This is a genomic window from Crossiella sp. CA198 (assembly GCF_052078295.1).
GTDB lineage: Bacteria > Actinomycetota > Actinomycetes > Mycobacteriales > Pseudonocardiaceae > Crossiella.
Map to the genome: position 1 here is coordinate 1 of NZ_JBQJIM010000044.1, position 57,671 is coordinate 57,671.

Here is a 57,671-nt window from a genome sequence, read left to right on the forward strand (position 1 = left end):
CCTCCGCCAGACCCACGCCTACTTCCGCAGCCGAACCACCGAGCAGCACCTCACCACTGCCGCCCCTTGGACCAGCCCCTGGCTACCCGAAGGTTTCGGACAAGACTTCTGGCCAGGTGCTTAGGGCAGCCTGTCGGCCGGCGGCGGCGCGTCTGCGCCACTGTGGACGGGATAAAGGCAGGTGGGGCACTGGTTCGTTCTCCTTGTGCGACAACGGAACTGGACCGTTCCTGCCCGCTGTGTACGGCCTGGCGTTGTTCAGCGTCGGGCGTTGCCCGCTGAACAGCGCGCTGTGAACAATGAGCCGCGCCTGGAGGGGGAGGGCTCATGCCGAGGAAAGAACGACCACTGAGTGGGCCGGACAGCGCGCTGCTGCGGCTGGCCGAGGACCTGCGCGGGCTGCGCGCCCGCGCGGGCAACCCGACCTACCGGGAGCTGAGCAGACGCGCGCACTACTCCCCGGCCGCGCTGTCGGCCGCGGTCGGCGGGCACCGGCTGCCCAGCCTGGCGGTGACCCTGGCCTACGTCCGGGCCTGCGGCGCGGACGAGCCGCCGTGGCGGGAGCGCTGGCACACGGTGGCGACCGAGGTGGCCGCGGCCACCGCCCCCACCGAAACACCGGAGCGGGCGCCCTACCTCGGCGCGGCGGCGTTCCAGGCCGGGGACGCGGCCGGGTTCTTCGGCCGGGACACCGTGCTCGCCGAACTCCGCGCCCGGCTGGCAGGCCATCGCCTGGTCGCCGTGCTCGGGGCCACCGGCGCGGGCAAGTCCTCGCTGCTCCACGCCGGACTGTCCGCCACCGGCGCGCCCGCCGTCGTCTTCGCGCCCGGCCGGTACCCGCTGACCGCCTGCGCGAACCGGCTGGCCGAGCTGACCGGGGACACCGCGGCCACCGTGCGGGCGCGGCTGACCCGGCGACCCTCGGCCCTGCACGACCTGGCGGGCGAGCTGCTGGCGCGCACCGGCGCCGAGCAGGACCTGCTCTTCGTCATCGACCGGTTCGAGGACCTGGTGACCCGCTGCCAGGACCCGGGCGAACGCGCGGTGCTGATTGCCGCGCTGGCCTTCGCCGCGACCACCGCGGGCAGCCGGGTGCGGGTGCTGCTCGCCCTCCGCGCGGACCACCTCGCCGAATGCCTGCGCCAGCCCGGCCTGAGCGCGGTGCTGGGCGGGCCCCGGATCGTGCTCGGACCGCCCAGCGCCGACGAGCTGCGGCAGATCGTGCTCGCCCCGGCGACCGCGGCCGGACTGTCCGTGGAAACCGCCCTGGTGTCCAGGGTGGTCGCCGAGGCGGTGGGCAGACCGGGCGCGCTGCCCCTGCTCTCCCAGGCCATGCTGGAGACCTGGCGGCGACGGCGTGGCAGCACGCTCACCCTGGCCGGGTACGAGCGGGCGGGCGGGATCCCGCACATGATCGCCCGCGCCGCCGAGCAGACCTACGCGGCCCTGGACGCGGCCGGGCAGGAGATCGCCCGGCAGGTCTTCCTCCGGCTGACCGCGCTCGGCGAGGAGGCCGAGGACACCCCGCGCCGCCTCGGCCGCGGTGAACTGGCGGCCACCCCGGCGGTCACCGAGGTGCTCGACCGGCTGGCCGCCGCCCGGCTGGTCACCCTCGACCAGGGCGGCGTCGAACTCGCCCACGAAGCCCCGCTGCGGCACTGGCCGCGGCTGCGGGACTGGCTCGCCAGGGACCGCGACGGGCTGCACGCGCACCGCGGTCTCACCGCGGCCACCCAGGCGTGGCAGGCACTCGACCGCGATCCGGACGCGCTCTTCCGCGGGCTGCGGCTGCGCCGGACCCTGGACTGGGCGGCCACCGACCCGGCCCTGCTCAGCGCGGGCGAACAGGACTTCCTCGCGGCCAGTGACACGGCCGAAGCCGCCACCCGCGCCACCGAGATCCGTCGGCGGCGACGCCTGCGCGGGCTGGTCACCGCGCTGTGCCTGCTGCTCACCGTCAGCACCGCCGCCGCCGTGCTGGTGGCCCGCGGCCAGGCCGAGGCCGCCGACCAGCGCGACACCGCCCTGGCCAGGAAGGTCCTCACCGAGGCCGCCGCGCTGCGGGAGACCGACCCGGCCCTGGCTGGGCAGCTCACCCTGGCCGCGCACCGCCTCGCCCCCGGTCAGGACACCAGGGACGGCCTGTTCAGCAGCGTCGTGGTGCCACCGGCCAGGCGGTTGACCGGCCACACCGAGGCGGTCCGCCGGATCGCCTACAGCCCGGACGGCCGGACGCTGGCCAGCGGCGGCTGGGACCACACCGTGCGGCTGTGGGGCAACGGCCGGGAACCGGTCGTGCTGCGCGGGCACACCGCCGCCGTCGCCGAGGTGGCCTTCAGCCCGGACGGCCGGACCCTGGCCAGCGCGGGCGGCGAGGGCGTCCTCCGGCTGTGGGACCTGACCCGGCCGGAACAGCCCGCGCGGCTGGCCGAACTGACCGGGCACCCCGGCGCGGTGCACGCCCTCGCCTTCAGCCCGGACGGCCGGGTGCTCGCCTCGGCGGGCCTGGACACCGCGGTGCGGCTGTGGGACCTGCGCGACCCCGGCCACCCGGTCCCGCTGACCACGCTCGCCGTGCCCGACCCCCTGGTGAACGCGCTCCGGTTCAGCCCCGACGGCCGCACCCTCGCCGCGGGCGGCCGCGACGGCGCCGTGCGGCTGTGGGCGATCGGCGATCCGCACCGGGCCGCCGCGCTGTCCACGACCATCGGCGCTGGCGAGATCCAGGCCATGGGTTTCAGCCCGGACGGGCGGCTGCTGGCCGTGGCCAGGACGAGCGGCGAGGTGCGGCTGTGGGCCCTCGGCGATCCCCGGCGGCCGCACGAACTGGCCACGCTGACCGGGCACACCGGCCCGGTGTGGGCGGTGGCCTTCAGCCCGGACGGCGCGCTGCTGGCCACCGGCGGCGACGATCAGACCACCCGGCTGTGGGCGGTAGCCGAGCCGGACCGGCCGCGTGCGCTGAGCGCGCTGCCCGGCCACACCAACGCCGTCCACTCGGTGGCCTTCCACCCGGATGGGACCGCGCTGGCCACCGCGGGGGACAAGACGGTGCGGGTCGAGGACCTGCGCGGACACGCACTGGCCGCCCACCCCAGCAGCGTCCGGGCCGCCGCGTTCAGCCCCGACGGCCTGCTGCTGGCCGCGGGCGACGAGGACGGCGCGGTGCACCTGTGGGACCCGGCCGGGCCGCGCCGGATCGGCACGCTCACCGCGCACACCGGCGCCATCACGGTGACCGCGTTCAGCCCGGCCGGGCACATCCTGCTGACCGCCGGCGCGGTGGCGGCCACCCGGCTGTGGGACCTCAGCGCCCCGGACCGGCCGCGGCCACTGGGCGGACTGGCCGCCGGGATCGTGCACGCGGCCAGCTTCACCCCCGACGGCCGCACCCTGGCCACCGCGGGCGCGGACAACACGATCCGGCTGTGGGACCTCGGCGATCCCGCCCACCCGGCCCCCCTGGCGAGCCTGGCCGGTCAGCGGGGCGGCATCCGGGGCCTGGCGTTCAGCCCGGACGGCGGCTGGCTGGTCAGCGTCGCGGGTGAGGGGAGTCTGCGGGTGTGGGAGATCGCCGACCGGACCCGCCCGCGGGTGCGCACCGCGCTCTCCACCGGAGCCCCTGGCCTGGCCGGGCTGGCGCTGAGTCCGGACGGGCGCGTGCTGGCCATCGCGGGCGCCGAGCACCCGGTGCGGCTGTGGGACCTGCGCGACCCCGGCCACCCCGTGCCGTTGGCCACCCTCACCGGCCACCCCGACACCGTCACCGCGGTGGTCTTCGGCCCCGACGGCCGCACCCTGGCCACCGTCGGCGCCGACGGCGGCGCGCGGCTGTGGGACCTCGCCGATCCGGCCCGCCCGGCCGAACTCGGCACGCTGCGCGGTCACCGCAAAGCCGTGTGGGCCGCGGCGTTCAGCCCCGACGGCCGCATCCTGGCCACCGCGGGCCACGACCGCGCGATCCGGCTGTGGGCGACCGACCTGGACCGCGCCGCGGACCGGATCTGCGGCTGGGACGCACCGGGAATCACCCCGGCCGACTGGGCCCGGCACCTCCCCGGCCTGCCCTACCGGCCCCCGTGCCGCTGACGGCTCCGCTGGGCAAGACGGCCGGGACGTGAGACTGTGGGGGCAGGCTCGCGAGTATCGATCGGCCCGTCACCGGAAGCCGACTCGCCAGGGCCGGATTCGTCGTCACCCGTACGGCCCAAGTCGCGTTACGCCCGTGCCGGGGCGTCGCCGTCGCCACCCCGCTACCTCATGAGGTTCCCCATCAGTCTGACCACCGTCCTGTCGCCGTCGCTCGGCGCCCCCCGTGCCCTCATCGATGTCTATGGTCCCGGCGTCGCCGTCTGCGCTCGTCCCGCGGTGGAGGCCACCGGGGCGGTCAGCGGCTCCCGGCACACCCGCGATGTGCTTTCCGCCCGGCCGATCGGCATCGCCGGGGACACCGCGGTGATCTGCAGCGCGGGTGGCACCGACCCGATACTGCTGGCGATGCTGCGCGACGGCGGTCTACCGGTCGGCGCGGACCTGCGGGCCTTCCGCGGTGAGGTGGAGTTCGCGGCCAGGGTGCGGGAGGCGGTCGGGGACGGGCTGCGGATCTCGATGGAATACCCGCAGCCGGCCGCGTTGTGCGCGGAGGAGCACTCGGTCAAGAGCGCGGCACTGGTCGGGCACCTGAACAACAAGGCGAGCATCAACACCTTCGTCGACCCGCGGTTCCGGGCCCGGCGCACCGTGGTCTCCCGCGCGGAGCTGGCCGAGGCGACCCCGGAGCAGAAGTCCTGGGTGCTCAAGGCCGCCACCGACGACGCGCACGGCGGCAGCCTGGACGTGTGCCTGCACCTGGCCGACGAGCCGGTCACGCTGCCCGCCTTCACCGACGTGCTCGGTGAGTTCGTGGTCGAGGAATACCTGGACATCCGGCGCAACTGGGGTATCCAGCTCTACGTCGCCGCCGATGCCACCGCCCGCCTGCTCGCCGTCACCGAACAGCACGTCGACGCGGCCGGGATCTACACCGGCGGCCGCTTCGGCCTGGTCACCCCGCTGCCCGCCGAGCTGCGCGCGGAATGCGTCGCGATCGCCCAGCGCGCCGCCGACGCGGGCTACCGCGGCCTGTGCAGCCTGGACTGCGCGCAGACCGCCGACGGCAGACTGATCATGCTGGACCTGAACTTCCGCATCACCAGCGGCTCGATCCCGTTGCTGGCACTGCAATCCGTCCGGCCCGACGCCCTCGATCGCCCGGCCGAGTCGGTGAAGCTGACGGTGGCCGCGCCACTGGCCGAACTGCTCACCGGATTGCGCCCGGCGCTGGCCGCCGGCGGTCTGCTGGTGCTGGCCGGACACGACACCGCGCGTACTGACAACCCGATCCGCCAGGCCACCCTGCAACTGCTCGTCTTCGGCGACGACCCGGCCGAGGTGACCGCCCGGCGCATCGCCCTGGAAGCCGCGTACTGAGTCAGGCCCGCGCCACCGGTGCCGCGTCCGCTCAGGCCACGGCACCGGTGACCGCGTCCCGGCACACCCGCACCGGATCCCACACCCCGTCGAGGCAGGCCGCCCGCGCCGCCGCAGCCGCGAACCCCGGCCCGCCCAGCACCCGGGACACCGCCGCCCGCAACGTGTCCACTCGCGGCGGCCGCACGATCACCGCACTGCCCTGCCGCGCCGCCCGGTTGGCCAGCTCCCACTGATCCCCGCCACCCGGCACCACCACCATCGGCACCCCCGCCAGCAACGCCTTCGCCAGCACCCCGTGCCCGCCGCCACCGACCAGCACCGAAGCCTGCCGCAGCAACACATCCTGCCGCCCCAGCCCCGCCCGCGCCCAGTCCGGCAACCCGGCGGGCGGCACCCCGAACGTGCACACCACCGCCCGGACCCCCATACCCCCCAACGCTTCCAGGGTCGCCTCGGCCACTCCCGCCGCCCCGGCCACCGCGGTCGAAGCCGAGATCATCACCAACGGCGCGTCCCCCGGTGGCGGTTCCAGCAAGTCCCGGGTCGGCTCCCACAGCAACGGCCCCACCACCCGCGCGTTCCCCGGCCAGTCCGGCCGCGCCACCTCCAGCGCGGGCAACGTCGCGATCAACCGCGCCGCCGGCCCAGGCTCCCGCGCCGCCAACCCGAGTCCCAGCCGAGCCCGCGCCCGCTGCCGCTCACCCAACCGGATCGACCGCCCGGTGGCCGCCCGCAACAACGAATCCCGCACCCGCCCGGCGATCCCGGTCCCCACCGCGAGCCCACTGCCCACCGGCGGCAACCCCCGCGAGGGCTCGTACAACGGATGCGGCGACAACTTCACCCACGGCACCCCCAACAGCTCCGCCGCCAACCCACCCCCCGGCGCGAGCACATCGCACACCACCAGCTCCGGCCGCACCGCCGCGATCCACGGCACCAGCGCGGTGGCCATCGCCGCCGCCCGCTCGTGCTGCCACCGCCCCAGATCCTCCCGCCCACCCGCATCGTCCAGGGGCAGCCCGGTCAGTCGCGGCACCGGAATCCCCGCCTCGATCGCGGCGTCCACCCACGGCCCCACGGTGAACAGCGTCGGCTCGTCCCCGGCCTCGATCAGCCGCAGGCACAACGCGATCGCCGGGAAAACATGCCCCGGCTCACCCCCGGACACCACCGCCACCCGCATACCGGCAGCTTAGAGGCGGATGCGCACACAGTGGCACCCCATCGCGAGATCTGACTCGACCTGTTTCCCTGTCTCCTCGATACAAAGTCATCTACTGCCTTCTTGAACATTCCTGTGAATTGGTTGATAGATTAGATCTGGCGCATTCATGGTGTTTGAATAGCTTGTCTTGTCGGCTGACTGTGGCAATGGTTTGGTGACTGTGTCGTTGCCGAGGTCGAGCTTCCGATCTGGCCGCCGAGACGCTGCTGGTCAGCGCAGATCGTCGTACATCGCTCGTGATGGCCGGTGTGTTACATCATTCAGGCCACTCGGTCTGGAGGGCTAGGCCGAAAGGGGAACGTCTCTCGGATCGGCTGTGGTGGGCCTCACTTCGCTGGATTTGATCTTGTTTCTGTGTGAGGGTGCGATTCGCATGGTTCACTGCCGCAGCAATGCGGTGTGGTGAGGGGGGAACAACTCGTGCGCTCTGTTCGCGTGCGGTCTTTTGTCGTGCCCGCAGCATTTTTGCTGTCGTTGTCGCTGGTCGCCCAGGTGGGTGGCTCCACGAGTTTTCCGGCCGCGGTCGAATCCACGCAGTGGTGGCCTGCCGGTGCCTCGACCAATGCACCACGCCAGCACCGTACGGCCGTGGATCCGGTGAATCCCGACTCGGCCGAGGCCAGCCGCACGTCGGCCAAGCTCGCCGAGAAGCCGTTCGTCCGCCCCGCCAACGCTGTCGCGGACCAGGCTGTCCGCCCGCCCGAGATCCGGCGTCCTGGCCACGTGCCGCAGCAGCTGAGTAGGCCAGCCGTGACCCAGACCGGTCCCGGGCAGCAGCCGGTGGACAAGGCCACTGAGTTGCTGGCTGACCGGACCGAGGCCACTCAGACCTTCCAGCATCCCGACGGCAGCCGGACCCTGCGGATCCACAATGGCCCCGCCCATGTGCGTCAGCCGGACGGCTCGCTCAAGCCGATCGACCTGACGCTGGTTCCGGACGGCCCGTCCCGGCTGCGTCCGGCGGTCACCCCACAGCGGACGAGCCTGGCGCTGGCTGCCACCACCGCCGACCTGGCCCGGATCGAACTGGACGCCGAGCACCGGATCTCCTTCCACCTCACCGGGGCGGCCCCGGTGGCCGGGCGGGCCGACGGCGACTCGATCACCTACCCGGCGGTGTTGCCCGAGGTCGACCTGCGCCTGTCCGCGACCGCGACCGGGGTGAAGGAAGACCTCGTGCTGCACTCGGCCGCGGCACCGGCGTCCTATGAATTCGTGTTGCGGCTCAACGGTTTGCGCCCCGAGGTCCGGGCCGACGGCGGGATCGCGCTGCTCGATGGCGCGGGGAGGTTGCGAGCGCAGATCCCGGCGGGCTTCATGGTCGACTCCCGCATCGACCCGGCTACCGGCGAGGGCGCCCGCTCGACCGGGGTGCGGTACGCGGTGCGCGAGATCGGCGCGGGTAGCTGGGGACTGACCCTGGAACTGGACCAGAACTGGTTGCGTGTCCCTGGTCGTGCCTTCCCCGTCACTGTGGACCCCACCTTCGACCGCAAGCTGGAGGTCGACGAGGACGACGGCTACGTCCAGTCCAATGGCGACCGCAGCGAAACCGCATCGCTCAAGATCGGCTCACCGGACGGCGGACGCACGATCTCCCGCTCCTACCTGCACTTCAGCAAGCTCGGTGCTCAGCTGCGCAACCACTACATCCTCGGCGCTTCGCTGGTGCTGGACAACACTTGGTCGCCGAGTTGCGCGCCGCGCCCGGTCACCCTGTTCGAGGTTGACCAGCCCTGGCGCGGCACGGATCTACGCTGGCCGGGCCCTGCTGTGGGGCGAGCACTGGCAACCCAGAGCTTCGCGCACGGCGCCACTGGATGCGGCCCGGCCCGGGTGGTCTTCCCGCTTGACGCCGACACCGTCACCGACTGGGCGCACAAACCCGACCGCTTCCACGGGTTGAGCCTGCGCGCGGCCAACGAGCGGGACAGCGCCGCGGCCAAGCGCTTCCACTCCTACAACGGCCCGGTCGCCACCAACCGGCCCTACCTCGATGTCAGCTACGCCCCACAGGGCGCCAGGTTCGAGGTCACCGACGTGACCATCCCGGACAACGCGCACGAGGGCCGATTGCGTGTCGTGGTCACCAACCGCGGTACGGACACCTGGAAGCCGAATGGCGGCTACGGGTTCCGCTTCATGATCAACAAGGGTGACGAGCGCAGGCAGACCTCCCCGATCTTCAAGCCCGCGCACGATGTCGGTCCTTCGAACACCGTCGTCTTCGACGTGCCGATCGCCCGGATCCAGCCGGATACCTACAAGGTCTTCCTCACCATGTGGGACCCGAGCGACCGCGACTTCTTCGTCGAGCACAAGGTTCCCTACGGCGCCTTCGAGCTGACGGTGCGCAACGTGCCGCCCGGCTCCAACTACCAGCAGCCGGGCACCGGCGGTGTGGTCGAGTCGCTCACCCCCACCCTGTTCGCCGAGCCGACCGACTCGGACAACTGGCCGGGCAAGGGCTTCAAGCACAAGTTCCTGTTGTGCGCCAACCCCGAACGCACCCAGGGCTGCCACGAGACCGACTGGCTGCCGCGTCCGGCCTGGGCACCGCATGCCGGTCTGCTGGAGTGGAGCAAGAGCTACTACTGGTGGGTGAAGGTCCATGACACCTGGGATCCCACTCCCGACTGGATCGGCCCGCTCGCGCTGACCACTCGTGTGCCGCAGCCGCAGATCACCTCGCACCTGGCCGGCGCCACTAACGCAGGGGAGGCGCCCGGACTGGATCCGCAGGTGGGCAACTACTCCACCGCCAGCACCGACGCCGCGGTGCCCACGGTCGGTCCGGACCTGACCATCACCCGCACCTATAACAGCCTGGATCCACGCCGGGACACCGCCTTCGGCGCGGGCTGGGCCTCGCGGCTGGACATGCGCCTGAACCAGGACGAGGGCGGGTCGGGCAACATCGTGCTGACCTACCCCAGCGGCAGACAGGTGCGTTTCGGCCGCAACCACAACGGGTCCTTCGCCCCGCCGATGGGTCAGAACGCGACGCTGGTGCACGATTCCAGCGCCGCCACCTACACTCTGCGCGACGCCTCGGCTGGCAAGTGGCTGTTCAGCGCTACCGGACGACTGACCGAGATCACCGATCCAGCGGGCCTGACCGAGCAGCTCGAGTATCAGAACGGGCAGATCTTCGCCATCCGCAACAAGGTCAGCGGCCGCACAATCCACTTCGAGTGGGAGAACCGCCACGTCATCAAGGTCAGCACTCCGCCGGGCAGACTCGGTGACCCGTCACTGGACTGGACCTACACCTACGACGGCGACCGGTTGGTCAAGGCCTGCGCCCCCGGCCAGAGCACGAAGTGCACGGTATACGGCTACGAGTCCGGGTCCCGCTACCGCAGCTCGGTGCTGGACGACCGGCCCAAGGGCTACTGGCGGATGTACGACCCGCAGAACGGAAAGCTGGCCAACGTCGCCGCACGCAAGGATGGCGCCGACGCGGCGGCCTTCCACGGACTGTCCTTCACCGCAGACGGCGCGGCCGCGGGCAGCCAGGACGGGTCAGCGACCTTCAGCGGCGACGTCAGCTACCTGACCCTGCCGGAGAAGCTGACCACCGAGACGATGTCGGCCTCGGTCGAACTGTGGTTCAAGACCACCCAGGACGGTGTCCTGGCCGGTTATGGTGACCAGCCGTTCCCCGGCGGTACGGACAAGGGCCAGTCCACGCCACTGCTCTACGTCGGCACGGACGGCCTGCTCTACGGCGGCTTCGCCATGCGCGACCTGGAGAGCGCGTGCCAGGTGATCACCAAGGACAAGGTCAACGACGGCAGGTGGCACCACGTCGTGCTCTCCGCCGCGATCGACCGGCAGAAGCTCTACCTCGACGGCGTCGACCAGGGCGAGATCAAGGGCACCGTCGACCACCGCAACCAGCGGCACCTGACCATCGGCGCCGGCCGCGGCCAGGGCTGGCCGGCCACCAACGGGGCCGACTTCCACTTCTCCGGCCAGATCGACGAGGTCGCCGTCTACACCCGCGCGCTCGGCGCCCTGGCGGCCAAGCAACACCACGCGGTCGCCCAGGAGACCTACCAGCTCACCAGCATCGAGTTGCCGGAGAACAAGCGGATCTTCGCCAAACTCACCTATGACAACACCCGGGAGCGGGTGGCCACGTTGCGGGACAACGTGGGCAGGGCCTGGCAGCTCGACCCGCCGGTGGCCGATGGCGCGACCAGGACGGTGCTGTTACGCGCCCCCGCCGGGTACGGCGACCGGGTCTTCACCTTCGACGCCGACAACGGCGGCAGGCTGGTCAAGCAGGAGCACGCCGGGCACAGCCGACGCTACGAGTACAACAAGGAGGGCTTCAGCTCGGCCGTCGTGGACGAGAACAACCTCCGCACCACCACGACCACCGACGCACGCGGCAACGTGCTCTCCCGGACGAGCTGTCGCGCGGAGAAGTCGTGCAACACCAGTTACTTCGGCTACCACCCGCCGGTGGAGAACAGCCCGCTGGACCCGCGGGCCGACAAGCCGCGCTTCACCTCTGACGCCCGGTCCGCCGATGACAAGGACACCCGGTACCGCACCACCTTCGACTACGACACCGCGGGCAGGCTGACTACGACCACCCGGCCCGCGCCGCACGGCGTCGGCGCGCCGGTGACCGAGACCCGGGCCTACTCCACCGGCGCCGAGGCCGCCACGGACACGGGCACGATCCCGGCCGGCCTGTTGCTCAAGCAGACCGGACGGCGCGCCCAGGCCACCACCTACGGCTATCGCCGCAACGGCGACCTGGCCGAGGTGGTCTCGCCCGCGCAGCTGCGCACCAGCTACGACTACGACTGGGCCGGACGCAGGACCACCGAAACCCTGGCCGGCCTGTCCAGCGGCACCTTCGGCACCACCACCTACACCTACACCCCGGCCGCGCAGCTGGAGACGATCACCGCGCCCGCGGTGGTCAACCCAGTGACCGGGAAGACCCACGCGCAGCGCACCACCCACCGCTACGACGCCGACGGCAACATCGTCGAGACCACGCTGTCCGACACCTTGCCCGCCGAGCAGGGCGGCAGCGCGGCCCGGCGCACCCAGCACACCTTCGACGAGTACAACCGGCCAAGGACCACCACCTTCGCCAACGGCGCGGTCGAGACGCGGTCCTACGCCGCCGAGGGCCTGGAGATCGCAGTCACCGATGTCCGCGGATTGACCTGGACCTCCCGGTTCGACTCGGAGGGCAGGCTCAAGATCCGCCTCGCCACGGGCAAGGGCGCCAACCCCGATGACCCGGCCGCGGACGGACTGCTGCGGCACGAGGCGAACACCTACGACCCGGCCGGTCGGCTGTTCGAGTCGGTTGACGCCATGGGCCGTCGCACCCGCAACACCTATTACGACGACGGCCTGCTCGCCTCGATCACCAGGATGCAGGCCGACGACGGCACCGGCGCCCGGCGGGACATCCCGGTCGAACAGCGCGCCTACGACCCGGCGGGCAACCTCACCGAGCAGATCACCGCGGGCGGTGTCCGGAGCACGCACACCTATGACGCCGCGGGGTATCTCACCGGCTCGACGCTGGATCCGGACAAGCTCCGCCGCGTCACCAGTCACCGCCGGGACGCCGATGGCAACATCACCAGCATCGAACGCACCGGAGCGGCCGAGCCGAACCGGGTCGAGGCGGTCTCCTTCACCTACGACCCGGCGAACCTGGTGTCGCGGGAGGATGCCGAGACCAATCCGAACGGTTCGGTGGTCTCCCGGGTCTTTCACCGGGACGAGCGCGGACTAGTGCTGCGCGAGCAGGACCGGCGATCCTGGTTCACCTATCGCGGCTACGACGCCGCTGGGCGGCTGAGCACCACCACCGAGCCGACGGTCGACGTGTGGGAGAACGGTCAGCTGCGGCGCGAAGTCGCGCCGGAGACCACCAACGGCTACAACGCCTTCGGCGAGCTGACCCAGGTCCGCGACGCCCGCGGTGGGGTGACCGCGAGCGAGTTCGACACCATGGGCAGGCGGACCGCGATCACCCAGCCGGCCTACACCCCGCCGGGTGGCACGCCGATCACCCCGACCACCCGCACCGAGTATGACAGCGCGGGCAACGCCAGGACCGTGACCGACCAGGCGGGCAAGGCGACCACGAACACCTACGACCCCTATGGCCGGGTGCTGTCCGTGACGCTGCCCGCGGTGGGCCCGATGCCCAGCACGGCGCAGACCCGCTACTACGGCAACGGTCAGCCGAGGGAGACCACGGATCCGACGGGCGCGCTCCAGCAGTTCACCTACGACGACTTCGACCGGTTGCACACCACCACCGTGGCCGAACGCCACCCTGGACCGCAGGCGTTCCTCACCACCCGCAACGCCTACGACGACGCGGGCAACCTGGTCGCGATCACCCGCCCGGAAGGACAGCGGACCAGCCTGACCTACAACGCGGCAGGCGAGATCCTCAGCCGGACCGATCCGACCAACCGGACCTGGCGGTACGGCTACGACGACGCGGGGCGGCAGCGCACCGAGACCGATCCGCAGGGGCTGACCACCCAGACCAGCTTCGACCACATCGGACGGGCCTACCGCACCGGTCACCTCGTCAGCGGCCACGAGCGCCGTGCCTGGACCACCCGGCGGGACAGTCGTGGCAACGTCACCGAGAAGATCACGCCGGAGGGGCGCCGCAGCACGTTCAGCTACGACGCGCTGGACCGGGTGCTCACCCAGACCGAACACCTGGACGAGCGCAAGACCGTGGAGACCTCCTTCGGTTACGACGCCGCGGGCAACCGCACCCGGCTGGCCGACGGCAACGGCAACGTCACCCTCTACACCTACAACTCGTGGGGCCTGGCCGAGTCGGTGATCGAACCGGCCACCGACTCCGCCAGGGAACCGGCCGACCGGACCTGGACGACCAGCTACAACGCCCTCGGCAAGGCCAGCAGGCTCACCGCACCGGGCGGCATTGTCCGGGAACGTGGTTACGACGCCCAGGGCCGGCTCACCACCGAGACCGGCTCCGGCGCCGAGGTCGCCACCACGACCCGCGAGTTCGGCCACGACCCGGCGGGCAGGCTGGTCCGGATCACCGGTGTCACCGGGGAGACGACCTACCGCTACGACGACCGCGGCAACATCCTGGAAACCCAGGGCGCGGCGGGCAACGCCACCTTCCGTTACCACGGCAACGGAACCCTGGCCGAGCGCACCGACGCCGCGGGCAAGGCGACCTTCACCCATGACGGCGCCGACCGGTTGGCCACGGTGACCGATCCGCTGACCGGGCGCACCGTCGAGTACGGCTATGACCAGTCAGGCCGCCAGGTCTACCAGGCCGACCAGCTGGTCGCGCCCAAGTTGACCCAGCGCAGGTACTACGACGAACTCGGCCGGCTGACCGCCGACAACGTCGAGAGCGTCGACGGGGTCGGCGGACCGGTGCAGGTCCGGCTGGGCGCGGAGTACACCTACGACAACGACGACCAGGTCCGGACCAAGAACACCAACCAGCGCAACGAGATCACCACCAACGCCTACACCTATGACGGCGCCGCCCGGCTGAAGTCCTGGACCACCGGCGGCACCACCACCGGCTACGAGTGGGACGGTGCGGGCAACCGGATCAAGGCGGGCGCGGACACCTTCACCTACGACCAGCGCAACCGGCTGCTTTCCGGCGCGGGCGCGACCCACACCTACACCGCCCGCGGCACCAAGGCGTCGACCACGGAGAACGGCCGGACCAAGAACTTCGGCTTTGACGCCTTCGACCGCATGGTCACCAGCGGCACGGCCAGGTACGGCTACGACAGCCTGGACCGGGTCACCGACCGCGACGGGGTGAAGTTCCAGTACCTGGGCACTACCAACGAGGCCGTCACCGACGGATCTCGCCTGATCACCAGGCTCCCGGATGGGTCGGCGTTGTCCGACCGCGGCAGCACCGCGGCGGCGAACACCGCGCGGCTGCTCTACACCGACCAGCACGGGGATGTGACCGGTCGCTACCTCAACGCGGCGATGACCGGCCACCGGACCCTGGATCCCTTCGGTAAGACTTTGAGCACCACCGGCGACGTCTCACCGCTGGGGTACCAGGGGGACTGGACGGACCGGGACTCGGGCGAGGTCAACATGACCGCCCGCTGGTACTCGCCGTCGACCGGGAACTTCCTCAGCCGGGACGACTGGACCCTGGACCCGACGCCGAGTGCCGCGGCGAACCGGTTCGCCTACGGCAACGCGAATCCGGTCGGCCACAGCGATCCCACCGGCCACATCCCCTTTGCCATCCCGTTCGTCCTCCCCAGTGTGCTTGAGGCGGCGGCGGCTTTGATCGCGGCCGCGGCCGCGTTGATTGCGGCCGCGGCCGCGGAAGCGGGCATCAGGTCGCAGACCCGGACAGCCGAAGCCACGAGGACTGGTACCGCTACTGCCACCGGTACTCGTGCGGGCGGAATGCCGCCGCCCAACAGGTGTCTGCTGGTCCCCTGCCCCGCTGATCCTCCCGGCGGCGGTGGCGGCGGCGGGGGAGGCCCCGGCGGTGGCGGCAAGGGCGGTGGTGGCGGTGGCATCAAGATTCCGCGGCCCGACCCGGACTGGTTGAAGAACAGCAAGACGGTGCTGGAGATTCTCGAAGCCGGCACCACCACCATCGACCGTCTTTCCGAGGCGTTCGACGACCTCACTCTCGCTGATCTGGCAGACCTGACGAACATCAGGATCAAGGACTCGACGGACATCACGCAGGAGGAGCCGGATGGGCAGTGGTCGAAGGAGGTCAACAAGAACGACCCCGGCTGGGACTGGGATGAGAACGACTGCCTGTCCGGCAAGATGGGGCATCGGGTGGCCTACGGGCCGATGATCAACGGTCGGGCCACCGGCGCGGTTGCCTGTGTCACGGAGACCAGGGGTGACCCACGCAAGAAGCCCTTGCGTCCGCATGGCATGGCTCCGGACAAGGTATATGTCAAGGGGCATCTGATGGCCCATATGTTCTATGGCGCGCACGACCGGCGGAACATCGTTCCGCTGCATGAGGATGTCAACGGAAAGTACATGCTGCACGGGGTCGAGATTCCGATCAGGGATCGGCTGCAGGATGGTAGGTCGAAGGCGTTCTACTACAAGGTCGTCCCTGTGTACGGTCCAGGCAATGGTGCTGCCCCGGACAGGGTGTACCTGACGGCCATCGGCGACAACGGTAGCTACCAGTGTTCTATGCTTATTTCCAACATCAAAGGCAAGGTTGGAGTGGAGAAGCAAGTTGGCTGCGGTTGATCAGTTGATGGCGGAAGTGGGCTGGGCGTACGACGTTGCTCCGGTGCACGACTGGGGGCTACTCGAACAGCGTCTGGAGGTAGTTTTTCCGGACGACTACAAGTACTTCCTTTCGAAGTTTCCGTCCGGGTTCTTTCATGAATTCCTGGTGTATCGGAACCCGATTGAAAGTGACGACACCTTCAACGCGTTCATCTGGGAGTTCAGCGATGAGGTAGACCGGCTTCGGGGTTGGCGCGATTTCGAGGCTGGCCGAGTCCCTTATCCTGTGCACCCTGATCGGGGTTCGATTCTTCCTTGGGCGGAGGGCACGGAGGGTGAGACGTTCTTCTGGGTGCCAGGAGATGCGGGTCGTCCGGGGGGGAGTGTGGTCTTTTGCAATGACGATTACGGGACTTGGGGAGAATTTTCGGGTTCGATATCCGAGTTTCTTCTGGCGTTTGCCAGGGGAGAGGTGTCGATCGACTTCATGGACTTTGAGGTGCTTCCGGTGGGCCGGTCCTTCAAACCTTCTGGTGAGCAGTTCGAGTAAGGTCATTCTAGACTCTTCGGAATAGCTTTTTATCAAGTTTGGCTGCGCTGGAAGGGAGGCTGTTCACCGTGGTGGATCCTAGTTTTACGCTCGCCGAGATGGTCGATTGGCAGGGTGCTGTCAGTGCCTTTCAGGACTGGCAAACCGTGGAGGACGCGCTCGGTGTCAGGCTTCCCGGCGACTACAAGATGTTCATGGAGCGATTTTCTTCCGGTCTCTTCCGTGGGTTGGTCGGCCTTGACAACCCCATCGAGGGTGAGTGGGCGTGGGACGGCTTTCGCTGGGATTTCTTCGACACTCTGGATAGGGCCAGAGCCTGGCGGGATCACGATCCGGAAGTCCTGCCGCATCCGATTTTTCCAGAGCCTGGCGGAGTTATCCCATGGGGTGGGACGAATGCTAACCATCGGTTCTTCTGGTTGCCCTTGTCTGACGATCCGGATGAGTGGATCGTGGTGTTCTCCACCGCGGACTTCGGTCAGTGGGGCGAATTCCCTGGGGGAATGTCAAAGTTTGTTCTTGAATTAGTTTCGGGTGATTTTCGAAGTCAGTTGATCGTGTTTTCCGGTGAATCCAGTGGCTCGCTGTACGGGCCCACCGGGGTTCAGGCTGACAGTGATGCGGCAGAGGTCGGTTCGGCCACATCTCCGGATCCGGGGTACTGGGATCGACCCTCTTCGATGCGGGAACTATCGCCAGGTGACCATGGCAGGGTTGCCGAAATCGTGTCCTTGTCGGCGGTCGATGACACTGTTCGGGAAATCGACTGGCATTACGTCGAAGATCGGCTGTCGTTGTCTCTGCCTACAGACTACAAACGACTTGTTGAATCCGTAGGGGCTGGTGATCTGTTAGGGATCAAGTTTTTCTCCCCGGCGGCAACGGATCCTGCCTTCAACCTGTATGCCAACCTGGCCCGCATCCATGATTCTGCGGATCGGGCACGTGCCGCGTCTCGCCAGTTCAGGTTTCCGGTCTTCCCGGATATCCGAGGAATGCTGGCCTGGGGTTCTTTTGTGGACGAGAGTGGCGACTGGATCTTGGCGTGGGCGCCGCTGGGCGATGACCCGGATCGATGGCCGATCGTAGCGGTTCCGTTCGAGTTTGGCTCGATGAGGATTTTTTCTCGATCTATGTCCGAGTTGCTACTCGGGTACATTCGCCGTGAATCCGGGGAAATATCCATGCTTCCAGCCTCGGCTGTGGAACTTGGTGACCGTCCGATCTTCGTTTCCGCACAGTAGGTGAGTCGCCCGGCCCTGAGTTGTCTGACAATGGTCGGGTCGGTTTGTGCTTTCGTCGTAATGCAGATGGTTGGCCGGTTGGTCATCTTCGAGTATGTGGGGGTTCAGATGAGATTGTTGCGACGTGCGGTCGTGATGGCCGTGGGGATAGCGGTGGGGGCGAGTGCCGTCGCAGTTCCGGCGACAGCGGCGCCGATGGTTCCGGGGCCCGCGCAGATCAGCTCACGGGGCGTCCATGAGGCCGTGCCCAAGACCAAGGACGGCCAGTCCCTGGTCTACGTGGACGGCGCCCAGGACCAGGCGCTGCGCGATGCCGTGGCCAAGGTCGGTGGCACTGTGACCGGTGGGGTGGCCGGTCGGGTCCGCGCCGCGGTCACCGAGGAGAAACTGCCCGCACTGGCCGCGTCGACCGGGGTTCGGCAGGTTCGCCGGCCGGACCGCGCCGTGCCGATGGCGACCATCTCCGAGGGGGTGGCCGCCGCACAGGCCAACGAGTGGGCGGCGGCGGGCAAGAAGGGCGCCGGGGTCAGGATTGGCGTCATCGACGTTGGGTTCGGCGGACTCCCGGAAGCGCAGGAGGCGGGCGAACTGCCCACCAGTCCGAAGCTGGTGGTCAACAACAGCAACTGCATCGACTCCACCCGCAGCGACGAACACGGCACCAAGGTCGCCGAGGTCGTGCACGACATGGCCCCCGAGGCGAGCCTGGTACTGGCGTGCGTGGACGACACCGTCGGGTTCGCCGCGGCGGCGGACTGGCTAAAGCAGCAGGGCGTCACCGTCATCGCGGCGGCGATCGGCTTCGGCATGGGAGGCCGGGGCGATGGCACCGACACCCGGCCGGACAGTCCCGCCGCGGTGGTCAAGCGACTCCGCGAGGCCGGCATCCTGTGGGCGGTGGCCGCGGGCAATCAGGCCCAGTTGCACTACGGCGGGCAGGCGGTGGACCGCAACAACAACGGCTGGGTCGAGTTCGGTGGCGGGCCAGCCCAGGGCAACTCGGTGAGTCTGAAGCCCGGTGAGGAGGCCACCATCTCCCTGCGCTGGGACGCCTGGCCGACCACCACCAAGGACCTCGATCTCTACGTCACCACCAGCGATCAGCCGCCGGGGGAGAACGATCCCGTCGCAGGCGCCAGCCTGACCAGGCAGCGTGACGCCGTGGGCGGCGCGGCGCCGACCGAGCAGGTCGTGCTGAAGAAGGTCTCGGTTCCGACGACCTACTGGATCTACGTGCGGAACCACAACGCCCCCGCCACCACGCCGTTCGAGGTGTCGGTGCTGGGCCCGTCGGCTGTGCAGTCCAGCTCGGGCCTGCAGTTTCCGCAGCCCGCGGGCAGCATCACCGAGCCGGCCAGTTCGCCGTACGCGCTCGCCGTCGGCGCGATCACGCCCACCGCGGAGTCGGTGGAGAACTACTCCAGCCAGGGGCCCACGGTGGACGGCAGGCTCAAGCCGGATCTGGCCGGGTACTCCCGGGTCAGCACCTTCACCGGCGGCCGGGCGGCCTTCGGCGGGACCTCCGCGGCCGCGGCGCACGTCGCGGGCGCGGCAGCGGTCCTCAAATCGGCCAACGCCCAGCTCGACGCCGCCCAGCTCGAGACCCTGCTGATCACCAGGGCGCGGGAGAACGCGGGTACCCGGCCGCCGGACAACCAGCGCGGCAACGGCAAGCTCAGCCTCGGGGATCCCCGCCGGGCACCGCTGGTGGAGGGGAACGGCTACACCCCGCTCGGGGAGCCGAAGCGGATTCTCAACCTGGACCGGCCGTTCAACCCCAAGGAGGTCATGGGGATCCCGGTGCCCGACATCCCGTTGGACACCACCGCGGTCGTGCTCAACGTGTCCGCGCGCTCGGACGCCGAGACCAGCGTCGAGGTGTTCGCGACCAACCCGGCGCAGTCGGCGAGCCGGGCCACCAACCTCAAGGTCCGTCCCGGGGTCGGGTTCACCGCGGTGTCGGTCATCGCCACCGTCACCGACCAGACGATCTGGGTACGCAACCAGACCGGCAACACCCACGTGGTGATCGACCTGGCGGGGCACTTCTCCAGCGCGGGCTCGTCGAACTACTTCGCCAAGTCCGCTCCAGAGCGGGTGCTGGACACCCGTGGCTTTGGTGGCAGCCCGCGCGGGCACCTTAACGCGGGCCAGGTGGTCGACCTGCGTGTGCGCGGGGTGCACGGCATCCCGTCCGCGGCCACTGCCGTCGCGGTCAACATCACCGCGCTGGAGGCCACCCAGGAAACCTGGCTCTCCGCCTACACGCGCACCCACGGCAACACCTCGACGCTGAACCTGCGGCGTGGTGAACGGCGCTCCAACCTCGCCGTCGTAGGCGTCGCCGACGACAACATGATCCGGCTGCGCAACGAGAAGGGCGGGGTCAACGTGATCGTTGACGTCGTCGGCTGGTTCGGGCCCGGACCGGGCGGGCGCTATGTCGCGCTGCGCGAGGCCACCAGGGTCGTGGATACCCGGACCGGCAGCGGTCTGCCCAAGGCCCCGCTCGGCCACGCCGCGACCGCCACCGTGCAGATCGGCGGCCTGGCCGGAGTCAGCGCCCAGGCGACCGCGGCGGCGCTCACCGTCACCGGCACCGAGGACTACCTCGGCACCGAACTGTCGCTGATCCCGGCCGAACTCGGCCGCAACCCGGTGACCCAGCTCGGCGTCGGCCAGGCCCAGACGATGGCCGCCGCGACGCTGACCCCGTTGGGCGCCAGCGGAAAGGTCAACCTGCGCAACGAACGCGGCCGGGCGCAGGTGTCGGTGGACGTCAATGGTTACTTCGTCGGCGGCACGCCGCTCACCCCTGGGGCGGTCTGCCCCGCGGTGACCGGGGAGAGCGGCTTCGACCCGCTCTTCGACGGCAGGGTGGAGACCGGTCTGGTCGGCTGGCAGCAGGCAGGTGCGGGTCCGGCGCGCCAGGAGGGCTGTGAACTGGTGCCGGGCACCGGCGATGGTGTCTCTTGGTATTCCACGGCCAGTTTCGGCAGTGACTACACGGTCAAGCTCGACTACCGGACCGCCGACGACAACGCCGATTCCGGTGTGTTCGTGGGCTTCCCACATCCGGTCGGCAACGTCAACATCCCGCGGGACCGCGGCGTGGAGGTCCAGATCGGTCCGCGCGACGCGCAGGCGACCCTGCGCACCGGCGGCCTGGTCGGTCTGGCCTCACCCACGGCCGTGGCCCAGAACCCGGTGGGCGAGTGGAACACCTACGAGATCACCGTGTCCGGCAACAAGATCACCGTTGTGCTCAACGGGAAGAAGGTCAACGAGCACACCATGGCTGACCGGGCGCGGCTCACCACACCGAGCTTCGTCGGGGTGCAGAACACCGCGGCGGCCGGTCAGGTGCGGTTCCGGGACGTCCGGGTACGGCGCAACGCGGTCACCGGCGTCGGTTCCTTCGCGGGGATCAACGGCAAATGCCTGGACATCACCGACGGCAACCCGGTCACCAACGGGGTCCGCATGTGGGGCTGCAACAACGAACGGGCCCAGTCCTGGACGCTGTCCGGCGACGGCACCATCCGCGGCTTCGGCCGGTGCCTTGACATCCGGGACGCCGCCACCCACCCGGGCGCGATCGTCCAGTTGTGGGAGTGCAACCAGTGGGACGCCCAGCAGTGGATCGTCCGCGCGGATAACAGCGTGGTCAACGTCCGATCCGGGCTGTGTCTGAACGCCACGGGCAGCGCGGACGGCGCTGGCATCGACCTGCAGCCGTGTTCGGGGCGGTCTGAGCAGGTGTGGCAGCCACGGCTGAAGAAGGCGATCACGGGTGCGCTGGTCGGCCTGAACAACCAGTGCGTGGACGTCGTGGGCGGTAACCCGGATGGCACCGAGGTCTGGCTGTTCCGCTGTACCGCGGACAAGCCGCAGTCCTGGAGCATGGTGGAGGACTCGACCATCCGCGCCTACGGCCGGTGCCTGGACGTGCAGGGCGGTGGCACCACGCCAGGTACCGCGGTGATGTTCTGGAACTGTTCCGGCGGCAAGCCCCAGCAGTGGGAACTGCGTCCGGACGGTGAGCTGGTCAACCCGCCCTCGGGGCTGTGCCTGACCTCGGCCTCCGGCGCGGAGCGAGCCAAGCTGACGCTGGAGAACTGCGCCGGCCTGCCGACGCAGACGTGGCGGTTCGCTGCCCAGATCCTGCGTCAGGGCACCGCGACCACCCACCCCATCGAGACCCCCGAAGGCAAGTGCCTGGATGTGAAGGGCGGCACGCCCAGCGGCAACGAGGTCTGGGTGTACTCCTGCACTGGCAACAGCGCGCAGAACTGGTCGGTCTCCCTGCACAACGACGGCACCCTGCGCGCCTACGGCCGGTGCCTGGACGTGGAGAACGGCGGCACCGCCAACGGCACCACGGTCCGGTTGTTCGACTGCAACGGCGACAACGCCCAGCAGTGGGCGATGCGTCCGGACGGCACGCTGGTGAACAACCAGTCCGACAGGTGCCTGGACGCGGGCAGGGGTGACCGGGTGTTCCTGTACGACTGCCACGCGCCGCCGCAACAGCGCTGGGGGCTCACCGCCAGGGCTGCCTGAGTCAGGGGTTCGCGGGTGGGCCGGTGTTGTCGACATCGGTCCACCCGCGGCATTCCCGGAGCGCGGCTGGGCTTGTCCGTGCGGTGCTCGGACAGCATCTCAGGCGCCAACGCGGTAGCCGTGCTGCCGGCCGACTTGCCACGCCCCCAAACCCGCGGTCCAGACCCGACCTCTACCATTCCGCTGGTGACCGCCTACGACGATCTTGACGTGTTCGAGCACCTGGACGCCGCGTCCCTGCCGCCGCGGCAGCAGCAGATCCTGGTCACGATCCGGGACTGGGTCCAGCGGCACGGCTATTCGCCGAGCACCCGGCAGATCGGCGACGCCCTCGGCCTGCGCTCTTCCTCCACGGTGTCCAAGCACCTGACGAGCCTGGAGGACAAGGGTTTCCTGCGCCGCAGCGCGTCCATGTCCCGGCCGATCGACGTCCGGCTGTTCCTGCGGGACAACGCCGCGCACAAGGCGAACGAGGACTCGGTCACCGTCCCCGTCGTCGGCGATATCGCCGCGGGCAGCCCGATCACCGCCGAAGAGCACCTGGACGACCAGCTGACTTTGCCCCGCGAACTCACCGGTCGCGGCACCGTGTTCGCGCTGCGCGTCCGCGGTGACTCCATGATCGACGCGGCTATCTGCGACGGCGACATGGTCGTGGTCCGGCAGACCACCGAGGCGCACTCCGGTCAGATCGTGGCCGCGATGATCGACGACGAGGCCACCGTCAAGGTCTACCGCCGCCGCAACGGCCACGTCTACCTGGAACCCCGCAACCCGGCCTATGAGGTCATCGACGGGGACAAGGCCGTGGTGCTGGGCACCGTGGTCTCGGTGCTGCGCAGCGTCTGACCAGCCGCTACCGGTTGAGCTGTGCGAGCAGTTCCAGGGCGATGAGCTGGCGCTGGATGTCGGAGGTGCCGGAGAACAGGGTCCCGCCGATCGCGTCGCCCAGTGCCGCCGACACCTCGTGCCCGGCCAGGTAGCCGCGCCAGCCGAACAACCGCACCGCGTCGGTCGCGGTGGCCAGCATCGCCTCCGAAGTGGCCAGTTTGGACAGTGCGGTGAACAGCGCGGACGGTCGTCCGGCGTCGATCGACCAGCAGGCCCGGTAGAGCAGCAGGCGGGCGGACTCGACCCGGAGTTTCGCCTCGGCCAGGCGGTGCGAGACGGCCTGGAAGTCGGTGAGGCGGCGGCCGAACTGGCGGCGGTCGCGGGCGTGTTCGGCGCTGCGTTCGATCAGGCGGTCCTGCACGCCCAGGAACAGGGCGAACAGGCAGGCTCGTTCCCAGGACATGGAGTGCTGGAAGATCTCGGTGCCCTGGCCAGGCGCGCCCAGCACCGTTGCCTCGTCGACGAAGCAGTCCTCGAAGCCGACGGTGCTCGCGGCGGCGCCGGTCATGCCGAGCTTGTCGAGGGGCTCGCCGACGCGCACGCCCTCGGTGCCTGCCGGGACCAGGAAGGCGGTGATGCCCCACTGGCTGGCCTGGGGGTCGGTGGTGGCGTAGACCAGGTGCAGGTCGGCGACCGGACCGTTGGTGACAAAGGCTTTCGCGCCGTTGAGCCGATAGCCGCCGGGCACCGCGGTGGCGGTGGTGCTCAGCCGGGAGATGTCGGAACCGGCGCCGTCCTCGGTCATGCAGTTGCCCGCGATCAGCTCGCCGGCGCACATCCCGGGCAGCACCCTGGCCCGCAGGTCCGCGGCGCCGAAGTGGGCGATCGGCATGGCGCAGGCGAACAGGTGCGCGCCCGCGGCGAAGAGCAGGCCGACATCGGGGCAGGCGTATCCCGCGGCCTCGAACTGGAGTGCCGTGTCCAGCGCGCCGAGTCCTTGGCCGCCTTGGTCTTGCGGCACGCAGGCGCCCAGCAGCCCGAGTGCGCCGAGCCGCTGCCAGCGCTCGCGGTCGAACCCGGCACCGGCGGGCAGTTCACGCAGCGCCGCCACGGTGCCGGCGTACCGGGCGCGCTGGGCGGGGGACTGGTCGAAGTCCATCAGGCCGCGTCGCGCAGTTCGGTGACGACCTGCCACAGCGCGGCCGGACTGCGGAAGGTCGCCGCGACCACCCGGGTATCCGGCACGGCCACGCCTGCCGCGGCGAGTTCGGCCACGATCCGCCGGATGGTCAGCGAGTCCAGCAAACCCAGGGCCAGCAACTCGGTGTCCGGGGTGACCGCCACCGGAACATCGTCCTCGGTCCAGGCCACGCAGTCCTGGATCAGCGCGCACAGCTCGTCGACGGTGGTCAGGGTCGGCACGTCAGGCACTCCGTTCGGACAGGGCGGCTCGGTCGAGCTTCCCGCGTTGGTTCACCGGTAGTCCGGCCACCGGTAGCACCCGGTCGGGCAGCATCCGGCGCGGCAGTGCGGCCGCGAGTGCGGCGGAAATCCGTTGCGGGGGCAGGGAATCCGCGCCGACAACGTACGCCCAGATCTCCCCGGCGTGTGCTGCGGCGGACTTGAGCACCACCGCGGCGGCGTCCACATCGGACACTTCCAGCAGCGTGCTCTCGATGTCTCCCAGGTCGATGCGGTGCCCGTGCCGCTTCACCTGGTGGTCCCGCCTGCCGCGCAGGTGCAGCCTGCCGTCCGCGCCGAAGTGGCCGAGGTCGCCGGTCGGGTAGGCGCGTCGGGTCACCCCGTCCCGGAACCGGATCTCGCGGGCCGGGTCACGCAGCTCGCCGTCGACCAGGTAGCCGAGGAACACGGTCCCGCCCGCCACCTGGATCTCGCCCTCGCCGTCGGCCGGAAGTCCTTGCTCGTCAAGGACTTCCACGAAGTCGCCGGGAATGGCCCGGCCGATCGACAGGCCATCCCCGGCCGACCAGGACGGCGGAACGGGTTCGTGCGTGCACACATTCGTCTCGGTCGGGCCGTAGAGGTTGTGGAACCGCGCCTGCGGGAGAGCGCGCAGGCAGCGCTCCAGGTACTGGGGCGGGAAGGGTTCCCCGGCGAACACGGCCAGCCGGAGAGCGCCCGGCGGCCGCTGCTCCAGCTCGCCGTGCAGCAGCATGCCCTGGTACAGCGAGGGAACCGCGTAAAATACCGAGATCCGCCGCTGGTCCAGCCAGTCGAGCAGTTCGCGCGGGAACAACCGCAGGTGGTCTGGCATCAGGTCGAGGCAGGCTCCGGCCAGCGCGGTGGCGAACAGGTCGAAGGTGCTGAGGTCGAAGCCCAGCGCGGACTGCGAGCCGATCCGGTCCGCCGGGCGAAGCCCCAGTTCACCGACCGCCCACCGGGCGAAGTGCAGCACGTTGCGGTGCGAGAGCAGCACGCCCTTGGGCCAGCCGGTGCTGCCCGAGGTGAACAAGATGTACCCGCCGTCCTCGGCGACCTCGGGCGCGGGTGGATCCGCCGCGGCGACCGTGACCAGGGTGCTCGTACCGCCGAGGTCGAGCGCCGGTCCCTCGCCCACCCGGGTCGCCTTGGCCAGGGTCTGCCCGCCGCACAACAGGAACCGGATGCCCGCGCCGCGCACCATCCGCGTGATCCGGGCCGAGGGGTCGGCCGGGTCCAGCGGCGCCACCACCAGGCCCAGCCGCAACCCGGCGTAGATCGCGATCACGGCGTCGATTCCCTTGGGCAGCAACACCCCGAGCCGCTCACCCGGTTTGCGGCCCGCGTCGGAGAGCCGTCCGGCCAGCTCGGTGACGGCCCGGTCCAGCTCGGCGTAGCTGAGCAGCTCGTCCCCGGCGGCGAGCGCGGGCCGGTCCGGGAACCGGGCCGCCGCGGCCGACAACGCGGCGTCCAGGCGTTGCACGGCGGGCTCCGGATCGACCGCGCCCAGGAAGTCCAGCACCGCCGCCCTGGTCTCCGCCGGATGACTGAAGTGGATCATGTGCATGCCGTCGGGCACCACAACCCTGGACACCGGCCCGGTAACCCCTGCGCACACCGCCTCACCCTGGGCCGCGGTGGCGTACTTGTCCTTCGTGCCGTCCACCACCAGCACCGGCTGCCCGATCCGGCCCAGCCGGTCAACGACACTCCAGTCGCGGAACTCCGGCGACAGCCAGGTGTCGTGCCAGCCGAGGAAAGCGCCATCCGGATCGGCGTGGATGGTCGCGACCTCGGCCCGCAGGTCGCCCTCGGTGAACTTCAGCCCGGTCGAGCGGATCCCGCGCACGGTGCGTTCCTCCACGAACACCAGTGGCGCCAGCAGTGCCAGCCCCCGCACCGGCCGCGACGGCTCGGCCGCGTACAGCACCGCGATCGCCGCCCCGTCACTGTGTCCGATGAGGATCGGGCGCTCGATGTCCAAGCGCGCCAGCACGTCCGGCAACACCACGGTCGCCTCGTGGTCGAGGTAGTCCGGCCGGCGCGGCAGTGACGCGGGCGCCGAACCGCCGTAGCCGTGCCGGGTGTAGGCCAGCACCCGCCGCCCGGTGGCGGCCGCGATCCGCGCGTGGAACCGGAACCAGCCCGCGATCGAGCCGACCCCGTGATGCAGGAACACCAACGGCGCCAGGTCCGCGCGCCCGTCGATGACCACGTACTCCAGCGGCCCGCCAGAGACATCGAGCAGCGGCATCACATCACCCCCGAGCCTGGCCGGCTCAGCCCTGACCGGGCAGCCGGACCGAAGCCACCTGCCGCCCCTGCGCGACCAGCCTGCCCTTGCTATCCCAGGCGGAGACCGACTCGTCCACATGCCCACCGCCGACCTCGCCGGCGGTCGCCCGCACCCGGATCGGTCCCGGCGCGCACAGTCCGCGGACATAGGCGCTGAACTGCACCGTCGGCGACCAGCCCGGCACCCCGAGGTCGTATCCCACCGGCGGCAACGCGTCCAGGGCGACCAGCAGGCTCAACGGATCCCAGTCACTGCCGTCGGCCAGCCGCAGCCACCCGGCGAACACACCCCGCCCGGTCGGCTTGCCCCGCATGAACCCGAGCACCGCCGGATCGAGGTACTGCTCCACCACTTCGAGGAGGTGGATCCGGAACGCCCCACCGGGCGCCTCCACCGGCGAACGCGGGCAGTCCGCCAGCGGCGGCAACTCCACCGGCTCCGACCCGGACCACCACGGCTCCGCGTCGCCGAGCAGACCCTGGGTGATCAACGCCTCCACCCGGGGCACCCCGTCCTGGCTCAGCCGCGCCCGCACCTGGGTCGACCCGCGCCCGGCCCGCAGCACCTCCGCGGTGACCACGGCCGGTCCGGCGGCGGGGGACTGGATGAAGGAGCCGCTGATCGCGGTGAGATGCGGATGCGCCGCACCGGAGACCGCGGCGGCGGCCCGGCCGAGCACCGCGAGCAGATAGCCGCCGTTGGGCTTGTCCGCGAGTGCCCACTGACCGTCGAGGTCGGCTCCGAACTCGTGCGCACCGGCCGTCGCGCCCCGCGCCACCAGCGCGGTCGCCGTCAAGAAATCCCCCACCCGCGGTTCCTTCCCCACCCAGAAGTCAGACCAGACCGACCCTACCTGGGTAAGTGGCCGGCCGGTGGTTCTGTGCCCGTAGGGGCATCCGCCCGGCCGGGACAATCCGGACACCGCCCTTCAAGCATTCCTGAACACCCCTTCAAACATGCCTGAATACCCGCCTGTGAAGATCAAAGAATCTGCATACCGCCAGCATCGGACCGTCATCCATTGGTAATCTTCGGACGGCCGCAATGACAAGATGGCCCAATCAGGTGCTGGACTGGTGCAGGGGGTTGTACGTGCGGTCTGCCCGCGAATGCGATTCGACCGAATGGGACACCACCACAACGGTGCCGATCGACTCGATCATCCCAGCGGACTCACCTCGCCGCGACGGCGAGGATCCTGAGCACATTCGCGCTCTCGCCGAGTTCGAGGGCGCTCTCCCGCCAATACTCGTGCGCCGGGACAACAGACAAGTGATCGACGGGATGCACCGGTTGAAAGCGGCCATCCTGAATGGGCGATACGAGATCGAAGTCCGTTTCTTCGACGGCGACGAACACGCCGCTTTTGTGCTCGCCGTGGAAGCCAACATCGCGCACGGCCTGCCATTGTCCCTCGGCGATCGCGAATCCGCGGCCCAGCGCATCATGGCCGTCTACCCGCGGTGGTCCGACCGGGCCATCTCGGCCGCCGCCGGACTGTCCCCGAAAACGGTCGCGGCCCTGCGCCGCCGGGCAGGCGAGGACAACACGGTGCCGAGCGCGCGGGTCGGCCGGGACGGCCGGGTCCGTCCGCTGAGCACCGCCGAAGGCAGGCGGATCGCCGGCGAGACCTTCGCGCACAGCCCCGGCGCCTCGCTGCGCGCGGTCGCGCGGACCGCGGGCATCTCGGTCGGCACCGCCAGGGACGTCCGGGACCGGGTCTCCCGCGGCGAGGACCCCGTGCCCGCCAGGCTCCGGGCCATCGAGCAGGGCGCGGACCAGCCGCGGACCAGGGACATCCCGCGTGGCGACCGCAACCCCACCCGCCACGGCGGGCACCGGGGCAAGGACGCGATCCTGCGGATCCTCCAGCAGGACCCGTCCCTGCGGTTCACCGAGACGGGGCGGCTGCTGCTGCGCTGGCTCGCCACGCACGCCATCGGCCCGGAGGACTGGGCCGACCGCCTGGACGCGATGCCGCCGCACTCCCGCGCGGTGGTCGCCGACCTGGCCATCGGCTGCGCGGAGGCCTGGCGCGAGTTCGCCGAGGAACTGCGCACCGGCACTCGGGTGACGGCCTGACCGCGCCCTTTCCGCGGGCCGCGGTGTGCGACTGAGGCCATTCCACAGTTGCACGACATTGGGTGGCCGGTGGTCGCTGATCAGGGAAAGAAGTGTTCGTCCGAGTGAAGTGGGTGACGAGATGGGATTGACCTTCCGTGAGCACGTCTCGGTCGCGGAAACCGAATACGGTGTCGTGCTCCTGGACACCCGGACCGGGAACTACTGGCAACTCAACCCGACCGCGGCGGTGGCGGCCAAGGTGCTCGTCGAGGGCGGCGACCAGGCAGGCGCGGCACAGCGGCTGGTCGAGGAGTTCGAGGTGGACGGCGAGGTCGCAGCCGCCGACGTGACCGCGCTGGTAGACGCCCTGCGCGCGGCCGGGGTGGTCACCGGATGAGTGTGCTCGGGGCACTGCACCGCGACCAGTTCCCGCCCCGGACCCGCGGGATGCGGCTGCGCGCCCAGGTGGCGGTGCTGCTGGCCAGGGTGCTGGCGCGACTGAAACCGCACCACCTGCAGCGGGTGCTCGCGCGACTGAGCCGGGGTGCCCGGCCCGCCACGTTCGCCCAGGCCATGGCCGCGCGCCGGGTGGTGCTGGCCGGCCGGATCAGCCTGCACGGGGTGAAGGCGTGCCTGCCGCGGTCGCTGTCCGCGGTGCTGCTGTGCCGGGCCTACGGGGTCTGGCCCACCTGGTGCGTCGGGGTGGGCGCGCGGCCGCCGTTCGGCGCCCATGCCTGGATCGAAGTGGGCGAGAAACTCGTCGGCGAACCGGGAGAACACCGGGATTGGGTCCGGCTGATCACCGTGCCGCCATTGTCGGAACCGGCGTGAATGCGTACGGTTCGAAACAGCCAACACGGGTCACCGATGTTGTGCGACACCAATCAGGCACATACCACTTGGAGGGTTCGGCATGTCGAAGAAGTCCCTGTACGAAACGCCGGTAATTCTTTTTGTCGGTTCCTTCGCGGCGGTGACCGGTTTCCGTCCGTCCGGATTCTTCGACGGGATCGTCGTGGGCGGCAAGTTCTGACCCACCCGGACCGTCTCATGCCGGGCCGGGGACACCCTCGGCCCGGCATGTCCTCCTCCCGGCACCAGAGACCCAGGAAGCGGTGACCACGTTGAAGAGCCAGGATCTGCCGTTCTTCTTCGTCTTCCCCGACCGCGAGGACGCGCGCGAGCCAGCCGAGCGGGCCGAGCGGCAGGCCACCGGCGCCCGGGTGCTCCGGCACCCGTCCGGGCGCCCTTGGATCGTCGGCCGCTGGGACGACCACGAGTTCCTGCTCGCCCACGCCGGCGCCACGATGCTCGCCCTGGTCGGCACCTTCGACCTCGACCAGGCCGAACTGACCCGGCGCGCGGCACTCACCCGCTCCGCCGCCGACCTGGGCACGACCACCAGGTCCTGGCCCGGCAGCTTCCACCTGCTGGCCTCCGTCGACGGCGAGGCCCTGGTGCGCGGCACCGCGTACGGCTCCCGCCGGGTCTTCACCACCCGCGTCGGTGACTCGGTGCTGGCCGGCGACCGGGCCGCGGCCCTGGCCGCCCTGGTCAGCGCCCCGGTCGACCCGATCGCGGTCGCGCTGCGACTGGTCCAGCCCCTGCCCGTGGAACTGGCCGAACGCGCGATGTGGCAGGGCATCGAGGCGGTGCGGCCCGGCGAGTACCTGCTCGCCCACGCCAACGGCGGCGCCACCCGAGCCCGCTGGCACCACCCACCCACCCCCGAGCTGCCCCTCGAAACCGGGGCCGCCCGCACCAGGGCGGCGCTGGCCACCGCGGTCAGCGTGCGCACCGCCGGCGGCGGCACCGTCAGCCTGGACCTCTCCGGCGGCCTCGACTCCACCTCCCTGTGCTTCCTGGCCAGTCAGCACGCCAACGGCGCGAACCTGCTGGCCTGCACCCTGCTGCTGGACGAACGGGTCAACGACGACGGCATGTGGACCCGCCGCGCGCTGGAGCAGCTCCCCGACCTCGGCCACCTCATGGTGCCCACCGCCGAGGTCCCCCTGTTCTACGAGGGCGCCTTCGACCCGCGCGACCGCTGGGACTTCCCCTCCCGGATCACCCTGTCCCGCCGCCGCGCCGTGGTCGCCCAGACCCTGATGGCCGCCAAGGGCAGCCGCCTGCACCTCACCGGCAACGGCGGCGACCACCTGTTCTTCGGCGCCCCCAACCACTTCCACGCCAGCGCCCTCCGCCACCCCCTGCTCACCCTGTCCCGCCTCCGCGGCTACCGCGCCCTGGACTCCTGGCGCTGGCGCGCGGTCCTGGCCCAACTGGCCGACCGCCGCGGCTACCGCGCCTGGCTGTCCGGCCTGAGCGTGCGCGACTCCACCCCCATGGCCCCGGACACGCCAAGACTCCGCTGGAGCGCGCCCCTACAGGTACCCAGCTGGCTCACCCCCGACTGCCTGGACCTGATCGAAACCGAACTCCGCGCCGCCGCCCGCACCGCCCACCCCCTGGCCGACACCCCCGGCACCCACGCCGAACTCGCCGACATCCGCGCCAGCACCGAGGACATGCGAGCCCTGGACGACATCTCCCGCCTGGCCGGCGTCCCCACCACCCACCCGTACTTCGACGACCACGTGGTCGACGCCGCCCTGTCCGTCCGGATCGAGGACCGCGTCACCCCATGGCGCTACCGCCCCCTGCAGGTGGCGGCACTCCGCGGCATCGTCCCGGCCCGCTCCCTGTCCCGCGCCACCAAGGCCGAGGCCACCCAGGACGCCGAAATGGGCCTCATCCGCCACCGCGAAGAACTGGTCAGCCTCTGGACCGGCGCCGCCCTGGGCCACCAGGGCCTGGTCAACGCCAACGCCGTCCGCCGCATCGTCACCTCCCCAACCTCCCCCGAACTCCGCGACCAGGGCCTGATGACCACCCTGATGACCGAGACCTGGCTCCGCTCGGCGACCACCTCGGCCTGGTGACGTGCCCCAGGCTGACCGCTAGCTGTCACCCAGAACACGGCCGCGGCGAACCACCGCACACTGGCACGGTGGCACCTGCGAGAGAAAACAACAGGCTCACCGCGCTGCTGTTCGTCGCAGCGCTGGCCGGTAGCTGCGGAGCTGACGTCCCGGCCGCGACATCAGCGCCCACCTCGAGCAGCCCCACCACGACAGCGCCGGTCGCACCCACGACAAGCCCGCCGCCAACGTCCGAATGGACCCCACCACCGCCGCCACCACCATCGCCCCTGCCCTCGGTCGAGATGCCGACGAACGACCCACGTGCCTGCACGGACGGCGATTGCGTGCTCCGGATCAAGCGGAACATGACCATCAACGTGGGCGCGGGCCGGCCCGTCTTCAAGGTGACGAGGATCGGCAAGAGCGGGGTCGACTTCTCCCTGTCCTACCCCACCGGCACCCGGGCCACCCTCAACCTGGACAAGGTCGGCGCCTTCGCCCCCTTCGGCGAGTTCAAGATCACCCTGTCCGAGTGGGACGGCAACGGCGTGGCGGAGGTCGAAGTCGCCACCAAGTGAGGCGGCATTTCCCCATGCCGCGGACAAACGACCAAGGGCCTGACCATCACAAGGATGATCAGGCCCTCGACATATACAAAACCGTCGGGACGACAGGATTTGAACCTGCGACCCCTTGACCCCCAGCGGGACAAGGGTTGTCCGCAGGCATCCTGCTCGGTCCATCGCGGCTGGTCGAGTCCGGCGGAAGTCCAGGGCAGGGCCTCCAGTCCGGCCCCGTCCCGCCCGTCTGTGAGACGCGTGTGAGACAGGCCCCGAGCACCAGAGGTCCTGTCAGTGAAGAACACTGCTCGCCCCACCAACCAATCCGCCAGCGCGACCGTCCCGCTTCACCATGCGCCACGACGTATTCCCCCACCGTTCAGTCTGAACACGTACACGGCGTCGAACTCGGCGCGTTCGACCGGCAGATCGTTGAGTGGTTGGCTGGCTGGGACATCGCTGTCATCGGTACCGTCGCCAGCCTGCTCTACCGTGCCCGTGCGTTGGGCGCTCCGGACGGTGTCCGATGAGCATCGAAGCGATGTCCTGGGCACTGAACGAGGCGCCCATCCCCAGCGAACGCAGGGATGCGTCCAGCCTTGCGATCGTGCTGGTGGGCTTGGCCAACCACGCCGATCCGGACGGGCGCAACGCCTTCCCATCTGTGTCCACACTCGTCCGGTACACCCGGCTGTCGGAACGGTCCGTGCAATACGCCCTGCAGGCGTTGCACAAGCTGGAGCTGATCAAGCCGTCCAACCCGGACATCGTCGCGGCTTACATCAAGCGCGCGGACCGCCGCCCCAAGGGGTGGAATCTGGCTATCCACAGCGGGGCGCAGCCGCTGCGCCCCGCTGACCGCAACGAGGTGCAGACTCAGGGCGACGGGGCGCAAACCACGACGTCACGGGGCGCAGAGGCTGCACCCGAACCTTCCCTTAACCGTCCTAGAAACCGTCCTTCGCGCGAGCGCGCCCCGCAGGGCGCTCGTGCGGCCGGGCTGCCACCCGTGTGCGGTCAGTGCGACGCCCGTCCCGACGACCCGGTCTCCGCTCGCGTGGTGTGGCTCGATGAGGACTACGCACACTCGGCTCCTTGCCCTCGCTGCGCGTCGCAGCGGTTCGGCGGTGAGCGATGAGCACGCGCGTCCACTTCGCAACCGGCGAGCCTGTCAGCCTTGGTGACGACCGGGAGGTGCGGGCGTGACCACGTCGACCGCAATGCCTGAGCCGAGTGATGAGGACGTCGAGCGCGCCGTGACGGAAGTCGAAAGGTACGTGGCCGGCCAGGTTCCCTCGGCCGAGCGTGCGGAGAGCAAGCGGGTGCGGGAACTGCGTGCTGAGGTCCACGAGGCCCACGCGCTACTGGCGTTGCAGGTCAACGCCGCGCCGTTGATGGTGGACACCGGCCGGGTTCGGCGCACCCGCAAGCGGGCCGCTGAGGCTGCCCGGCTGCACGCTGTCGCGCAGAACCCGGCAGCGCGGGCGTGGCAAGCAGCGCGGGTGCGGCTCGTGCTGACCGCCGTGGCGGTAGCGGCGTTGGTCGGCGCGCTCGGCTGGTCCACCACGGGAGTGCACTACACGCTGACCCGGAACATGACTGAGCGGGGCGCTGCTTGGTGGGGCGCGTGGGCGGTCGAGCCGGTCATCTCGGCCGTGCTACTGGTCGTGGTGGCGGCCAAGGCTTACCTCGCGACCCGTGGCCGGACGCTGAAGCACCGGCACCTGAGCGTCGTGGAGTTCGGTGCGCTGGCCGTCACACTCACCCTCAACATCTAGCCGTACACCCCGTGGCAGGCCGACCGCTTCGACGCCATGCAGCTACTCGCCCATGCCATCGGCCCCCTGGTTGCCATCGGCGCGGTCGCCGTCATGCCGGTCATCTGGACCGCCTTCGCCGACCTCGACCACAGCCTTCCGGTAGGTGCTACTTCCTCGGAGTACAGGCAAGACACCCCAGGCGAGAAGAGCAGGCCCGAGCGGTCTACCGGTGTTCGCACCGCCCTACTGGTGAGGCAAGCTCGCCAACTGATCGCCACCGGACAACTGCCCGCCGACCCGTCCGCCACCCGGCTTCGTGAGGTCCTGGGATGCGGCACGGATACCGCACGTGAGGTCCGGGACGCCCTTCGCGTGAGGGGCACCGCGTGACCGAGCCGCAGACGAAGGGCCGACACGTCGGTGGCGAGCTGATCGCCAAACCGCATTCACTGTTGGCCGCTCCAGTAGGTGAGTCGGAAGTGCTGGAGGGCGAGCTGATCACCGAAGGCGAGTACTCGCGTGCCCGGCAACTGGCGGAGAACGCCCTGTCCCGGCTCCCCGTTCGGTGGCAGACCCGTCAATCCGCCAAGCAAGCCGGGTTCGAACTGGCGGGTCTCGCGGCGTTCATGCCGGTTCGTCTTCTGGCCGCTGTTGGTCGCGGCTTGGTCGTCAGCACGGGTGCGTGGTGGCAGTGGGTCCGGGTCGCCGACTTCTACGACGCAGCGAAGGCCAGCGACACCCTGGCCGCGCGGTGGCAGGAGGTCGCCGCGATCCACCGCAGACGGGGCGTGATCTCGCTCGTTGCCGCCGGTGCCACCGCAGTCGGCGGTCTGGTCACTGAGTTGGCAGTCGGGTCCCTGCCACTACTGTTGACCGGTGGTGCAGCCTCGATGGGGCTGGCGGTCGCAGGGCGACGTAAGGACGGCGCGGGCGGACGCAGCACCCGGCTCAGTTCGCGTTCGCTGGCGTGGCTGATGAACGGCGACCACCTGGTGATCGCGTTCAAGGCAGCGAAGCTGAGCGGCAAGGACGAGAGCCTGATGCTGGTCAAGGCCCCGCGTCACTACGGAACCGGATGGGCGCTGACCATCGACCTGCCGCCCTCGCGCAAGGCGTCCGACGTGATCGGCAAGCGCGAGGCGCTGGCCTCCGCGCTCGCCGTGGACGAGGTCCGGCTGATCGTCGAGCGGGTACGTGGCGACGACGGCCACGCCGGTCGGCTGGCGCTGTGGGTCGGCGATGCCGACCCGTACGCGACCGGTCCCGTGTCGAGCCCGCTCGTGACCGCCATGAGCTGGGACCTGTGGACCCCGCCACCCTTCGGCACCACCGCCCGCGGCACAGCTGTGTCCCTGCCCGTGGTGTGGACCTCGCTGCTTATCGGTGCCGTCCCCCGCCAGGGCAAGACGTTCGTGATGCGCCTGCCGCTTACGGCCGCCGCGCTGGACCCGCACGTGCGGCTGATCGTCGCCGATGGCAAGGGAGGCAAGGACCACCGCCCGTTCGAGCAGGTCGCATACCGGTTCATCCGAGGTTCGCGCGAGAGCGACGCCCGTCGGCTGATCCACGTGCTGGAGGAGTGCGCCGCAGACGTGGCCGACCGGTTCGACCGTCTGTCCGAAATGGACGACGAACTGTGCCCGGAATCCAAGGTCACCCCGGAGATCACCCGCGACCCCAAGCACGGGATGCCGCTGACCGTGATCGGCATCGACGAAGTGCAGAACTACCTCGGCATGGACATCCCCATGGAGCCCGACAACCCGAAAGGCAAGAAGATCAGCCAGCGCGTCTGCGAACTGCTGACCTACATCGCCAAGACCGGCCCGGCCGCCGGTTACTCACTGATCCTGGCCACTCAGAAACCCGACGCCCAGGTCATCCCGGACGGGTTACGCGGTCAGCTCGGCACCCGCTTCGCCCTCAAGGTCATGACCTACCAGGCATCCGAAACCATCCTCGGCGCGGGAACCTACAAGGCAGGAATGGACGCTTCACGCCTGCTCACCAGCCACAAGGGCGTCGGCCTGCTACTCGGCGCGGATGGCGAAACCGAACTGGACGCGGGCTCGGCCACCACGGTACGAACGCACCTGCTGCACATCACCGCCATCCGCACCGCATGCGAACGCGGCCGGGTGCAGCGAGAACTGGCCGGGACGCTGACCGGCGACGCCGCCGGGCAACACGAACTCGCGGCGCTCGACCCGATCACCACCGCACGAATGGCCAGCGAAGTGGACGCCACCGCGGTCGACGAACCCGTAGCCCCACAAGCGGTGGAGCTGCCGGAAGTCCTCGCGTTGCTTGCCGACGAGCTGGCTGACGACGAGCACGGCCTCATCGCGACGGCGGAGCTGGCCGCCCGCATCGGCTGGCAGGCGAAACCGTTCGGTGAGGCGCTACGCCGCGCTGGGGTAACGCCACCAACCCCGCCGAGGCAGCGCATCGGAGGTGCGATCAATCCCGTGTCGGTGACTGACCTGGACACGGTTCGAACCGCGGTCACGCACGTCTGACATGGGCCGGTTGGGTCGTACTCTCGTGCCACCCAACCGGCCCACGCATTCCACTTCAGTTGGTCGACCAACTGGGGGAGGCCGCCCAGCGGCTCACGCAGCTCCCTCGGCAGGAACAGCGGTGGCGCGGACCGACTTCATGACCCTTTCCATCTCGGTGATCTCCGCCTCGCTGAACAGATCCTCTGGACCACGCGGTGCAAGAGAGTTGAACGGCGGGTCGTACAGAACAACGACGTCGATGACGCCGTTGAGCACGACGTAGTCGATCAGCATGTCGACATAGCGCAGTTGAGCGCTGGAGAAAGAGCGCCCGCGCTGGAAGTCCTCGAAGGCGTCGCGGGCAGCCTCACGGTCCAAGCCGGTAAGGGTGCGCAGGAAAATTCCGAGCCCGCCCTCGACTCCGCGGGTGCGTTCGAGATCCGCCTCGGTGCCGATGAGGGCCTCCAAGAAGATCCGCTCCAGCTCGCTCAGGTCGGACGTGGTGATCTGGCGGTTCCGGCGGATCTTCTGGATCGCCAACTGGTCTTCATGGGCACGCAGGTAGATCTTCAGCTTCTGCTCGAACCGGCTCAGGTTCGCTCCGATCGCCGTACCCTGCAGCTGAGCGACCATCAGGTCCCCGAGTTCATCCTCGAAGTCGGTGTAGACGATGTTGCGGCGGGTCTTCTCGATAAGCCTGACCAGGCTGCGGAGCCGCCGCCGCATCGTCTCCAGCATCGGCAGGGTCACGTCCTGCCACCAGTCGTCGCCAACCAGTTCGTCGATCAGTTCTTGCTGAGCCCGCACCGCCGGGATCGTGTACTGGTCCTGAAGCGCTGTGGCGATCTCCTGCACCTGAGCGCGCAGCCGATCGTAGCCAGGGTCCGCACGCACCAACGCGAGCTGCAACCGCAGGGCGAGCAGATCGAAGCGCTTGGCCTCCTCGCTGCTGTCGTCGTCGCGAAATGCTGTCGGCAGGCCGGCCAGGTGGTCGACCACCTGCGCGTGCGTCTCCTGGGTCAGCGAGAGCCAGGCGTCCAAACCGGAGAAGGCATCCAGGTACTCGCGTTTGGGGCGGATCAGGAAGTTGTCGGGGTTCATCGCCGTGACCTCTTGGTGCAGGCGTTCTGCCAGGTCACGGCGCAATCCCGACGTGCTCACTGTGCCATTGCCATCACTCGGGCATACCTCGGTAGTCTCTGCCTGGCCACACCCTGTCTCGAGCTGTCCGTGCCAGGGGTGTTCCTGAGCGTGCAGGGCAAGCAGCAGGTCCGCGCGGCCCGTGAAGATCCGCTGCGCCAATGACGGCCCGAGCTTGCCCTCCGCCCGCATGAGGTTCGAGTTGAAGAACTCGATGTTCTGACACAGGTCGAAGACGAGAAACCCGTCCTTATCCCGGTTCGGGCCGAACAGGTCAGGGCACAGCCGGGTGCCGCGGCCGATCATCTGCCAGAACTTGGTCTTGGACCGCACCAGCTTGAAGAAGACCAGGTTCACGACCTCCGGGATGTCCACGCCGGTGTCCAGCATGTCGACCGAGATCGCGATATGTGGTGCCTTCGCGGGGTCGGAGAACTGGTCGACCAGGCTTTGCGCGTAATCCTTGCGGTAGGTGATGACCTGCGCGAACTCTCCACGCAGATGCGGATAGTTGGCGTCGAACCGCTCCGCGATGAACTCCGCGTGCGCGTTGTTCGCCGCGAAGATGATGGTCTTGCCGAGGCGGTCGCCACCCGCGACGCGAACACCCCGCTCCATCAACGTCGCAAGCGCCTTGTCGACCGTGTCGGCGTTGAACAGGTACTTGTTCAGCTCCTCCGAGCTGACCTCATCCGGAACGCTGCCGTCCTCGGCCCAGTCCAGCTCGTCCCAGCGCTCCTTGTCCTCGTCCGACAGGTCCGCATATTTGATCCCGCCACGCTGGAACTTCAGCGGCACCTCCACTGCCCGTGCCGGCACCAGGTACCCGTCCGCGACAGCCTCCTCCAGGCTGTACACGTCGGTCGGGACGCCGTCCTCCAACTGGAACCGCCGATAGGTGTTCCGGTCGATCTCGTCCTTCGGTGTCGCGGTCAGGCCGACGAGCAGGGCGTCGAAGTAGTCGAAGATCGCTCCGTACTTCTGGTAGATCGACCGGTGCGCCTCGTCCACCACAATCAGGTCGAAGTACCCAGGGCCGAACCGCCGTATCCCAGCGCCGTCAACCTCGTTGATCAGGTTCATCAGCGTCGGGTAGGTCGACACATACACCCGCCCGCTAGTGTTCTTCTCCTCCAGCAGGTTCACCACTGGCGCCCCAGGCAACTGCGTCTTGTACGCGTTCGTCGCCTGCTTCACCAGCACCTTGCGGTCCGCGAGGAACAGCACCCGCTTGACCCAGCCCGCCCGCATCATCAGATCAGTCAGCGCGATCACGGTGCGGGTCTTGCCCGAGCCGGTCGCCATCACCAGCAGGGCTTGCCGAGCGGCGTCCGACTCGAACGCTTCCGCTACCCGCCGGATCGCATGCGACTGGTACGTGCGCCCGGCGATCTGGTCGTTGATCGGCAGCTTCGCCAGACTCTGCCGCCCGGCTCTGCGCTGTACGAGAAGCCTCAGTTCCTCCTTGGTGTAGAAGCCCTGCACCTCACGCGGCGGGTAGTTCAGGTCGTCCCACAGGTAGGTGTGGTAGCCGTTCGTGTAGAAGATGACCGGACGCTGACCAAACTGCGCTTCCAGGGCGTCCGCGTACACCTTGGCCTGGTGCTGGCCGGCCTTTGCATCACGAGTCGTGCGCTTGGCCTCCACTACCGCCAACGGCTTGCCGTCGTTGTCCCACAGCACGTAGTCGGCTTTGCCGGTGCCCGTTTTGGACACCGACCCCGGCAGCCCTGACAACGAGAACTCCCGGTCGCTGGGCTGGTCCAACGCCCAGCCCGCCTCCTTCAACAGCAAGTCAATGATCAGCGTTCGGGTGTCAGCCTCGTTGTAGTCGTGCGTGTCGACACGGGCCTCGTTCGCCGCCTTCGCAGTCTTGATCTCCGCACGCAACACCTGCAGCTCGGCATCGAGGTCCTGGCTCTTGCGCCGCTCCGCCGACAGTTCCTCCTGCTGCGCGGCGAACTGCTCGGCCAGCTTCTTCAGCTCGGCCTGCTTGGCCAGCCGGACACTGGTCGGCTCCGGCTGTGGCACCAGCGTCGGGTCGAAGGCCAGACCGGGAGCAGGCAGGTTCGCGCGATCCACGGTGTAGGTACGCGCTAGCCAGTACATGACGTGGAACAGCTCGCCCACGACCCGCATCGCGTCGTTCACAGACACCGGTGTCTTACGGTGGACAGCGGAGTTCCCCTGACGCCGAATCACATCCATCTTCGTTCGGATCGCTGGCCCCACGACCCGCACGAACGTCGGCTCCGCCAGCATTGCCGCGAGATCGTCCCGGTAGGGCCGCTGCAACGCCTCGTCCACCTCGAACATCCACGTCACCCCGAGCTCCACCGCCCGCCGCGCGTAGAACACCGCCGCTCGTGGATCCGCCACCACCAGTCTCTCCGCACGCGTCGCCTCGCCACCGAGGTCTGGCCACTCGGCCTTCAGGAACGCGAAGTTGCTCACGTCGTGTCCTTCCCTGACGGTCAGTTACAGCCTGTACTGTAGGAAAAACTTGCGAGATATGCATGGATCAAGCTGCGGGGACAGTGTCAGGCCACAATTCGCCGCGGAACGCGCGGTATTGAACGGAAGCGAACAACGCATCAAGCTCCAACAGATGAGAGCTGTGAGTTTGCTTTGCTTCCTCCAGCTTCTTGATCCGCTGCGCAAACTTTTCTTGAAGTTCAATAGGTGGCAACGGCAGTCGGATGTCACTCAGGCCATGGATATTGATGTTGAACTGACCTGCTGAAGTTTTGGATTTGGACTTCAGGGCCGCCCTTCCTGAAGTCCCGAGGAGGTATTCGCGCACGTAAACAGAATCTATAACGTCGCGGTGCAGCCTGGCTCTAATTAGATAAGAGGCGTAAATAAATCCGTTCGACGGAAATCCTGCACCCAATACAGTGCTTTCTGAGAATACGGCACACCTGCCTACGTAGTCAGGATTTCCGTTCGTGCGCACAAATAGAAGGTCTCCGTCGACGAGGCGAAGTCTGTGGAATTCTGACTCGGAGACGGGTACGTTCTTGATGATCGACATGTCCAGCGTTCCGCCTAGGATGTTCGGAATCCTAAGTGTGGGGTGACCAATTTCGCTGGACTTTTCGGATGTCCCGTAGCGAAACTCGGCCACCACCTGGCCCAAGGGAGTGATAGGCCAATCCATCGGATTGGTCCGGGGGTCTCCGAACATGTCCAGGAATATGGATCTAGCGAGGTTATCAAGTAGGGCGATAGCTTCACGACGCTTGGCGCGTAGAACGTCCACCTGATGCAACGCCCGCGCGATGCGTTGTTGCTCCCCATTATCGGGGACCGGTACGGGGAGGGCGGAGAGCTCTTTCGCGTTGATCTTGGGTAGGAGGATTCTGCCCTGCTGTTTGCTTGCCAGCGATGTGAACTCTGGTGTGAGCATCCAGTGATGCAAGTAGCCGCTATGTAGAGAAGTGTCGATAGGGTACATGTCGGCACTGCACAATCCGTCGAAGTCAACCAGGGTCACCTTTGCCAGATTCGGTCGAATCTTCGAGTACAGAATCTGCCCTGATCTGAACTTGTTCTTCGTGCTGCTCACTCCGTCGATGCGTATGGTGGAGTAAGGCAAAAGCCGCCCTGATTTCGATTCAATGTGATTCGGGGCTATATGAGGACTGTCGGGGAAACCTTTAGGGTCGACCAAATTGCTGGCCACACGAGCAATTTCACCAAACCGTACCCATTTCCAATGTGCTGGGATATTGAAAGGTTTAATCATTCTCTGTTTTCTTTCTTGTAGACTCTAGGTTGGATCATCTCAGCATTCCATTTAGTTCATCCATCTCTCGCTGGATAATCGTCTCGATATGCGCAAGTTCGTTCATGATCTCGGCGGGTGTGCGGTGCTCTACTTCCTCGTGGACGATCTCTTTGTAGCAAGCCAAGCTCAGGTCGTAATCTTGCGCGGCAATGTCTGCCTTCGGGACGCAGAAGCTCTGCTCGGTCCGAGAGCGCTCCTGTTCGCTGCCATTGCGGAGATTCCAGCGGCGTAGCACGTCAGGGAGGTTGTTACTCTCATGCTCACTCCCGGACAGTTCGCCTGTAGCCGGGGTCGGGCCAAGCCTTCCCTCGTTCAATAGTGGAGTGCGTTTGTCGTCCAGGCTCCAGCCGTCGGCCGTGACCTCGTAGAACCAGACGTTGTCTGTGCCGCCACTGTCTGTCTTTGTGAAAAAGACAATCGCTGTCGACACCCCCGTATACGGTTTGAAGACGCCACTTGGTAGCTTCACGACTGCGTCGAGCTTATGGTGCTCGACGAGGATCTTCCGCAGCTCCTTGTGTACCTTTGTAGAGCCGAAGAGCACACCCTCCGGCACGATCACCGCGGCACGGCCACCGGGCTTGAGCAGTCGCAGGAACAGAGCCAGGAAAAGCAGTTCGGTCTTTCTTGTCTTGACAATCGCCTGCAGGTTCTTGGCCGTAGCATCGTTATCGGTGCTGCCTGCAAACGGTGGGTTGGCGAGGATCAGAGAATAGCGGTCTGCCTCGCTCGCGGCGCTCTCCGTAAGCGAGTCGCGGTATCGAATATCTGGATTCTCCACTCCGTGCAGGAGCATGTTCATTGAGCCAATGCGCAGCATCGTACTGTCGAAGTCGAATCCATGGAACATGCTCTCGTTGAAGTGCTGGCGCTGAGTTGTCCCTAGTAGGGCCTCGTGATGGGTCCGGCTTACATATTCTGCCGCCGCCACGAGAAAACCCGCCGTACCGCAAGCCGGGTCACAGATCTCGTCCTTCGGCCCCGGAGCCATCATCTCGACCATAAGGCGGATGATGTGCCTGGGTGTGCGGAACTGACCGTTGTGCCCTGCCGTCGCGATCTTGCCGAGCATGTACTCGTACAAGTCGCCCTTGACATCCCGGTCGCCGAGAGGAATCTCGTCAAGCATGTCGACGACCTTCGCCAGCAAGTTCGGCGTCGTGATCGTGAAACGGGCATCCCGCATGTGGTGGGAATACGTCGAGCCCTCGCCGCCTAGGTTCCGTAGCCACGGGAACACGTCGTCTCGCACGAGCGCGAGCATGTCGTCCGGTGTCTCGTTGGTGAAGCGGGACCACCGCAGCCTGTTGGTCTCAGCGGTGTAGATCGGGTTCTCGATCGGCTGGGCCGTCCGGTTGGCCTTGTTCTCCTTGGCCGTCTGAAGATCGTCCAGGCGACGGATGAACATCAGATAGGTGATCTGCTCGATCACCTCCAGTGGGTTCGAGATCCCGCCCGACCAGAAGGCGTCCCAGACGCGGTCGATTCTGCCCTTGAGTTCACCTGTGATCACTGCCGAAGGCTAGCGGACCGTTCGCCCCGGATCTGTAGCCCCTTGCAGTGGTTCGGCCGAGCCAAGGTGTGCGCTCGATGCCCCAACCGTCCTCGGTGTCGGGGACCGGCCTGGACCGATTCGGATCACGATGACCGACATCTGACTGGGTCTGTTGGGGCGGCACAGCCCGTGCCGACCCAACAGACCCACGTCGAGAGGCGCAACAACAGCTTTGACCTGCGGCGACAGTCGAACACGGGTTTCCGACCTCTGTGCCGACCGCCGCCTCTACGTCCACACAGGGCCGTACCGCATCGCTCGTCGTATCCTCGCGCACGGCTGTTGCAGGTTCGTTACTGCGGCGAACGTTCTGCGTGCCTGCTGGTGACCAGCGTCCTGGCCAAGCACCAAGGCTGACACCGCAGATCGGCGCGGCGGCCTGGTCGGCCGCGTTGATGGTCGGATGGACCCGCTGCCCAGGTTTATGGGCCGGATGGCATCGCATGGGGTATGCCCGGTTCGCCGGGGCGCGGGCAGCGGCGAACCGCTGAGGCGCCACCTCCTACGGACAACTGCGAGATGTCCCAGTGGCGGCAGTGCTGCCCGCTCGCGGCGGTGGTCGGGTAGCTGGCACTTGACGGGGTGATGGTGGGGCGCGGGTTTCGCGCTGCTGGCGAACAGCCGCACCAGCGCTGGCTGACCTGGTGCCGCCCTACGACAACTTTGATCAAATGGGCGGCGAGATCAGCGCACCGATGCCTACCACGAAAGGGGCATTTCACTCCCTGCGATGGTTCGCCGGGCCTTAGATGGGCACCATGCGCCCGACGGACCCTCTCACTGGCCGGCAGCTTGAGGTTCTTCGCTGGATCTCGGACGGTTGCCCAGATGGCGTCATGACGGGCCATGCCTACAAGACCAGCGCCCGAGCGCTGCAAGCCCGACGCATGGTGAAGATCAGCAAGAGCAAGGGTGCCTGGTCGGCGACGCTAACCGAAATCGGTAGCTACTACCTTGAACATGGGCGCCTGCCACCGAAGGGCGCGGTTTCAACTGCGTCTCCACCCAGGAGCCGCACGAGTCCGGACAAGCGGAACCTCGGAGACACCCGGGCCGGCCAAGCTGCGGCCGAACGAGCCCCGAAGCCGGCCCGTACCGTGAAGCGCTCGCCCACCGAACAACTCGTCGCCGATGTCGTTGCTGCTGGCGGTCTCTTGAAAGTGGCCGAGGGGAGCGACTACGACAACGGGTATCGCTTGTCGGAGCTGGTGAGGAACGCCAACCGTTACGGCAAGGTCCCATCGGGCAAGCGCCTAACGCACACGCTCGTCTCCGAGAGTGGGAGCTGGCTCGGGCCGCGCAATCACGTTGTTGTGTTGGAGGACGGTCCGGCGGGGACAGACGCTCCGCTCCAGCCCGTGCCGGTGCTGGATGACGTGGGACGCTATCACCCAGTGGTGTCAGCGCTCCGGAAGTCTGATCAACTCCGAATGGCGTCGGCGACACGGGGCCGTGCGTTGCGCATCTTGCACGCCGTGGCGGTGGAGGCCGCGCTTCGGGGATTCGACGTTAAGGGCCACAAGCCAAAATCCGGCACTGAACATCGGGGCAGGCCCACGATCTGGCACCTGCTGCTGACGGTCGACGCCGACACCGTGCCACTGCGAATTAGCGAGGAGTCCGATCGCGTCGAGCACGTTCCGACCTCCCGTGAACTGGCAGACCAAAAGCGTCACTACTGGAAGCGAATACCAAGTCATGACGAGGTCGCCAGCAGTAGGCTTCGGATCGATATTGGAGGGCCTGCCGGCACCGTGCGCAAGTCCTTCTGGGCTGATCGCGCTTCGTGGTCCCTGGAGGATAAGCTGCCTGAGCTTCTTCGTGAGGTAGCGGTCCGCGCTGACGAGCTGAGGCTTCGGCGTGAGGCGAAGGTTCGGGCCGAGGCGAGCTATGCGCAGGCTGTCGAGCGTGAACGCCAGCAAGCGCTTATTCGCGCCGCAGAGGCTTACCGCAAGAAGTTCCTGGATGATCAGATGGAGCACTGGCGTGAGGTTCGCGCACTACGCGAGTATGCTGCGGCAGTGGCCGTCCGCATCACCGCTGCTGAAGCCGAGGGCCAGGCCGATAATGCCGCGATTGCCGACGCCCGCAGATGGCTTACCTGGATTAACAATCGGGCCGACAGACGCGATCCCGTACGAGTGCTACCGGTGTGGCCGGAACCTCCGAAATTGCAATCCTACGAACTGAGGCAGTTCATGAATCGTGTGCAGGAGCCGGTGGCGATGCACTACCAGCCAGAGAAGTACTGACGTCGGTGGGCAGCGATTCCGCCTCAGATCTCAGACGACGATGCCGGAGGAAGCAAGTCGTTCAGCCGTCGTAGCGCCGCACGGCCCTCGCCGCCCATATCGGCGAGTCCACCGTCGGCGGCCGCTCGTATGGCTCGTTGGATCTGGTGTGGCAGTCGATGTGTCTCAGCTGCTCTTACCGCGGAGCATAGGGCCTCTTCCGCTCCGTCTCGTTGCTGAGCGGCTCGCAGCACTTGTCCGGCGGTAACCCGCTCGATGGCGTACCACTGCGGTGCGACGGGTGCCGTGGTCAACTGATCAGCTTGCATGATGCCCATGGCTTCGACAGCGCGACCGGTGGAGATCAGGCCTCTCAGCTGGATCTCGCGAAAGGTGAACGGGTTGAACAACATCCCATGTGCACCACCAACATCAAGCAGCGCTCGATAGCCGGCGATGGCTTGATCAAAGAGGTCCGCATCGGCCAGCTCGCCAGCCGCGCGAGCGAGTAGCGCGTACGCAGCGCCTTGGCCTTCTCGGTCATTGGACACCGAAACCGCTCGGCTGAGACGGGCGACGGCAGCGCCAACGTGGTTGGCCTTCCGTAGTTCGTTGCCGTGCATCCGCAAGGCGTGCGCGAGAAACGAGGTGTCCCCAAGCTTTTCAGCGATCACCAGCGCTTTGCCGGTCCACCTGGCAGCGGCACTCAGCCGCTCTTCGGGCAGCACGGTGCCCAGTGACACCCCCAACGCTGCTCGGCCATGAGCGAGTAGCGTCAGCGTGTCGCGCTCCGCACGCCCCTCCGCCGCACGCGCTTCAAGCCGGGCAACCAGTGGCCAGAGTTCGTTCACCGCGTCGACCGCGCGGCCGGCTTGCCGGGCGATCTCTGCCAGTCGGATGGTCGAGTCGCCGAACTGGACCATTGCCAGGAAGTCGGCGTCGTCGTTGCTGGTTACGCCGAGCACGTGCATCGGCAGGCCGAGAACGTCGGCGAAATGTCGGCGACCAGCCAGGTCAGTGATGGTGCGTTTGCGGTTCTCGATCATCGACACGTAGGTCTTGTCGTAGCCGAGGAGAGCGGCGAGCCGCTCCTGGCTGAGCCCGTTCAACCGTCGATACTGGCGCAGAATTGTTGCCAGGTCACGACTTCGCAGAGCCGCTGCCGCTTCCGGCGCCGACCAGAGCCACACCGCGGGCATCAGTCGCCGGGCAGGCATGGCCGGCGCACCGTGGCGGGTGCTGGCGTGGCAGGTCAGGCACACGGGCTCCGTGACGAACCTGCTCAGTTCGACTCCGCACACCTCACAACGCCTGCTCTGCACGGCCACTACTTGACCAGTTCCCGCGTGTCCTCCCGCAGTCGCGCGAACCAGGTCACGATGGAGCGCTTGTAGCCAGCGGGCATGTTCAGGTCGGCAACCTCAAGCTCGGCGAACATGCCGATCTCCTTGTGCTCGTGGGAAAGCACCGGTGCAGCATCGTCGTCCGGGTAGCATCCGTACGTCACTATGAACACGTTCTTCTCGGCCACGTCGATGTAGTACATCCAGGTGTCGAGGATCGGCCCGGTGCTTACCCGCCACCGCGTCTCCTCAGCGATTTCGCGGGCCACGCATTGTTCGGGAGTTTCACCAGCCTCGATTCGCCCACCAGGCAATTCCCATTCTTCGCGCTCGTTCTTCAGCAGCAGCACCTTGCCGTCGCGGACTACTACGCCTTTGATCGAGACGGGGTAGGCGGGCTGGTTCATCGACGTGACCTCCAAGGTGGCGGACGGCTGCCCACCTGCAACGTAGCAGGAGGACGTGATCGATCAGGCAACGCTGGGTTGACAGGTTGTCACTGGACGGGCCTGCCTGGGCCGAGTTCTGATGATCTCTGCGAAACAACTGTTTCGGGAGGTGTAGACGGTGAATGACCCATGCCTGTCCTACAAAGTCCGGCCGAGTGAGCCCGGCCTGGTGCGCGTGCTCGCCAAGCACGGCCTGGCCCTGGTGGATGGCGTCGGGAGCCAGGTGGAGCTGTTGAAGATGGCCCGCACCCTGATGACCGTGACTCAGCATCGGGACAGCGGTCCGGACGGGGTGACCACGCTCGTCGACCGCGGCGCAGACCCTGGCAGCGGCTTCACGGGGTTCAGCTCACGTGCGTTGCGCCCGCACACCGACCGTTCTGGCGTCGCCTATCCGCCGGCACTGCTGATGCTGAGCTGTTCACAACCGGCTGTGCGAGGCGGACAGAGCCTGCTGATCGACGGGCAGGCCGTGTACGACGATCTTGCTGAAACGGAACCAGACGCACTGCGAGCGCTGCTGGCTTCCCGGTCTGTCCTGTTCGGAGGTGCGGGCGGATTCCTCGGATCGATTTTCACCGAGAGGGGAGACGGACGCGTCCTCGTCAGGCTGCGCATGGATGACCTCGCCCGGTTCTCGCCCGGCGTGAACAGGTTGCTGCCTGTCCTGCGTGACAAGCTGGACCGCCACACAATTGAGGTCGACCTCGCCGCGGGGCAAGGCTACGTACTCGACAACCATCGCTGGCTGCACGGTCGGAGGGCGTTCAGCGGCCACCGCGTTGTGCATCGCATCATCGGAAATCCGTTGCCGCATCTGGGTATCCGGAGCGGATTCCGATCCTCGGCGTGGAGCAGCGTGGCGTGAACGACGACGCGGCGATCCATGCCTACCCGGTGCTGGCCGGTTTGGCCATGATCAAGGACGCGGGTTGGTCGTTCTTGCACCGAAGTGTGGTCGACGGCGTGCCGACCCAGATAGACGGCTTCAGGGCTTGGCCGGACGGATGGATCGATGCCATCCGAGTCCTGAGCGAAACCGACGCGATGGCGTTGCGCACCAACGGTGACGAGCCACCCGGCCTCGTCTGGGAGCGCACCGGAACCCTCGCCGACGTGATCGAGGGCCTTCTGGGACTGCCAATGCCGGACGACCGGCTCTCACCTAGGCTGGTGCGGGCGAAGGGGCCGATGCTGTGGACTCCATAGCTGGCCTGGCGTTGGGCGTCTTCCGGCCGCTGACCCACGTAGTCACCCCAGGCGCTCGGATGATCAACTTTCGCGGTGTTCCGATCTGGTTCGCCGTGTGTGGTGCTGCATCCGTTCCGGTCACTGAAGACGAGATTCCGGCGCGGCAACCATGTCCACTTTGCGCCCAGCTCGGTGAACCCGCAGGCTCGCCTCTGAACCATCGCGCGGCCGATGGGTTGCTTGACACCCCTCGGTAGTCGGTCACACACCGACAAGTCCAGTTGCGACGCATCCCTCAGCGTGCTCGGCCGCTGCCGGGGGCTTGCGCTTGGACTGCATGACGGGTGACGGCTGGGGACCTCGGGTGCAACTGCTTGCTGGCCATCGGATGTGCTTCTGGTTCGACGTGCTCGGTGTGGACACGTCGAGCACCAGGACGGCGTTCGGGGCGGCTGACAACCTCCTGCTGCACCAGGGCTGCCGCCCTACGGGCAGCGACTGCCTGTGCCCGCTGTCGCGTCAGTTCTCGCCACGCGCCGATTTCGGCGAGCAGCGAAGCCAGGGCGGTGGCCAGGGCGAGAAATGCGATGCCACCGTTGCCGCGCTTCGACAGCGCACCGGCCCGCGCCAAGCGTCGTGCGGCCATCCGCAATTCGACAGCGATCGGCGCCCAGTATGTTGGCTGGACTCGATGTGCCGCGCCAGCGGCCAACTCGTACGCCTCGGCCGCCGTCTTGAGCGGCCCGGCTCCAATGTCATCGAACGCTTTGGCTGATGCGGTCAGCAGGCCCAGCGTTGAGTGAGCAATGCCATCCGCGAGATCGATAGCGGTCATGTCCTCAGCCCGGACAACGGCCGCCAGCGCCTTACGGGCGCGATTCGCGGCCCCTTCCGCGGCGGTGACGGCCAGGCGACGTTCCACGAGATCGGGTCGCTCGGGCTTCCCGGGTTCCGCCGCTCGCTGCTGCGCGTCAGGCTCGCTCATCCACCGGTGCACCAGTTTCGGAGCTGACAGGTCGCGGGCAAGGCTGCTGCCGTTGAACCAGACCTGCCCATCTGATGAGGAGCTGCTCCTGTCGAACCGCAGCCCGACCCGGTAACCAGTCAGCTCGCCATCAGCGCCCCAACGGGGCTCAATCGACACCATCTGTTCGTTCTGCAGCCGCCCGATGAACTCGTCAGCCGAGGTTGCTTCGAGCGCGGCGGCACGAGTGACCTGACGGAGGTATTCGCGACTCGTCTGCGCTCGTCCGGTGCGAGCCGCCTTCTCGACCTCAGCGCGTGTCGATCGCAGTGGTGCTGTCTTGTTCGCCGGGGAGGTCGGTGTCAGACCGAGGCGTCGCTCGACATCCAGGCACCATTGCCGCCAGCGCGGCCAGTCGCGGTAGGTGTCGGCGACCGCGCCGTCACCCCGGATGAGGTTGACCGCAAGGTGGACGTGGTCGTTGCCGTCCTTGCTCGGGCCGTGGTGCACCGCGACCCACCGGCATCCGGCCCGGCCGTCCTTCGTGGGGCCGAACCCCATCCGATCGACGGCCTGCTCCACCAGTTCCCTCCAGCGAGCGTCACCGAGCCCGCCGTCCTGGCGCGGGATGGACAGCACTACGTGGTAGACGTGACCGCCGTCCAACTCGACGATGTGTCCGGTCATCGGTGCGTCGACCTCGCGCGCCAGGCGCGTGAGCCAACCGCGTCGGCGCTCGGCGAACGCACCGCCCACAAGCCACTCCGGGTCCCACGCGGCAACGAGGTGCGGATCGGTGTGCTCGTTGCTCTTGCCAGGACCGAACAGGTAGCGCAGCAGCCCGTAAGTGTCCTTGCCGTACCTGCCCTTCGCGGGAGCCTTGGCGATCATGGCGACTCCGAACGCGAGGAGTCGGCCGGGTCGATCGCCGCGAGCACAATGCGGAGCTGGTCCAAGGTCGCCGTGAAGTACGACAGCGCGGCCGGCAGCTCGGGTGGAACATCGCCGGTGCTGTTGGCGGCGGTCGCCACCTGGTTGAGGTTGGCGCCAATCCGGATGAGCCGGGTTTCAACAGTGTCGAGGCGTTCGGCCCACCACCGCTGCTCGCGCAGGCTCCACCCAATAGTTGAGTCGCGCTGCGCGGACTCGACCAGGTAGCGCGGCACCGACAGACCCGCGACAGCCGCCCGGACGACCAGAGCTGCGTAGGTCGTCGCGGTGGTGCGGACGTGGATGCTGATGGGCGAGCCGCCCCGCACGCGACGCTGCCGCCGCGCCTTCCGTTGCGTCATCAGCCCCCCCGACTGATAGGCGGGCGCACCCCCGGCGCGCCCGTTGTTGTCGGCCACTGCGTTCGGCCGTGGCCTGGTATCCGGCTACCGGATACCTAACTTGCTGACCCCGGCTGGCTTCCAGAAACCGCTCCATCGCGTCAGTCCGACGCCGACAGTTTGCGGATGATCGACTCGGTGTACGCGACGTACCGACTGCCGAACTTCTCCACCTTCGCCGGGAACTCGCCGCGGGCCACCAGCTCGTAGGAGTGGCTGCGGCTCAGCCCGAACGCTGCACCGGCAGTCGGCACGTCGACGGTCGGCGGCCACTCCGCCCTGATCTCCGCCAGCGTCGGTCTCCTCCTGTTGCTAACGCCCATCGCGCTCGCCTCCTCGCCGCTCGCGCTCGATGAGCCGGGCCAGGAAGCTGTGGTAAGCGACGACGTTGCGACCGCTCGGCAGCCGGTTTCCCCGCTCCCAACGGTGCACAGTGGACGCGCTGACCTCGCAGTCGTGCGCGACCAGTGCCTGACTCAATCCGGCTGCTACACGCAGCTCTCGCGCGTAGCCGGTTGTGATCCACTCACGGAGCTCCACAAGGCAGTCCGCGAGGGCAAGTCCCCCTGTGTTCATGACTTCGACGATAGGGCAGTTGCATTGACATGTCACTGACGTCGGTCTATCGTCGAGTCATGTGAATGCTCAGGAAGGGATGCGTATCGTTCTGTCGTGCCACGCCTGCCGAAGAACTTCCGAATCGACTCGGTGACGATTGAACGCCTCGGCTCTGAGGGTTATTTGCCCGCCGGACCCGACACTGCCGTGCCAATGAACTTCGAGGCCCACTTCCAGCTGGGTGAGCCGCAAGCGGCGGTGCGGATCGAGGTGTTCGTGGCTCCCGATCACGGTCCGATCGTCCTCGAACTCAACATCAGGTCGAACGCCAAGACATCGGTCACGACCTCAGTGCTGAGGCAGGTGCTGGTCGACCAACTGTTGCGGGAGGCAATGACCGCGGCGGTCGTTCCGGCGTCGGTGCGTGAGGAATGGCTCGCAACACTGCCGTCCGGTCACACAGCGACAGCGGAGTCTGGCGAGCGTACGCAAGCTGATCTCGACGCGCACACGGCCGCGCAGATCTACTCCGAAGCCGTGGCCTCGGGCAGCAAATCGCCAGCGGTGGTCGTCGGGCACACGATGGGCCGATCCCGCGCGCAGGCTGCCCGATATATCCGCAGGGCTCGTGAGTTGGGAATACTGCCTCCCTTGGGTTCTTCCGGGGGAGCCTGAGCAAAGGAGCGCACGCTCGTGGGGGACCCGATCAAGAAGATCGAGTTGAAGGACGGTACGACGAGGTACCGGTTCGTCATCGACACTGGGCGTGACTCGGCGACCGGCAAGCGTAGACAGCTGACCAAGACCTACGACACCAAGAAGGAAGCCCGCGCCGAGTACGCCAAGATCAAGCATCAGACCGACGAGGGCACGTTCGTCGGGCCGGACAAGACCACCGTGTCGGAGTGGCTGGACACCTGGTTGAAGTCCGCCACGGTCGATGTCGAGAAGGCCACCGCCGCCAACTACGCAGATGCAATGCTGCCGGTGCGAGAACGACTCGGTGCCAAGCGGCTCCAGCAAGTCACCGAAGAGGATGTGGACGAGTTGGTGAGCTGGATGCTCACCTCCGGCCGCAAGCGTGGCGGCAAGATCGGCAGCGGACTCGGCGTCCGCTCGGTGCAGTTGACGCTGGGGCGGTTCAGGTCAGCATTGAACGTCGCGGTGCGGCGGAAGCTGGTCGTCCGCAACGTTGCCCAGTACACGCAGATCCCGCGCGAGGCACGCCGGAAGGCGGCGGCAGCGGCGGCTCAGCGGGTGCCCTGGAGTGAGAAGGAGGTGAGACAGTTCCTTGCCTCGATCCGCGACCACAGGCTTCACGCGCCCGTGCTCCTGGCCCTCATCGGGATGCGTCCGGCCGAAGTCTGCGGGCTCAGGTGGAGTGCTGTCGACCTCGACGCCGGGACGGTGTCCGTGGAGTTGACCCGCACGCTGGTCGAGGGCGAAGTGGAGGAGAAAGGGCCGAAGTCGAAGAAGGGCAAGCGGAAGCTGCCCCTGCCCAAGCCCCTGCACACGGCGCTGAAGGCGTTCAAAGCCCGGCAGGCCGCGGAGGCCATCAAGGCCGGTGAGGTGTCCGAGCGATCCGGGTTCGTCCTGGCCGATGAGTTGGGAAGTGCCTGGAAGACGGATCGATTTCGGCGGGCGATCTACAAGCTCATGGTGGAGTCGAAGGTTCGCAAGGTCCGGCCCTACGACGCCCGGCACTCATGTCTGACCTACCTCGCCACGTCGGGGGTGCCCGATGTGATCGTGAGCGCTTGGGCCGGGCACGCGGACCTCAGCTTCACCAAGCGGGTCTACATCCATCCCAACGCCGAACACCTCAGGGTGGCGGCCGATCAGCTCGACGAACTGCTGGGTTGAAACAAGCAGTACGAGCGTTCGTGAGAAATTGTGAGACGACGCGCCCCTGAACGCAGTCAGGGCCTTGTCTCACCGTAGTGATCCAAGGCCCTGACCTGGGCTTTCGCCAAATTCAGACCGTCGGGACGACAGGATTTGAACCTGCGACCCCTTGACCCCCAGTCAAGTGCGCTACCAAGCTGCGCCACGTCCCGGTCTTGCGTTGTTCTCTCGAACGTGGTGAAGCCTAGCGCACCGCCCCGCCCACCCGGAAATCGGGCCCCCCGAAGTGATCTTGCCCGGCCCGCCAGTGACACGAATGGCCGCCGGAACGGGCCGAATTTGCCGGACCGGGAAGTTCGAACAACCCCCTGACCTGCGTGGACGGCTCGCTGTACAACCGGCGGGCTGGATCGGGGCCGATCAGGGGGTTGATGCTGTGCGGGGTTGGCCGAGGCGCTTGCTGGGGAAGAAGTCGTCGGTCGGCCGGTGCATGGCGCGGGAATCCCCCCTCCCGCCGCAGCGTTCCTCCCATCCCCTCGGGACGAACTCTCCTGCCGTGCGCCGGTTGTCCTGGCCTACCGAGATGAAGAACGGGAAGCCGTGGGCCGCGGGATCCCTGGATGGTGTGTGCCACGCGCTGACCCCCGTGCGCACGCCGTTCCGGTGGACCCCTCCTCGACACTCCGCCGGCCCGCGCCCGCGGCTCTCCCCAACTCCCACCCGGCCCGGCCGGTCGCGACGCACCGTGACTGACCAGGGCATTCGGGGGCGGGAAAGTGTGTCCGGCGGGACCATTGACAGCTCGTTGACGCCGCGTTGACAGCCCTGCGCTTTGCTGTGGGTCGAGGGGACACAGAAAAGGGGCCGCCGCCATGGGCTTGAGCTTGTCCAATGAGGTTGAGGGCACGACGTCGCTGAAATCCGTTGTCCCGGTCAGCGTGGGCGGCAACTCCGCGTTCCTGCGGGCCGCGGAGCCGCGCGACCGGATCTCGGTCGCGGTGCGGGTGGATGACCAACTGCTGGCCGCGGAGCTGATTCCGCAGCTGGCTCTCTCGCCCGACCTGCAGCTGCTCGCTGCGGGTGAGAGCGCTCCAGCGGACGTGGTGCTGGTGCTCGGGAACAGCGTCACCGACGAGATGATCGACGATCTGGCCGCGATGGCCGACCGCGCCGAGAACTTCGCCCAGCGGGTGGTGCTGGTGGCCGGGCCGTTGCGGGAACGCCACCTCAGCCGGATCTTCGGGGTCGGCGTGGTCAGCATCCTGCCCCGCCGCGACATCTCCGCCCGCCTGGTGACCAGGGCGCTCATCGCCACCAGGGCCGGCGGCGCGGTGCTGCCGGAGAAGCTGACCCGGTGGCTGGTCGACGAGGCCCGCGGCTTCCAGAGCGACCTGCTGGCCAAGCAGGGGCTGACCTCCGGCGGGCTGACCGCGCGCGAGGTCGAGGTGCTGCGGCTGATCGCCCAGGGCGAGGACACCGCGCACATCGCCACCCAGCTCAGCTACTCCGAGCGCACCATCAAGAAGATCATGCAGGACCTGCTGTCCCGGCTGGAACTGCGAAACCGGGCGCACGCGGTCTCCTACGCGCTGCGCGTCGGGGCCATCTGAGCCGGCGATTCCCCGGGGCCGCAGGCGAAAAAGCCGGACTGTGCGGGGGATTACACTAGAGTTCCAGGCAGCAAGGGGAGCTCAGTGAAGCAGGGGCTGGCGTTCGGATTGCTCGGGCCGGTTCGTGCCTGGCACGACGGAGCTGAGCTGAACCTCGGGTCACCGCAACAGCGACTGACCCTGGCCACATTGCTGCTGGCGGACGGGCGGGCGGTCCCGGTCGAGGAGATCGCCGCCGCCCTGTGGGGCGAGTCGGTGCCCCGCGCGGCCCGCGGCACCATCCGCACCTACGTCCAGCGGCTGCGCCGGATCCTGGAGACCGGCGAGGCCGATCCGGTGATCGTCTCCACCGGTGGCGGCTACGCGGTCCGGGTGCCCGAGGACGCCGTCGACCTGGGCCGGTTCCGCCGGGACGTGCGCGCGGCGGAGGCCGCCAGGGCACGCGGGGAGATCAGGGCCGCCGCCGAGCTGTACAAGAGCGCGGTCCAGGAGTGGGACGGCGAGCCCCTGGCCGGGCTGCACGGCGAGACCGCCGACGCCGAACGCGCCCGGCTGCGCCGCCGCAGGCTCGGCGTGGTCGAGGAGCTGGCCGGACTCGAACTGGACCTGGGCCGCTGCCCGGACCTGGTGGAGCGGCTGGCCGCGGAGGCGCAGGCCGAACCGTTGCGGGAACGGCTGCACGAGCTGCTGATGCTCGGCCTCTACCGGGCAGGCAGACAGGCCGAAGCCCTTGCCGTCTATGACAAACTGCGCACCCTGCTGGCCGAGGAACTGGGCGTGGACCCTGGCCCGACCGTGCGCGAACTGCACTACCGCATCCTGCGCGCCGACCCCGAACTGCTCGGCGGCCCACGAGAGCAGCCCAAGGTCACCCCGGTGGTCACCCCGGCCCAGCTGCCGCCGGACCTGCCCGCCTTCATCGGCCGCGCCGCCGAACTGGCCGCGCTGACCATGCCGGACCCGCCGGATCAGAGCTGCCCCGCGGTCGCCGTCGTGCACGGCACCGCAGGGGTCGGCAAGACCACCTTCGCGGTCCGCTGGGCACACCAGGTGGCCGCGGACTTCCCGGACGGCCAGCTCTACGTCGACCTGCGCGGCTTCGAGCCCGAGGAGGTCGTGGTGGAACCGCGGGAGGCGGTGTGGGGCCTCCTGGATGCATTGTGCGTACCTACCCAGCTCCGCCCGGACCGCCTGGACGCGCTGACCGCGCTCTACCGCAGCGTGCTCGCCGAGCGGCGCTGCCTGATCCTGCTGGACAACGCCCGCGACACCGCCCAGGTGCTGCCGCTGCTGCCGGGCAACCCGAACTGCTTCGTGCTGGTCACCAGCCGGGTCGAGCTGTCCGGGCTGGTCGCGGCCACCGGCGCGCACACCGTGGCGCTGGACATCCTCAGTGAGGAGGACGCCACCGCCTTCCTGGCCCGCAGGCTGGGCCGGGCCCGGGTGGCGGCCGAACCCGAGGCGGTGCGCGCGATCATCGCCGCCTGCGCCCGGTTGCCGCTGGCCCTGGCCGTGGTGTGCGCCCGCGCCGCGTACCACCCGGCGTTCAGCCTGGCCGCGGTCGCCGAGGAGCTGGAGGCCGCGCGCGGCGGACTGGACGCCTTCACCGGCGCGGACAGCCGCTCCGACGTCCGCTCGGTGCTGTCCTGGTCCTACCGCGCGTTGTCCGTGCCCGCCGCCCGGCTGTTCCGGCTGCTCTCCTTCCACCCCTCCACCAGCATCGACCTGCGGGCCGCGGCCAGCCTGGCCGGTCTGCCGGTGGCCCGCGCGCAGGCGCTGTTCCGCGAGCTGACGGCCGCGCACCTGGTCGCCGAGATCGCGCCCGGCCGCTTCCACACCCACGACCTGCTGCGTGCCTACGCGCTGGAGCTGGTGGCCGCCCAGGACAGTGCCGCCGACCAGCGCGCGGTGCTGCGCCGCGGCCTGGAACACCACCTGCACACCGCCTACACCGCGGCCAGGGTGCTGTCCGCGCACCAGGATCTGCCCGCCCCCGGCGAGCCCGATCCGGCGGTCAGCCCACGCGGGTTCGCCAGCTACGAGCAGGCCCTGGACTGGTTCATCCTGGAACACCCGGTGCTGATCGGCCTGACCCAGCGCGCGGCCACGGCCGGGTTCGAGCGCCAGGCCTGGATGCTGGCCTGGATGATGCGGCATTACCTGGACTGGGCAGGCCACTGGCGTGACCTGGAAACGGTGAACCGGACCGCGCTGCGCGCCGCCACCGACATCGGCGACACCCTGGGCGTGGCCTACGCTCGCCGCGGCATCGCCCGGATCGAGGCCCACCACGGCCGTTTCGGCGCGGCCCGCACGCTGCTGGCCGAGTCGCTGACCGGGTTCACCGTCGCCGGCGACACCCTGGCCCGCGCCTACACCCACCGCCAGGCCATCGGTGTGCGCCAACTCGAAGGCGACTACGCGGGCGCGCTGGAAGAGGCCACCGCCGCCCTGGCCCTGTTCCGCGCCGCGGGCTCGGCGGTCGGCGAGGGCGCAGGCCTGCTCGGCCTGGCCGCCAACCAGACCCGCCTCGGCCGCCCCGAGGACGCCCTGGTCTCCGGCGGCCGGGCCCTGGACCTACTGATGGCCGCCGGAGACCTCTACGACCTGGCCCTGACCCTGGAGGTGCTCGGCCGGGCGTGCGCCGCACTGGGCCGCTTCGCCGAGTCCGCGGGCTATCGCGAACGTGGCATCGAGCTGTCCAAGTCCATGGCCAACCGAGGCGACTTCGTCACCTCCCTGCTGCACCGCATGGTCACCTCGGCCCTGATCTACCTGAGCGAGGCCCGCTACCAGGCAGGCCAGCACGACCGCGCGAACGCCGCCCTGCGCGAGGCCCTGACCAGACTGCACGACGAACTGAACGAGCCCTACCTGGTGATCGGCGGCGGCGACGGCGCCACCGAGGACGCCCTCCGCGACGTGCTGACCACCCTGGCCGAGTTCCTGGCCGACCCGGACGAGGACGCG

General features: G+C 68.5%; 36 protein-coding genes, 1 tRNA gene and 1 pseudogene (1 of these 38 running past the window's edge). 23 read left to right on the forward strand and 15 right to left on the reverse strand.

What is annotated here, in order from left to right; translation table 11 throughout:
* From ACTOWY_RS42010 to ACTOWY_RS42020, 3 genes and pseudogenes are all read left to right on the forward strand, one after another.
* Positions 1-124, forward strand: a pseudogene (locus ACTOWY_RS42010) (IS630 family transposase); the annotation flags it as partial.
* 203 nt (positions 125-327) lie between these two features.
* A complete protein-coding gene (locus tag ACTOWY_RS42015) occupies positions 328-4,089 on the forward strand; it encodes an nSTAND1 domain-containing NTPase (RefSeq protein WP_441315170.1) in 3,762 nt (1,253 codons plus the stop codon).
* Between the two features lie 171 nt (positions 4,090-4,260).
* The gene (locus ACTOWY_RS42020; RefSeq protein WP_441315171.1) at positions 4,261-5,469 is read left to right on the forward strand and encodes a hypothetical protein; all 1,209 of its coding nucleotides are present in this window, start codon (positions 4,261-4,263) and stop codon (positions 5,467-5,469) included.
* 31 nt (positions 5,470-5,500) lie between these two features.
* Here the strand turns inward: ACTOWY_RS42020 and ACTOWY_RS42025 are convergent, their stop codons facing one another.
* Positions 5,501-6,658 carry a glycosyltransferase gene (locus ACTOWY_RS42025; protein ID WP_441315172.1) on the reverse strand — a complete coding sequence of 386 codons (1,158 nt, stop codon included), beginning with the start codon at positions 6,656-6,658 and terminating at the stop codon, positions 5,501-5,503.
* 630 nt (positions 6,659-7,288) lie between these two features.
* Between ACTOWY_RS42025 and ACTOWY_RS42030 the strand changes: the two genes are divergently transcribed.
* The 5 genes from ACTOWY_RS42030 to lexA all read left to right on the forward strand — a co-directional run bounded on the left by ACTOWY_RS42030 (position 7,289) and on the right by lexA (position 23,167).
* Positions 7,289-15,979, forward strand: a complete 8,691-nt coding sequence (locus tag ACTOWY_RS42030; RefSeq protein ID WP_441315173.1) for a LamG-like jellyroll fold domain-containing protein — start codon at positions 7,289-7,291, stop codon at positions 15,977-15,979.
* Positions 15,966-16,511 (forward strand): SMI1/KNR4 family protein, encoded by a 546-nt coding sequence (locus tag ACTOWY_RS42035; RefSeq protein WP_441315174.1) that lies wholly within the window; start codon positions 15,966-15,968, stop codon positions 16,509-16,511. Before ACTOWY_RS42030 ends, ACTOWY_RS42035 begins: the two co-directional genes overlap by 14 nt.
* A 38-nt stretch (positions 16,512-16,549) precedes the next feature.
* Entirely contained in the window at positions 16,550-17,755 is a 1,206-nt protein-coding gene (locus tag ACTOWY_RS42040) for an SMI1/KNR4 family protein (protein WP_441315175.1), read from the forward strand.
* 243 nt (positions 17,756-17,998) lie between these two features.
* A complete protein-coding gene (locus ACTOWY_RS42045) occupies positions 17,999-22,318 on the forward strand; it encodes a ricin-type beta-trefoil lectin domain protein (RefSeq protein WP_441315176.1) in 4,320 nt (1,439 codons plus the stop codon).
* A gap of 186 nt (positions 22,319-22,504) precedes the next feature.
* On the forward strand, positions 22,505-23,167 hold the full coding sequence (lexA, locus tag ACTOWY_RS42050; protein ID WP_247762220.1) for a transcriptional repressor LexA: 663 nt from the start codon (positions 22,505-22,507) through the stop codon (positions 23,165-23,167).
* Between the two features lie 7 nt (positions 23,168-23,174).
* Here the strand turns inward: lexA and ACTOWY_RS42055 are convergent, their stop codons facing one another.
* Genes ACTOWY_RS42055 through ACTOWY_RS42070 form a run of 4 tightly spaced genes read right to left on the reverse strand, consistent with a single transcriptional unit; the run spans position 23,175 to position 27,693 of the window.
* The gene (locus ACTOWY_RS42055; RefSeq protein WP_441315177.1) at positions 23,175-24,308 is read right to left on the reverse strand and encodes an acyl-CoA dehydrogenase family protein; all 1,134 of its coding nucleotides are present in this window, start codon (positions 24,306-24,308) and stop codon (positions 23,175-23,177) included.
* Complete coding sequence (locus ACTOWY_RS42060) at positions 24,308-24,571, reverse strand: phosphopantetheine-binding protein (RefSeq protein ID WP_441315178.1); 264 nt, start codon at positions 24,569-24,571, stop codon at positions 24,308-24,310. Before ACTOWY_RS42060 ends, ACTOWY_RS42055 begins: the two co-directional genes overlap by 1 nt.
* Before the next feature lies 1 nt (position 24,572).
* The gene (locus ACTOWY_RS42065) at positions 24,573-26,843 is read right to left on the reverse strand and encodes an alpha/beta fold hydrolase (protein WP_441315179.1); all 2,271 of its coding nucleotides are present in this window, start codon (positions 26,841-26,843) and stop codon (positions 24,573-24,575) included.
* Positions 26,844-26,868: 25 nt separating this feature from the next.
* On the reverse strand, positions 26,869-27,693 hold the full coding sequence (locus tag ACTOWY_RS42070) for a thioesterase family protein (RefSeq protein WP_441315180.1): 825 nt from the start codon (positions 27,691-27,693) through the stop codon (positions 26,869-26,871).
* A 284-nt stretch (positions 27,694-27,977) separates the two neighbouring features.
* Between ACTOWY_RS42070 and ACTOWY_RS42075 the strand changes: the two genes are divergently transcribed.
* The 8 genes from ACTOWY_RS42075 to ACTOWY_RS42110 all read left to right on the forward strand — a co-directional run bounded on the left by ACTOWY_RS42075 (position 27,978) and on the right by ACTOWY_RS42110 (position 36,712).
* Positions 27,978-28,967, forward strand: a complete 990-nt coding sequence (locus ACTOWY_RS42075; RefSeq protein WP_441315181.1) for a ParB/RepB/Spo0J family partition protein — start codon at positions 27,978-27,980, stop codon at positions 28,965-28,967.
* A 121-nt stretch (positions 28,968-29,088) separates the two neighbouring features.
* Positions 29,089-29,346, forward strand: a complete 258-nt coding sequence (locus tag ACTOWY_RS42080; protein ID WP_441315182.1) for a lasso peptide biosynthesis PqqD family chaperone — start codon at positions 29,089-29,091, stop codon at positions 29,344-29,346.
* On the forward strand, positions 29,343-29,780 hold the full coding sequence (locus ACTOWY_RS42085) for a lasso peptide biosynthesis B2 protein (protein ID WP_441315183.1): 438 nt from the start codon (positions 29,343-29,345) through the stop codon (positions 29,778-29,780). The genes ACTOWY_RS42080 and ACTOWY_RS42085 overlap by 4 nt, the downstream gene beginning before the upstream one ends.
* A gap of 284 nt (positions 29,781-30,064) precedes the next feature.
* Entirely contained in the window at positions 30,065-31,891 is a 1,827-nt protein-coding gene (locus ACTOWY_RS42090) for an asparagine synthase-related protein (RefSeq protein WP_441315184.1), read from the forward strand.
* 347 nt (positions 31,892-32,238) lie between these two features.
* Positions 32,239-32,451: a hypothetical protein gene (locus ACTOWY_RS42095; RefSeq protein WP_441315186.1), complete on the forward strand. Its 213-nt coding sequence runs from the start codon at positions 32,239-32,241 to the stop codon at positions 32,449-32,451.
* 508 nt (positions 32,452-32,959) lie between these two features.
* The gene (locus tag ACTOWY_RS42100) at positions 32,960-33,571 is read left to right on the forward strand and encodes a helix-turn-helix domain-containing protein (RefSeq protein WP_441315187.1); all 612 of its coding nucleotides are present in this window, start codon (positions 32,960-32,962) and stop codon (positions 33,569-33,571) included.
* 64 nt (positions 33,572-33,635) lie between these two features.
* Entirely contained in the window at positions 33,636-34,211 is a 576-nt protein-coding gene (locus ACTOWY_RS42105) for a hypothetical protein (protein WP_441315188.1), read from the forward strand.
* A gap of 368 nt (positions 34,212-34,579) precedes the next feature.
* Positions 34,580-36,712, forward strand: a complete 2,133-nt coding sequence (locus ACTOWY_RS42110; RefSeq protein ID WP_441315189.1) for a cell division protein FtsK — start codon at positions 34,580-34,582, stop codon at positions 36,710-36,712.
* Between the two features lie 93 nt (positions 36,713-36,805).
* On the opposite strand, the gene ACTOWY_RS42115 is transcribed toward ACTOWY_RS42110, so the two are convergent.
* From ACTOWY_RS42115 to ACTOWY_RS42125, 3 genes are all read right to left on the reverse strand, one after another.
* Positions 36,806-40,288: a DEAD/DEAH box helicase family protein gene (locus ACTOWY_RS42115; RefSeq protein WP_441315190.1), complete on the reverse strand. Its 3,483-nt coding sequence runs from the start codon at positions 40,286-40,288 to the stop codon at positions 36,806-36,808.
* Between the two features lie 67 nt (positions 40,289-40,355).
* Positions 40,356-41,582, reverse strand: coding sequence for a restriction endonuclease subunit S (locus tag ACTOWY_RS42120; protein WP_441315191.1), 1,227 nt, complete (start codon positions 41,580-41,582; stop codon positions 40,356-40,358).
* Between the two features lie 34 nt (positions 41,583-41,616).
* Positions 41,617-43,137 carry a type I restriction-modification system subunit M gene (locus ACTOWY_RS42125; RefSeq protein WP_441315192.1) on the reverse strand — a complete coding sequence of 507 codons (1,521 nt, stop codon included), beginning with the start codon at positions 43,135-43,137 and terminating at the stop codon, positions 41,617-41,619.
* A 791-nt stretch (positions 43,138-43,928) separates the two neighbouring features.
* Between ACTOWY_RS42125 and ACTOWY_RS42130 the strand changes: the two genes are divergently transcribed.
* A complete protein-coding gene (locus ACTOWY_RS42130; RefSeq protein ID WP_441315193.1) occupies positions 43,929-45,431 on the forward strand; it encodes a hypothetical protein in 1,503 nt (500 codons plus the stop codon).
* A gap of 23 nt (positions 45,432-45,454) precedes the next feature.
* On the opposite strand, the gene ACTOWY_RS42135 is transcribed toward ACTOWY_RS42130, so the two are convergent.
* Both ACTOWY_RS42135 and ACTOWY_RS42140 read right to left on the reverse strand, forming a co-directional pair.
* Positions 45,455-46,627 (reverse strand): helix-turn-helix transcriptional regulator, encoded by a 1,173-nt coding sequence (locus ACTOWY_RS42135; protein WP_441315194.1) that lies wholly within the window; start codon positions 46,625-46,627, stop codon positions 45,455-45,457.
* Positions 46,628-46,737: 110 nt separating this feature from the next.
* Positions 46,738-47,160, reverse strand: coding sequence for an NUDIX hydrolase (locus ACTOWY_RS42140; protein ID WP_441315195.1), 423 nt, complete (start codon positions 47,158-47,160; stop codon positions 46,738-46,740).
* Positions 47,161-47,320: 160 nt separating this feature from the next.
* Between ACTOWY_RS42140 and ACTOWY_RS42145 the strand changes: the two genes are divergently transcribed.
* Positions 47,321-48,070 carry a TauD/TfdA family dioxygenase gene (locus tag ACTOWY_RS42145; protein ID WP_441315196.1) on the forward strand — a complete coding sequence of 250 codons (750 nt, stop codon included), beginning with the start codon at positions 47,321-47,323 and terminating at the stop codon, positions 48,068-48,070.
* Positions 48,067-48,411 (forward strand): hypothetical protein, encoded by a 345-nt coding sequence (locus ACTOWY_RS42150; protein ID WP_441315197.1) that lies wholly within the window; start codon positions 48,067-48,069, stop codon positions 48,409-48,411. Before ACTOWY_RS42145 ends, ACTOWY_RS42150 begins: the two co-directional genes overlap by 4 nt.
* Positions 48,412-48,688: 277 nt before the next feature.
* On the opposite strand, the gene ACTOWY_RS42155 is transcribed toward ACTOWY_RS42150, so the two are convergent.
* The 4 genes from ACTOWY_RS42155 to ACTOWY_RS42170 form a co-directional block, all read right to left on the reverse strand.
* The gene (locus ACTOWY_RS42155; RefSeq protein ID WP_441315198.1) at positions 48,689-50,248 is read right to left on the reverse strand and encodes a relaxase/mobilization nuclease domain-containing protein; all 1,560 of its coding nucleotides are present in this window, start codon (positions 50,246-50,248) and stop codon (positions 48,689-48,691) included.
* Positions 50,245-50,706, reverse strand: coding sequence for a plasmid mobilization protein (locus tag ACTOWY_RS42160; RefSeq protein ID WP_441315199.1), 462 nt, complete (start codon positions 50,704-50,706; stop codon positions 50,245-50,247). The genes ACTOWY_RS42155 and ACTOWY_RS42160 overlap by 4 nt, the downstream gene beginning before the upstream one ends.
* A gap of 83 nt (positions 50,707-50,789) precedes the next feature.
* Entirely contained in the window at positions 50,790-51,011 is a 222-nt protein-coding gene (locus ACTOWY_RS42165; protein ID WP_441315200.1) for a helix-turn-helix transcriptional regulator, read from the reverse strand.
* Positions 51,001-51,264 (reverse strand): helix-turn-helix transcriptional regulator, encoded by a 264-nt coding sequence (locus tag ACTOWY_RS42170; protein WP_441315201.1) that lies wholly within the window; start codon positions 51,262-51,264, stop codon positions 51,001-51,003. The genes ACTOWY_RS42165 and ACTOWY_RS42170 overlap by 11 nt, the downstream gene beginning before the upstream one ends.
* A gap of 96 nt (positions 51,265-51,360) precedes the next feature.
* On the opposite strand from ACTOWY_RS42170, the gene ACTOWY_RS42175 reads away from it, so the two are divergent.
* Both ACTOWY_RS42175 and ACTOWY_RS42180 read left to right on the forward strand, forming a co-directional pair.
* On the forward strand, positions 51,361-51,921 hold the full coding sequence (locus tag ACTOWY_RS42175; RefSeq protein ID WP_441315202.1) for a hypothetical protein: 561 nt from the start codon (positions 51,361-51,363) through the stop codon (positions 51,919-51,921).
* 18 nt (positions 51,922-51,939) lie between these two features.
* The gene (locus ACTOWY_RS42180) at positions 51,940-53,109 is read left to right on the forward strand and encodes a tyrosine-type recombinase/integrase (RefSeq protein WP_441315203.1); all 1,170 of its coding nucleotides are present in this window, start codon (positions 51,940-51,942) and stop codon (positions 53,107-53,109) included.
* A gap of 120 nt (positions 53,110-53,229) precedes the next feature.
* Here ACTOWY_RS42180 and ACTOWY_RS42185 read toward each other — a convergent pair.
* Positions 53,230-53,303: transfer RNA gene (locus ACTOWY_RS42185), tRNA-Pro, on the reverse strand.
* Between the two features lie 660 nt (positions 53,304-53,963).
* On the opposite strand from ACTOWY_RS42185, the gene ACTOWY_RS42190 reads away from it, so the two are divergent.
* Positions 53,964-54,701, forward strand: coding sequence for a helix-turn-helix transcriptional regulator (locus tag ACTOWY_RS42190; protein WP_441315204.1), 738 nt, complete (start codon positions 53,964-53,966; stop codon positions 54,699-54,701).
* A gap of 84 nt (positions 54,702-54,785) precedes the next feature.
* Positions 54,786-57,671, forward strand: partial view of a BTAD domain-containing putative transcriptional regulator gene (locus ACTOWY_RS42195; RefSeq protein WP_441315205.1) — the 5' portion only. Its footprint extends 87 nt past the window's final position; only the first 2,886 of its 2,973 coding nucleotides appear in the window; it begins with the start codon at positions 54,786-54,788; its stop codon lies beyond the right edge, outside the window.

Bases quoted from the DNA above. Each gene is read 5' to 3' on its own strand.
- ACTOWY_RS42015 (WP_441315170.1), top strand. From the start codon at position 328: ATGCCGAGGAAAGAACGACCACTGAGTGGGCCGGACAGCGCGCTGCTG.
- ACTOWY_RS42020 (WP_441315171.1), top strand. From the start codon at position 4,261: ATGAGGTTCCCCATCAGTCTGACCACCGTCCTGTCGCCGTCGCTCGGC.
- ACTOWY_RS42025 (WP_441315172.1), bottom strand. From the start codon at position 6,658: ATGCGGGTGGCGGTGGTGTCCGGGGGTGAGCCGGGGCATGTTTTCCCG.
- ACTOWY_RS42055 (WP_441315177.1), bottom strand. From the start codon at position 24,308: ATGGACTTCGACCAGTCCCCCGCCCAGCGCGCCCGGTACGCCGGCACC.
- ACTOWY_RS42065 (WP_441315179.1), bottom strand. From the start codon at position 26,843: ATGCCGCTGCTCGATGTCTCTGGCGGGCCGCTGGAGTACGTGGTCATC.
- ACTOWY_RS42080 (WP_441315182.1), top strand. From the start codon at position 29,089: ATGGGATTGACCTTCCGTGAGCACGTCTCGGTCGCGGAAACCGAATAC.
- ACTOWY_RS42085 (WP_441315183.1), top strand. From the start codon at position 29,343: ATGAGTGTGCTCGGGGCACTGCACCGCGACCAGTTCCCGCCCCGGACC.
- ACTOWY_RS42095 (WP_441315186.1), top strand. From the start codon at position 32,239: ATGACCATCAACGTGGGCGCGGGCCGGCCCGTCTTCAAGGTGACGAGG.
- ACTOWY_RS42100 (WP_441315187.1), top strand. From the start codon at position 32,960: ATGAGCATCGAAGCGATGTCCTGGGCACTGAACGAGGCGCCCATCCCC.
- ACTOWY_RS42120 (WP_441315191.1), bottom strand. From the start codon at position 41,582: ATGATTAAACCTTTCAATATCCCAGCACATTGGAAATGGGTACGGTTT.
- ACTOWY_RS42130 (WP_441315193.1), top strand. From the start codon at position 43,929: ATGGGCACCATGCGCCCGACGGACCCTCTCACTGGCCGGCAGCTTGAG.
- ACTOWY_RS42135 (WP_441315194.1), bottom strand. From the start codon at position 46,627: ATGCCTGCCCGGCGACTGATGCCCGCGGTGTGGCTCTGGTCGGCGCCG.
- ACTOWY_RS42140 (WP_441315195.1), bottom strand. From the start codon at position 47,160: ATGAACCAGCCCGCCTACCCCGTCTCGATCAAAGGCGTAGTAGTCCGC.
- ACTOWY_RS42155 (WP_441315198.1), bottom strand. From the start codon at position 50,248: ATGATCGCCAAGGCTCCCGCGAAGGGCAGGTACGGCAAGGACACTTAC.
- ACTOWY_RS42165 (WP_441315200.1), bottom strand. From the start codon at position 51,011: ATGGGCGTTAGCAACAGGAGGAGACCGACGCTGGCGGAGATCAGGGCG.
- ACTOWY_RS42170 (WP_441315201.1), bottom strand. From the start codon at position 51,264: ATGAACACAGGGGGACTTGCCCTCGCGGACTGCCTTGTGGAGCTCCGT.
- ACTOWY_RS42190 (WP_441315204.1), top strand. From the start codon at position 53,964: ATGGGCTTGAGCTTGTCCAATGAGGTTGAGGGCACGACGTCGCTGAAA.